The organism is Maricaulis sp. CAU 1757 (genome assembly GCF_054482675.1).
Genome location: NZ_JBTLRI010000001.1, coordinates 1 through 54,931, shown reverse-complemented (window position 1 = coordinate 54,931; position 54,931 = coordinate 1). Strand labels below are relative to the sequence as shown.

54 protein-coding genes and 1 tRNA gene (1 of these 55 cut by a window edge) are annotated in these 54,931 nt (G+C 65.4%); 26 read left to right on the top strand and 29 right to left on the bottom strand.

What is annotated here, in order from left to right; genetic code table 11:
• Positions 1-531 carry the 5' portion of an aldo/keto reductase gene (locus ACXYMR_RS00275; protein ID WP_458940736.1) on the bottom strand. The gene continues 315 nt to the left of window position 1, outside the view, so only the first 531 of its 846 coding nucleotides appear in the window; it begins with the start codon at positions 529-531; the stop codon falls past the left edge of the window.
• Positions 528-764, bottom strand: a complete 237-nt coding sequence (locus ACXYMR_RS00270) for a BolA/IbaG family iron-sulfur metabolism protein (RefSeq protein WP_458940735.1) — start codon at positions 762-764, stop codon at positions 528-530. The genes ACXYMR_RS00275 and ACXYMR_RS00270 overlap by 4 nt, the downstream gene beginning before the upstream one ends.
• A gap of 334 nt (positions 765-1,098) precedes the next feature.
• Between ACXYMR_RS00270 and ACXYMR_RS00265 the strand changes: the two genes are divergently transcribed.
• Positions 1,099-2,055, top strand: a complete 957-nt coding sequence (locus ACXYMR_RS00265) for a M20/M25/M40 family metallo-hydrolase (RefSeq protein WP_458940734.1) — start codon at positions 1,099-1,101, stop codon at positions 2,053-2,055.
• Between the two features lie 527 nt (positions 2,056-2,582).
• Here ACXYMR_RS00265 and purL read toward each other — a convergent pair.
• The 5 genes from purL to purC form a co-directional block, all read right to left on the bottom strand.
• Entirely contained in the window at positions 2,583-4,808 is a 2,226-nt protein-coding gene (gene purL / locus ACXYMR_RS00260) for a phosphoribosylformylglycinamidine synthase subunit PurL (protein WP_458940733.1), read from the bottom strand.
• 2 nt (positions 4,809-4,810) lie between these two features.
• A complete protein-coding gene (gene purQ / locus ACXYMR_RS00255; RefSeq protein WP_458940732.1) occupies positions 4,811-5,473 on the bottom strand; it encodes a phosphoribosylformylglycinamidine synthase subunit PurQ in 663 nt (220 codons plus the stop codon).
• Between the two features lie 9 nt (positions 5,474-5,482).
• Positions 5,483-5,728, bottom strand: coding sequence for a phosphoribosylformylglycinamidine synthase subunit PurS (gene purS / locus ACXYMR_RS00250; protein WP_458940731.1), 246 nt, complete (start codon positions 5,726-5,728; stop codon positions 5,483-5,485).
• A 201-nt stretch (positions 5,729-5,929) separates the two neighbouring features.
• Positions 5,930-6,100 carry a hypothetical protein gene (locus ACXYMR_RS00245; protein WP_458940730.1) on the bottom strand — a complete coding sequence of 57 codons (171 nt, stop codon included), beginning with the start codon at positions 6,098-6,100 and terminating at the stop codon, positions 5,930-5,932.
• A 164-nt stretch (positions 6,101-6,264) separates the two neighbouring features.
• A complete protein-coding gene (gene purC, locus ACXYMR_RS00240) occupies positions 6,265-7,026 on the bottom strand; it encodes a phosphoribosylaminoimidazolesuccinocarboxamide synthase (protein WP_458940729.1) in 762 nt (253 codons plus the stop codon).
• A gap of 238 nt (positions 7,027-7,264) precedes the next feature.
• Here purC and ACXYMR_RS00235 point away from each other — a divergent pair, with 238 nt between their 5' ends.
• The 6 genes from ACXYMR_RS00235 to ACXYMR_RS00210 all read left to right on the top strand — a co-directional run bounded on the left by ACXYMR_RS00235 (position 7,265) and on the right by ACXYMR_RS00210 (position 14,010).
• Positions 7,265-7,588, top strand: coding sequence for a DUF1476 domain-containing protein (locus ACXYMR_RS00235; protein ID WP_458940728.1), 324 nt, complete (start codon positions 7,265-7,267; stop codon positions 7,586-7,588).
• A gap of 163 nt (positions 7,589-7,751) precedes the next feature.
• Positions 7,752-8,180: a dTDP-4-dehydrorhamnose 3,5-epimerase family protein gene (locus ACXYMR_RS00230; protein ID WP_458940727.1), complete on the top strand. Its 429-nt coding sequence runs from the start codon at positions 7,752-7,754 to the stop codon at positions 8,178-8,180.
• The gene (locus tag ACXYMR_RS00225) at positions 8,177-8,998 is read left to right on the top strand and encodes an aldolase/citrate lyase/malate synthase family protein (RefSeq protein ID WP_458940726.1); all 822 of its coding nucleotides are present in this window, start codon (positions 8,177-8,179) and stop codon (positions 8,996-8,998) included. Before ACXYMR_RS00230 ends, ACXYMR_RS00225 begins: the two co-directional genes overlap by 4 nt.
• Positions 8,999-9,027: 29 nt before the next feature.
• A complete protein-coding gene (locus tag ACXYMR_RS00220) occupies positions 9,028-10,239 on the top strand; it encodes a glycosyltransferase family protein (RefSeq protein WP_458940725.1) in 1,212 nt (403 codons plus the stop codon).
• Between the two features lie 301 nt (positions 10,240-10,540).
• Complete coding sequence (locus ACXYMR_RS00215) at positions 10,541-10,981, top strand: hypothetical protein (RefSeq protein WP_458940724.1); 441 nt, start codon at positions 10,541-10,543, stop codon at positions 10,979-10,981.
• A complete protein-coding gene (locus ACXYMR_RS00210) occupies positions 10,978-14,010 on the top strand; it encodes a M10 family metallopeptidase C-terminal domain-containing protein (protein WP_458940723.1) in 3,033 nt (1,010 codons plus the stop codon). The genes ACXYMR_RS00215 and ACXYMR_RS00210 overlap by 4 nt, the downstream gene beginning before the upstream one ends.
• A gap of 73 nt (positions 14,011-14,083) precedes the next feature.
• On the opposite strand, the gene ACXYMR_RS00205 is transcribed toward ACXYMR_RS00210, so the two are convergent.
• From ACXYMR_RS00205 to purB, 3 genes are all read right to left on the bottom strand, one after another.
• Positions 14,084-14,578: a hypothetical protein gene (locus ACXYMR_RS00205; protein ID WP_458940722.1), complete on the bottom strand. Its 495-nt coding sequence runs from the start codon at positions 14,576-14,578 to the stop codon at positions 14,084-14,086.
• A 76-nt stretch (positions 14,579-14,654) separates the two neighbouring features.
• Entirely contained in the window at positions 14,655-15,215 is a 561-nt protein-coding gene (locus ACXYMR_RS00200) for a pyridoxamine 5'-phosphate oxidase family protein (RefSeq protein WP_458940721.1), read from the bottom strand.
• 229 nt (positions 15,216-15,444) lie between these two features.
• Entirely contained in the window at positions 15,445-16,746 is a 1,302-nt protein-coding gene (purB, locus tag ACXYMR_RS00195) for an adenylosuccinate lyase (RefSeq protein WP_458940720.1), read from the bottom strand.
• Positions 16,747-16,894: 148 nt separating this feature from the next.
• Here purB and ACXYMR_RS00190 point away from each other — a divergent pair, with 148 nt between their 5' ends.
• Positions 16,895-18,103, top strand: a complete 1,209-nt coding sequence (locus ACXYMR_RS00190) for a serine hydrolase domain-containing protein (protein WP_458940719.1) — start codon at positions 16,895-16,897, stop codon at positions 18,101-18,103.
• Positions 18,104-18,139: 36 nt separating this feature from the next.
• Here the strand turns inward: ACXYMR_RS00190 and ACXYMR_RS00185 are convergent, their stop codons facing one another.
• From ACXYMR_RS00185 to sfsA, 7 genes are all read right to left on the bottom strand, one after another.
• Complete coding sequence (locus ACXYMR_RS00185) at positions 18,140-19,402, bottom strand: threonine synthase (protein ID WP_458940718.1); 1,263 nt, start codon at positions 19,400-19,402, stop codon at positions 18,140-18,142.
• A gap of 83 nt (positions 19,403-19,485) precedes the next feature.
• Entirely contained in the window at positions 19,486-20,271 is a 786-nt protein-coding gene (locus ACXYMR_RS00180; RefSeq protein WP_458940717.1) for a hypothetical protein, read from the bottom strand.
• Between the two features lie 125 nt (positions 20,272-20,396).
• On the bottom strand, positions 20,397-21,077 hold the full coding sequence (gene radC, locus ACXYMR_RS00175) for a RadC family protein (protein ID WP_458940716.1): 681 nt from the start codon (positions 21,075-21,077) through the stop codon (positions 20,397-20,399).
• A 4-nt stretch (positions 21,078-21,081) separates the two neighbouring features.
• The gene (gene map, locus ACXYMR_RS00170; protein WP_458940715.1) at positions 21,082-21,918 is read right to left on the bottom strand and encodes a type I methionyl aminopeptidase; all 837 of its coding nucleotides are present in this window, start codon (positions 21,916-21,918) and stop codon (positions 21,082-21,084) included.
• Positions 21,919-22,014: 96 nt separating this feature from the next.
• Complete coding sequence (locus tag ACXYMR_RS00165; protein WP_458940714.1) at positions 22,015-23,697, bottom strand: M28 family metallopeptidase; 1,683 nt, start codon at positions 23,695-23,697, stop codon at positions 22,015-22,017.
• A gap of 74 nt (positions 23,698-23,771) precedes the next feature.
• Positions 23,772-24,236, bottom strand: a complete 465-nt coding sequence (locus ACXYMR_RS00160; RefSeq protein ID WP_458940713.1) for an acyl-CoA thioesterase — start codon at positions 24,234-24,236, stop codon at positions 23,772-23,774.
• Positions 24,233-24,940 (bottom strand): DNA/RNA nuclease SfsA, encoded by a 708-nt coding sequence (gene sfsA, locus ACXYMR_RS00155; RefSeq protein ID WP_458940712.1) that lies wholly within the window; start codon positions 24,938-24,940, stop codon positions 24,233-24,235. The genes ACXYMR_RS00160 and sfsA overlap by 4 nt, the downstream gene beginning before the upstream one ends.
• A gap of 65 nt (positions 24,941-25,005) precedes the next feature.
• Here sfsA and ACXYMR_RS00150 point away from each other — a divergent pair, with 65 nt between their 5' ends.
• The 3 genes from ACXYMR_RS00150 to ACXYMR_RS00140 all read left to right on the top strand — a co-directional run bounded on the left by ACXYMR_RS00150 (position 25,006) and on the right by ACXYMR_RS00140 (position 28,203).
• Entirely contained in the window at positions 25,006-25,788 is a 783-nt protein-coding gene (locus tag ACXYMR_RS00150; protein WP_458940711.1) for a competence/damage-inducible protein A, read from the top strand.
• 111 nt (positions 25,789-25,899) lie between these two features.
• Positions 25,900-27,531 (top strand): vWA domain-containing protein, encoded by a 1,632-nt coding sequence (locus tag ACXYMR_RS00145; RefSeq protein ID WP_458940710.1) that lies wholly within the window; start codon positions 25,900-25,902, stop codon positions 27,529-27,531.
• An 87-nt stretch (positions 27,532-27,618) separates the two neighbouring features.
• Positions 27,619-28,203 (top strand): hypothetical protein, encoded by a 585-nt coding sequence (locus ACXYMR_RS00140; RefSeq protein WP_458940709.1) that lies wholly within the window; start codon positions 27,619-27,621, stop codon positions 28,201-28,203.
• Positions 28,204-28,299: 96 nt separating this feature from the next.
• On the opposite strand, the gene ACXYMR_RS00135 is transcribed toward ACXYMR_RS00140, so the two are convergent.
• Positions 28,300-31,389 carry a TonB-dependent receptor domain-containing protein gene (locus ACXYMR_RS00135; protein ID WP_458940708.1) on the bottom strand — a complete coding sequence of 1,030 codons (3,090 nt, stop codon included), beginning with the start codon at positions 31,387-31,389 and terminating at the stop codon, positions 28,300-28,302.
• 434 nt (positions 31,390-31,823) lie between these two features.
• Here ACXYMR_RS00135 and ACXYMR_RS00130 point away from each other — a divergent pair.
• The 4 genes from ACXYMR_RS00130 to ACXYMR_RS00115 all read left to right on the top strand — a co-directional run bounded on the left by ACXYMR_RS00130 (position 31,824) and on the right by ACXYMR_RS00115 (position 35,182).
• A tRNA-Leu gene (locus tag ACXYMR_RS00130) sits at positions 31,824-31,912 on the top strand.
• 112 nt (positions 31,913-32,024) lie between these two features.
• The gene (locus ACXYMR_RS00125) at positions 32,025-33,461 is read left to right on the top strand and encodes an esterase/lipase family protein (protein ID WP_458940707.1); all 1,437 of its coding nucleotides are present in this window, start codon (positions 32,025-32,027) and stop codon (positions 33,459-33,461) included.
• Positions 33,462-33,499: 38 nt separating this feature from the next.
• Positions 33,500-34,108, top strand: a complete 609-nt coding sequence (locus ACXYMR_RS00120; RefSeq protein ID WP_458940706.1) for a DNA-3-methyladenine glycosylase family protein — start codon at positions 33,500-33,502, stop codon at positions 34,106-34,108.
• Positions 34,109-34,219: 111 nt separating this feature from the next.
• Positions 34,220-35,182, top strand: a complete 963-nt coding sequence (locus ACXYMR_RS00115; RefSeq protein ID WP_458940705.1) for an NAD(P)H-dependent flavin oxidoreductase — start codon at positions 34,220-34,222, stop codon at positions 35,180-35,182.
• Between the two features lie 13 nt (positions 35,183-35,195).
• On the opposite strand, the gene ACXYMR_RS00110 is transcribed toward ACXYMR_RS00115, so the two are convergent.
• From ACXYMR_RS00110 to ald, 4 genes are all read right to left on the bottom strand, one after another.
• On the bottom strand, positions 35,196-35,870 hold the full coding sequence (locus ACXYMR_RS00110; RefSeq protein ID WP_458940704.1) for an HAD hydrolase-like protein: 675 nt from the start codon (positions 35,868-35,870) through the stop codon (positions 35,196-35,198).
• A gap of 149 nt (positions 35,871-36,019) precedes the next feature.
• Positions 36,020-36,571, bottom strand: a complete 552-nt coding sequence (locus ACXYMR_RS00105; RefSeq protein WP_458940703.1) for a hypothetical protein — start codon at positions 36,569-36,571, stop codon at positions 36,020-36,022.
• A gap of 48 nt (positions 36,572-36,619) precedes the next feature.
• A complete protein-coding gene (locus ACXYMR_RS00100; RefSeq protein WP_458940702.1) occupies positions 36,620-37,240 on the bottom strand; it encodes a hypothetical protein in 621 nt (206 codons plus the stop codon).
• 69 nt (positions 37,241-37,309) lie between these two features.
• Entirely contained in the window at positions 37,310-38,428 is a 1,119-nt protein-coding gene (ald, locus tag ACXYMR_RS00095) for an alanine dehydrogenase (protein WP_458940701.1), read from the bottom strand.
• Between the two features lie 206 nt (positions 38,429-38,634).
• Between ald and ACXYMR_RS00090 the strand changes: the two genes are divergently transcribed.
• Both ACXYMR_RS00090 and queF read left to right on the top strand, forming a co-directional pair.
• Positions 38,635-39,111, top strand: coding sequence for an Lrp/AsnC family transcriptional regulator (locus ACXYMR_RS00090; RefSeq protein WP_458940700.1), 477 nt, complete (start codon positions 38,635-38,637; stop codon positions 39,109-39,111).
• A 40-nt stretch (positions 39,112-39,151) separates the two neighbouring features.
• Positions 39,152-39,613, top strand: a complete 462-nt coding sequence (gene queF / locus ACXYMR_RS00085; protein ID WP_458940699.1) for a preQ(1) synthase — start codon at positions 39,152-39,154, stop codon at positions 39,611-39,613.
• Positions 39,614-39,683: 70 nt separating this feature from the next.
• Here queF and ACXYMR_RS00080 read toward each other — a convergent pair whose 3' ends face one another.
• A complete protein-coding gene (locus ACXYMR_RS00080) occupies positions 39,684-41,648 on the bottom strand; it encodes a methyl-accepting chemotaxis protein (RefSeq protein ID WP_458940698.1) in 1,965 nt (654 codons plus the stop codon).
• A gap of 202 nt (positions 41,649-41,850) precedes the next feature.
• Positions 41,851-42,477: a nitroreductase family protein gene (locus ACXYMR_RS00075; protein ID WP_458940697.1), complete on the bottom strand. Its 627-nt coding sequence runs from the start codon at positions 42,475-42,477 to the stop codon at positions 41,851-41,853.
• Positions 42,478-42,591: 114 nt separating this feature from the next.
• Between ACXYMR_RS00075 and ACXYMR_RS00070 the strand changes: the two genes are divergently transcribed.
• From ACXYMR_RS00070 to cysE, 3 genes are read left to right on the top strand one after another with little or no spacing between them, the layout of a single operon-like run.
• Entirely contained in the window at positions 42,592-43,236 is a 645-nt protein-coding gene (locus ACXYMR_RS00070; RefSeq protein ID WP_458940696.1) for a TetR family transcriptional regulator, read from the top strand.
• Positions 43,237-43,260: 24 nt separating this feature from the next.
• Entirely contained in the window at positions 43,261-43,863 is a 603-nt protein-coding gene (locus ACXYMR_RS00065) for an NUDIX domain-containing protein (protein WP_458940695.1), read from the top strand.
• Between the two features lie 32 nt (positions 43,864-43,895).
• On the top strand, positions 43,896-44,705 hold the full coding sequence (gene cysE, locus ACXYMR_RS00060) for a serine O-acetyltransferase (protein WP_458941906.1): 810 nt from the start codon (positions 43,896-43,898) through the stop codon (positions 44,703-44,705).
• 521 nt (positions 44,706-45,226) lie between these two features.
• Here the strand turns inward: cysE and ACXYMR_RS00055 are convergent.
• The gene (locus ACXYMR_RS00055; RefSeq protein WP_458940694.1) at positions 45,227-46,156 is read right to left on the bottom strand and encodes a PLP-dependent cysteine synthase family protein; all 930 of its coding nucleotides are present in this window, start codon (positions 46,154-46,156) and stop codon (positions 45,227-45,229) included.
• Positions 46,157-46,947: 791 nt separating this feature from the next.
• Between ACXYMR_RS00055 and ACXYMR_RS00050 the strand changes: the two genes are divergently transcribed.
• Genes ACXYMR_RS00050 through ACXYMR_RS00035 form a run of 4 tightly spaced genes read left to right on the top strand, consistent with a single transcriptional unit; the run spans position 46,948 to position 50,013 of the window.
• The gene (locus ACXYMR_RS00050) at positions 46,948-47,172 is read left to right on the top strand and encodes a DUF3126 family protein (protein WP_458940693.1); all 225 of its coding nucleotides are present in this window, start codon (positions 46,948-46,950) and stop codon (positions 47,170-47,172) included.
• Complete coding sequence (locus ACXYMR_RS00045) at positions 47,169-47,948, top strand: ATP-binding cassette domain-containing protein (protein WP_458940692.1); 780 nt, start codon at positions 47,169-47,171, stop codon at positions 47,946-47,948. The genes ACXYMR_RS00050 and ACXYMR_RS00045 overlap by 4 nt, the downstream gene beginning before the upstream one ends.
• On the top strand, positions 47,945-49,516 hold the full coding sequence (locus ACXYMR_RS00040) for an ABC transporter permease/substrate-binding protein (RefSeq protein WP_458940691.1): 1,572 nt from the start codon (positions 47,945-47,947) through the stop codon (positions 49,514-49,516). The genes ACXYMR_RS00045 and ACXYMR_RS00040 overlap by 4 nt, the downstream gene beginning before the upstream one ends.
• Positions 49,513-50,013 carry a hypothetical protein gene (locus ACXYMR_RS00035; protein ID WP_458940690.1) on the top strand — a complete coding sequence of 167 codons (501 nt, stop codon included), beginning with the start codon at positions 49,513-49,515 and terminating at the stop codon, positions 50,011-50,013. Before ACXYMR_RS00040 ends, ACXYMR_RS00035 begins: the two co-directional genes overlap by 4 nt.
• 71 nt (positions 50,014-50,084) lie before the next feature.
• Here the strand turns inward: ACXYMR_RS00035 and ACXYMR_RS00030 are convergent, their stop codons facing one another.
• Positions 50,085-50,849 carry a PhoH family protein gene (locus tag ACXYMR_RS00030; protein ID WP_458940689.1) on the bottom strand — a complete coding sequence of 255 codons (765 nt, stop codon included), beginning with the start codon at positions 50,847-50,849 and terminating at the stop codon, positions 50,085-50,087.
• A gap of 298 nt (positions 50,850-51,147) precedes the next feature.
• Here ACXYMR_RS00030 and ACXYMR_RS00025 point away from each other — a divergent pair, with 298 nt between their 5' ends.
• A complete protein-coding gene (locus ACXYMR_RS00025; protein WP_458940688.1) occupies positions 51,148-51,678 on the top strand; it encodes a gamma carbonic anhydrase family protein in 531 nt (176 codons plus the stop codon).
• A 33-nt stretch (positions 51,679-51,711) separates the two neighbouring features.
• On the opposite strand, the gene ACXYMR_RS00020 is transcribed toward ACXYMR_RS00025, so the two are convergent.
• The 3 genes from ACXYMR_RS00020 to ACXYMR_RS00010 form a co-directional block, all read right to left on the bottom strand.
• Positions 51,712-52,212 (bottom strand): DUF4339 domain-containing protein, encoded by a 501-nt coding sequence (locus ACXYMR_RS00020; protein WP_458940687.1) that lies wholly within the window; start codon positions 52,210-52,212, stop codon positions 51,712-51,714.
• A gap of 132 nt (positions 52,213-52,344) precedes the next feature.
• The gene (locus ACXYMR_RS00015) at positions 52,345-52,968 is read right to left on the bottom strand and encodes a PilZ domain-containing protein (protein ID WP_458940686.1); all 624 of its coding nucleotides are present in this window, start codon (positions 52,966-52,968) and stop codon (positions 52,345-52,347) included.
• 58 nt (positions 52,969-53,026) lie between these two features.
• Positions 53,027-53,587 (bottom strand): PAS domain-containing protein, encoded by a 561-nt coding sequence (locus ACXYMR_RS00010; protein WP_458940685.1) that lies wholly within the window; start codon positions 53,585-53,587, stop codon positions 53,027-53,029.
• Positions 53,588-53,809: 222 nt separating this feature from the next.
• Here ACXYMR_RS00010 and ACXYMR_RS00005 point away from each other — a divergent pair, with 222 nt between their 5' ends.
• On the top strand, positions 53,810-54,703 hold the full coding sequence (locus tag ACXYMR_RS00005; protein WP_458940684.1) for a hypothetical protein: 894 nt from the start codon (positions 53,810-53,812) through the stop codon (positions 54,701-54,703).
• Positions 54,704-54,931 lie beyond the last annotated feature (228 nt).

Below are 54,931 nucleotides of genomic sequence, written 5' to 3'. Positions count from 1 at the left end.
CGCGGTCTGGCTGTCATGGAGGCCGGCATGGACGGGGGCCATCAGGGCGTCGATACCGGGCGCGGCGATGGCGGCATCGAGTTCCGGACCCCGCCCGCACACACCGAGATAGCGGAACAGGCCGCGTTCGCGAAAGGCTTCCAGATGCGCCAGCAGGCGTTCGCTGATCTCCTCCGGCGCCGGGCCGTGCAGCCACAGAACGTCGACATGGTCCAGATGCAGGCGGCGCAGCGATCCCTTGAGCGACATTTCCACCGCGCCGGGCGAGAAATCGCGCTTGCGGTCGGTATGGATGCCGGCCTTGGTGGATACGAAGACGCGGTCGCGCGGGACCGAGGCGAGGGCCTGGCCCAGGCGTTTTTCGGCCTCGCCGCGGCCATAGGCCGGGCCGGTATCGAAGAAGGTGGCGCCGAGGCTGACGGCCTCGCCGACCAGGCGCGCGGTCTGGCGCCGCGTCTGGCCGAGACCGGCATGCGGGCCGGTGACGCCGAAGCCGAGACGGGCAAAGCCGGGCTGGCCGGTCAGGCTCACTGCTCGGGCACCCGGGTTTCCAGCGCCAGGGCATGCAGCTCATTGCCCATCTTCGAGCCCAGCGCGGCATAGACCATCTGGTGCTGGGCCACGCGCAGCTTGCCGCGGAAGCTCTCCGACGTGACCACGGCCTTCCAGTGGTCATTGTCGCCGGCCAGATCCTCCATGACGATCTCGGCGTCGGGAATGCCCGCTTTGATGAGGGCGATGATGTCTGCGGCTGGCATGGGCATGGCCGTCTCCTGGCAGTCGTTCGGCGCGGCGATCACGGCCGGGCGCAAAAGCGTGAACGGACGTGTCGTGATGGGTGTCGGCGCGTCTGGCACACCGGACAAGTGAAGCTAGGGCGCAAGCTAGTCGCCCGCCGCCGAGAGGGAAAGCTCATGATCAACGTGTTTGCAGTCAAGATGGCGCTGCGCATCGGTCTTGGTCTGGTCAATCTGGCCCTGGTCGTGGTGTTTGTCGGTTGGCTAGCCGGGGCGGCCGGCTGACGCGGCTATTTCCAGTAGGGCCGCGCGCGGTCGCGTGGCAAGTTGCAGTCAGCGAACCAGACAGCGGAATTCATCCATGCGGACCTTGATACTGACAGCCATGCTCGCCCTGACCCTGCCGCTTACCGCGTGTGGCGGCGATGACGGCGCGGACAGAAGTTTCAACCTCAATCGGGCCCGCCTCCTGACCGACCTGCGCACCCTGGCGCATGACGACATGGAGGGCCGCGAGGCGGGCACGCCGGGCGCCGAGCGGGCGCGCGAGTATATCCTCACCCGCTTCCGCCAGGCCGGAATCGAACCGATCGGCGACAGTTATGAATACCGCTTCAGCTACCCGCGCCCGAATGATGCCGACAAGCTCGACAGCGGCATCAATATCATCGGCCGCATCGAGGGCACGGCCGACAGCGACCGGGTGATGGTGATCTCGGCGCATTACGATCACGAAGGCATGCGCGACGGGCAGATCTGGAATGGTGCCGACGACAATGCCTCCGGCGTGGCCGCGATGCTGGCCGCGGCGCACCATTTCAGCGCCAACCCGCCGGAGCATGACGTGATATTCGCGGCGCTGGATGCCGAGGAGAAGGGGTTGCAGGGCGCACGGGCCTTTGTCGCCGAGCCGCCCGTGCCGGCCGACACCATCGCCTTCAATCTCAATCTCGACATGGTGGCGATGTCGGAAGACCGCATCCTGTGGGCCGTCGGCACCTACCACTATCCCTTCCTGCGTGACATCGTCGAGGACGTCGCCGAGCGCGCCTCGATCAACATGCCGATGGGCTATGACGAGCCGACCGAGGAGCCGGGCGGCGACTGGACAATGATGACCGACAGCGGCGCCTTCCACGCCGCCGGCATCCCCTTCATCTATCTCGGCGTCGACTTCCACCCGCACTACCACCGGCCCAGCGACACCTATGAGAACATGACGCTGGAATTCTTCCAGGGCGCGACCCTGGCGATCCTCGACTTTGCCGAGACGGCGGATGAGCGGCTGGACGAGATCGGGGAGGCTGCGGGGAGGTAGTTTGATGTTCAACCACCCGTTTTCCCCGCCTTCATGGCGGGGCCTCGGATCGGGTCGAGCGCGTGAGCAGGCTGGCATTGAGGCTGCGGAGGGGATTCGAGGCCCCGGCCTCCGCCGGGGAAAACGAATTGGGGTGAATTCTCGCGCCACGCGCGGAAGTAGCCATTGATCTCTTGTCAGCCAGCGGGCCTCAGAGGGTGAAAGCTGTCAAGGGCCCGCGGGGCCGCTAAGCGGTTGAAACCCTTGACAGCTTTCACCCTCTGAGGCGGACTCTCGGCAAGAGATGAATGGGGTGGAGCGGGCGCTGAGGGCGCCCGATTTTTTTTGAGGAGATTTATCCACGTTTCCCCCGCCTTCATGGCGGGGCCTCCAATCCTCACCTCACCCTGAATGCCAGCCAACCGTCACGCTCTGCCGATCCGAGGCCCCGCCATGAAGGCGGGGAAAACGGGGTGGTCAGGTAGATGCATCCACGAAAAAGGCCGCCGCGAGCCGCGACGGCCTTCTTCATCCAGTACGGCGGAACCCTACTCGGCGGCTTCCGACAGCTTGCCCATCAGGCGGGGCATCCAGCCCTCCCAGGCGGCGCGAAGCCTGGTGAGCTCGAGCGTGTGGGCACCATTGACGCTGATCGAGGTGCCGCCGGCGAGGCCAACCACCTGGACCGGAATATCGTCGGCCTTGGCGTCCTGCAGGATGGCGACGGCGTTCTCCTTGGAAGCGGCCAGCAGGTAGCGGGCCTGGTCTTCGCCGAACAGGAAGCCGTGCATCGGCGTCTCGCCCTCATGGGCCAGCTTGAGGCCGATGTCGGAGGCTAGCGCCATGTCGGCGGCGGCACAGGCGAGGCCGCCATCGGAGAGGTCGTGGCAGGCCGACAGGCGACCGGAGCGGATCTGGCCGCGCACGAAATCGCCGTGCGCCTTTTCCTTGGCCAGGTCGACCAGCGGCGCGCCACCATCCTCGCGGTCCTCGACCAGCTTGAGATAGAGCGAGGCCCCCATGGCCCCCTTGCTTTCGCCGACCACGATCAGGATGTCGCCGTCCTGGACCCCGCCAAAACCACAGCGCTGGTCGATGTCGGGGATCAGGCCTACGCCGCCAATGGCCGGGGTCGGCGGAATGGCGACGCCATTGGTTTCGTTGTAGAGGCTCACATTGCCGGACACGACCGGGAAGTCGAGCGCCTTGCAGGCCTCGGCCATGCCCTCGATGCAGCCGACGAACTGGCCCATGATCTCGGCCCGTTCCGGATTGCCGAAATTCAGGCAATCGGTGATGGCGATCGGGTCGGCGCCGGTGGCGGTCAGGTTTCGCCAGGCTTCGGCCACGGCCTGCTTGCCGCCCTCGAACGGATCGGCGAAGCAATAGCGCGGGGTGCAGTCCGTGGTGATGGCCAGCGCCTTGTTGGTGCCGTGCACGCGCACGATCGCCGCGTCGGAGGGATCCTCCGAACTGGCCGCCGTGTCGGCCATGACGTGGCGGTCATACTGCGACCAGATCCACGCCTTGGAGGCCATGTTCGGGCTGGACATCAGCTTCAGGAGCACATCGCCCATATGGGTTGGCAGGGCGACGTCCTTGGCCGACAGCTGCGCACGTACTTCGGGGGCGAAATACTTGCGCTCGTACTTGGGCGCGTCGTCGGCGAGCGGGGCGACGGGGATGTCACACACGGTCTCGCCCTTGTGTTTCAGGACCATGCGACCGGTGTCGGTGGTCTGGCCGATCACCGCGACATCGAGTTCCCACTTCTCGAAGATGCGCATGGCCACGTCCTCGCGGCCCGGCTTCATGATCACCAGCATGCGCTCCTGGCTCTCCGACAGCATCATCTCGTAGGCCGTCATACCGGTCTCGCGCTGCGGCACGGAATCCATGTCGAGCTCGATGCCGATGCCGCCCTTGTCGGCCATCTCGACCGAGGACGAGGTCAGGCCGGCGGCACCCATGTCCTGGATGGCGGCGATGGCGTCGGTGGCCATCAGTTCGAGGCAGGCCTCGATCAGCTTCTTCTCGGTGAACGGGTCACCGACCTGGACGGTGGGGCGCTTCTCTTCGCTCTCGTCGTCAAACTCGGCCGAGGCCATGGTAGCGCCGTGGATGCCGTCGCGACCGGTCTTGGAGCCGACATAGACGATGGGCTGTCCCGGTTTGGCGCCGCGGGCGTAGAAGATGTTGTCGGCATCGGCCAGGCCCACCGCCATCGCGTTGACCAGGATATTGCCGTTATAGCCCTCGTGGAAATTGGTCTCGCCGCCGACCGTGGGCACGCCGACGCAATTGCCGTAGCCGCCAATGCCGGCGACGACGCCGGACACCAGATGCGTGGTCTTCTCGTGCTCCGGCGCGCCGAAGCGCAGCGCGTTCATCAGCGCCACCGGGCGGGCGCCCATGGTGAAGACGTCGCGCAAAATGCCGCCGACCCCGGTCGCCGCGCCCTGGTAGGGCTCGATGTAGGAGGGGTGGTTGTGGCTCTCCATCTTGAAGATGCAGGCCTGGCCGTCGCCGATATCGATGACGCCGGCATTCTCGCCGGGGCCCTGGATGACCTTGTCGCCCGAGGTTGGCAGCTTGCCGAGATGGGCGCGGCTGGACTTGTACGAGCAGTGCTCCGACCACATGACCGAGAAAATGCCCAGCTCGACAAGGTTCGGCGCGCGGCCGAGGCGGTCGAGGATGACCGCGTATTCCTCGTCGGAGAGGCCGTGTTCCTTGACGATTTCGGCGGTGATGCCGTCAGCGTATTGGGTCATGGTCACGCGCTCCCCAAGAGCGTTTCAAACATTTTCAGCCCATCTGTGCCGCCGTGCTTCGCGTCCACCGCGCGTTCCGGGTGGGGCATCAGGCCGAGCACATTGCCCTGCTCGTTGACGACGCCGGCAATGTCACGGGCCGAGCCGTTCGGATTGCGGCCATAGCGGAACACGACCTGGCCCTCGCCCTCGATGCGGTCGAGGGTGGCATCGTCGGCGAAGTAATTACCGTCATGGTGGGCGATCGGGATGATCAGCTCGGCACCGTCCTCATAGCCCGAGGTGAAGCGGGTCTCGGCGTTGGCAACGGTGAGCGGCGTGCGCTCGCAGATGAACTTCAGGCCGGCATTGCGCATCAGTGCGCCGGGCAGGAGACCGCTCTCGGTGAGGATCTGGAAGCCGTTGCACACGCCCAGCATCGGCGCGCCGGTGGCGGCGTGGGCGACCAGCGCCGGCATGATCGCCGAACGTGACGCCATGGCCCCGCAGCGCAGATAGTCGCCATAGGAAAAGCCGCCGGGCACCATCACGAACTCGGTGCCGTCCGGCAGCTCGCTTTCCTGGTGCCAGACCATGGCCGGGCTGGTCCCGGTCACGGCCTTGATGGCGTCGTGGGCGTCACGGTCGCAATTGGAGCCCGGGAAGACGATGACAGCGGATTTCATGGAACCGACCTAGCCCTCGTCCAGCTCGATCGAATAGTTTTCGATCACCGGGTTGGACAGCAGCTTCTGGCACATTTCCTCGACCCTCGCGCGCGCCGCGTCGCGGTCACGGCCCTCGATGTCGAGCTCGATCAGCTTGCCCTGGCGGGCGTCGGTGACCTCGTCATAGCCCATATTGTGCAGCGCGCCAGCGACGGCGGCGCCCTGGGGGTCAAGGACGCCGGGTTTCAGGTAGACGTGGATTTTCGCTTTCACGGGCTCGACTCGCTTGTGCTGGTCACGACATTTGGCCCCTGCATAAAGCGCTATCGCGTGCGGCGCAAATCCTCCTCGCAATGCCCGTCAGCGCAGCGGGACGGGCGCGCGCTGCGAACATCAAAAAACCGGCCGGAGCGAGGCTCCGACCGGTTCTCACGGAGGGTTTGCGGACCGGTTTGGCCGGTCCGCTCCAGGCGCTTAGCGCTGCTGGTTGTCCTTGCCGGGCTTCTTGCCGGGCTGGGACGGGTTCTGGGTGCCGCCCGGCTGCTTGTTGATGCCGCCTTGCTGCTGGTGCTGCGGCTTCTTGTTCCCGGTCTGACGGTCCTTCTTGGTTTCCGTCTCGCGGTTCTTGCCCTTGTCTTGGCTCATGGTCATCTCCTGAAGGTTATGAGCAACATCCAGGAAACGCCGGCCAAGGTCTGCAGTTCCCGCCGGTTCGGGCGATTTTTGCCGCCGGAGATGAGGTGCATTCTGAAGACAGCTTGGCAAGCCCATGCGCCGCCTCGCGAAGTGGCGAGGCGGCCGGGTGCAAACTATTTTCCCTGGCCGTCATTGGCAGCGGGGCGGGGGCCTTCGCGCATGACGCCGAGGCGTCGCGCCACTTCGGCATAGGCTTCCGTGACATTGCCGAGATCGCGACGGAAGCGGTCCTTGTCCATCTTCTCGTTGCTCTCCAGGTCCCACAGCCGGCAGCTGTCCGGGCTGATCTCGTCGGCCAGCACGGTGCGCACCATGTCGCCCTCGTAGTGACGGCCGAATTCCAGCTTGAAGTCGACGAGGCGGATGCCGGCGCCGGAGAACAGGCCGCACAGATAGTCATTGACCCGCAGGGTCAGCGCCATCATGTCGTCGATCTCCTGGGGGCTGGCCCAGTTGAAGGCAGTGATGTGCTCCTCGGAGACCATCGGATCGCCCAGCTCGTCCTTCTTGTAGTAGAATTCGACGATCGAGCGCGGCAGCTGCTCGCCTTCCGGCACGCCGAGACGCTCGGAGATCGAACCGGCAGCGACATTGCGGCACACCACTTCCAGCGGGATGATCTCGACCTGGCGGATCAGCTGCTCGCGCATATTGAGGCGCTTGAGAAAGTGGGTCGGAATGCCGATCCGGCCGAGCCCGACCATGATGTATTCGGAGATCCGGTTATTGAGTACGCCCTTGCCCTCGAGGGTGGCGTGTTTCTGGTTGTTGAACGCCGTTGCGTCGTCCTTGAAGTACTGGACCAGGGTTCCCGGCTCGGGGCCTTCATAGAGGATCTTGGCCTTGCCTTCGTAGAGTTTCTTGCGGCGGGACATGGGCGACGCTCCGGTCTCGGGCCCCCGAACTGCCGGTCTGGCAGGCGCAGAGCCGTGAAAAAGCGAGACGCGGCCCGAATCAGAGCCCGGACCGCGTGTCAGTCAGGCAAAATATAGGCGCGGGCACGGCTTCGCAACGCCTCGCCTGCGTGTGGGTCCAGATGCGCGCCAAAGATTGATTTAGCGGGCCCCGCAAGCTAGTCACTGAGGTCAATATTCCATCCTCGAGGAGAGACCCATGTCGGGCATTGATGATCGCGAAAAAGGCTTTGAGAACAAATTCGCGCACGACCAGGAAGTCGAGTTCAAGGCGACGGCCCGGCGCAACAAGATGCTCGGCCTGTGGGCGGCCGAGCTGATGGGCAAGAGCGGCGCCGATGCCGACGCCTATGCCAAGGCCGTCATCGCCTCCGATTTCGAGGAAGCCGGCGATCATGACGTGTTCCGCAAGGTGCGCGCTGATCTCGACGAGCACGAGGTCGAGCTGTCCGACCATCTCCTGCGCAAGAAGATGGACGAGCTGATGGCCGAAGCGCGGCTGCAGGTTAAGACTGGCAGCTGACCTTCAGTCAGGCGCATGCTTAGATGATTGGTCAGGCATGGGCCTGTAGCGTTCAAGGTGGGGTAGGTGGGGGATGTTGCCGGGGGCCGTAAAAGATCGCCAGAGTTCAGACCCCGACTGGATAGTCGCTCAACCAGCGATCAAGGGTGTTCGGCTCAAGGAGATGAAGAACATCCTGACACGCTCTGGCGTGACAACAGAGCATTATCGGATCGACTGGGAGGTTTCGGGACGGGCGATCCACCATATCATCAGCGTGCGCTACCTGCCGCGGAAGGTTTCGGCTTGGCATTGCCATGAGCACCAAGTCGACCACTTCTCGGTGATCAACGGCCAGTTCCGTGTCGTCCTGTTTGACGGACGCCCTGATTCCCCGACCAAGGGCACCGTGGAACAGGTCCGGCTCAGCGACCTTCGGCCCCTTGTCCTCGTCGTCCCTCCGGGGGTCTGGCACGGTGTTGAAAATCTCTGTCACACCGATGGCCTGGCGATCAACTTCTTCGACCGGCCCTATGATTACGAGAACCCCGACGAGTGGCGTCTGCCACAAGATACGGACCAAATCCCGTTCTCCTTCGATGTTGCGCCATGAGCGGCTCCAGCTTCGTGTTGACCCTGTTCTGCAATGACCCCGTCATTTCCGGATGGGCGTTGGAATCTGGCATTGATCGGATAGGTCCGGATCTGGAATGCCTGGGCAAGGCCGCGCGGCAGGCGAGTCTCGATTCCCGCATCTCCAGCCACACTCTTGAGGATGTCAGGACGGTCGCTGAGAGCCTGAACGGACAGGGGGATCTGACTGTCCGGATAAACCCTTTGCATGCCGGCAGCCGCAGGGAGATCGATACAATTGCCGGGCTGGGGGCAAATGGCGTCATCCTGCCTTTCTTCAAAACCGTGGAGGAGGTAGACGAGTTTTGTCGATTGGTGGGCGGACGAATGCGAACCACCCTCCTGCTGGAGACCATCCCGGCCTTCATGCGGCTCGACGCGATCCTGATGCGGGCCAAGGTCGATGAAATCCATTTCGGGTTGCAGGACCTGCACCTGTCCGCAGGGCTCGCCCATCCTGGAGAAGTCCTCGTTAGCCATGCCCTGGAGGCCGCTGTCGATCGAGTGCGTCAATCCGGTCGGGAGGTGATGGTGGGGGGCGTGGCCAGGGTTGGTGACAACAGCCTGCCCCTGAATGCCGATGATTTCCTTGCGGTGCAGGCGCTCCTCGGGTCTGGGGGAGCTTTCGTGTCCCGGTCCTTCATGGTGGGAATAGACGGGCGAGCGGTGTTAAAGGAAGAGGTGCAGCGCCTGCGGTCGGCGTATGACAGACTGCGGCGGAGTGAGCGCGCAGAGCTCGAGGCCGCAAGGACCCGATTGCTGGCCAATTGGGATCCACAACGCCCGGCTGATCGCTGATGGTGGCGGGGGGCGGTGCTGACCAGCGAATGCTGATCGGCGTTTTGATGCCCGATCCCGGGGCCCTGTACAAATACGGCTTTCTGGCGCGCCTGATGGACGCGCGCGTCGAAGCTTGGCGACAGGCCGGACATGACGTGCTGGAGTTGCGCCGAACGGATACCCGGTTCTTCAATAAGCTTGCCAAGCTTTGCGACGCGAAGTCTGCAGTCCTGTTTCTCGGTTACGCCTTCAACCTGGCGCTAAGTCATCGTCAAGCAGAACCGGTGAACGTTTCCGATATCGTGGATTGTCCAGTATTTGGCATGATCGGTGATCATCCTTTTGCACACTTTCTTGTTGAAGACATAGTTGGATTATCGTCGTCACTTCGTCTGTTCGGCCGTGAACCGGGGTATGAAATCGCGCACAAGTTCCTGCGACCCGGCGGTCCCGACCTGGTTCCTCTGACCGGACTGCCCGTGGGCGAAGTTGCGGACACAGGTGCCGCCAACCTCAACGAAGATCGGGATATTGACGTTCTCGTTCCCATGGATTTGAGATCTGGAGTTCCAGATGCTGAATTTATCGGATCCGAAGCAGAGAAAATCGGTTTCCCTCGCCCCCTTTCCAAGCGCCTGATTGCGGCTCTCAAGGACGAGTATGAGGTTTATCCTTGGACAATATTCGCGGAGATCGTCGAGGACTCCTTCGGAGTGCCACTGACGCAATTGGCGCGCTCGGACAAGCAAAGGGTCGCGCTGGCGAAATGCCTGAACCTGATAGATCTGCGTATCAGGGCTGACCGGCGGCAATCGATGGTACGCCGCTTGGCGGGTTGTGATCCGGGATTGCGTATTGCCATTCTCGACGAGCCGACAGGTCGGTCTCTCGCCCCATCAAACATCGAATATCTGGGCAAGCGGGATGCACAGGAATATTTTCGTCTGCTTGCGCGTACGAAGGTGACGCTTTTTGTTCATCCGACCTATCCCGGGATGATCAACGGCCGGGTTGTCAACGCTTTGAGCGCGGGGAGCAGCGTCGTGTGCGACCCGAACCCCTGTCTGGAGAATCGGTTCGGTCCAGACGACGGTGTCTTCGTGGTCGATCAGGGCACTGATCTGGGCGAGGTGGTTCAGGTGGCAATGGCTGCCAGCGTCGCAGGTGTCGAGGCGGGGCAAAGGAAAGTCTCAGCGGAAATTGCCTCCGCCAGCCTGGAAGGTCAGATGCTGACCCATTTTCATCGCAGTGTGCTGTAGCCGAGCCGGCATCTTTTTTCGGCGTGGACGGCAGGGTCTTCGGACGGTGAAGCCGGCTAGCGTGTGCGGGATAATAAATTAAAGTGGGGCCAGGCTCCCCCCGTCGCTTCGATTGATTTACAAGGGGGATGGCAAGGCGGTGCGGCATTTCCCCAATTGTAGCGGGGACGGTCGTTGCCCATTGTGTTCCCAGAGCAATGCGGCAAACTGGTTGATGCGACGCTTGGCCGCCTCGCTCAACGTGCAGTCCGCAGCGATACTGGGCAGAAGTCCGGTCGCTTAGAAAGTATTCGAGTCTGGTGTGAGCGCTTTTTCGCTGCTTTTGACCGTCGCATCCGGCGACACGGTCAGTCCTTCGGGCTCGGCGATGCGCGTGGTCTTCCCAGACGCCGGCGGCAAGGACACCGAGCTGTCCGCGCAGATGTGTGCTGCGGTAGCAGCGGAGTGGCGAAGCAGGGGGCTGGGTGCACGCGGACCGGACGAGGCGGTCGGCGAACATCGGTCCGGGGATATTCTGATCGAGGTGGCGGGCGGGCCACGGCGTGCGGTCACCGCCCGCATGGTCGAGGTGGGACCTCAAGGCACCCGCCGGACCCTGGTGGACGAGCTGACCAGCGTCACCATGGATGCGCCCACGATCGAGCCGACGATACGCCAGCTGGCACGCAGCTTGGCGGATGTATTAATGGACCGGACGGGCGAGGACCGGACTGCAGGACAAGGAACGGGGAGTAAGCCATGAGCTGCCACGACCACCATTTCAAACTTCATGATCTTATCGAGTCCCTTGGGGATGATGTCAGCACGGCGTCGATCCTGACTTTCCGTTCCGACGGAGCCGCAGCCGGTGGCGCGGGTGCACCGCCGCGACCGCAGTATTCCGACATCCCGGCCAATACCTCGACGACTGCGAACATCACGGTGGGTGGCACCTATACGGGCGAGCTCGAAGTGGTCGGTGACCATGACTGGATCCGGGTCGAGCTGGTGGCCGGAACGGCCTATACGATCTCCCTGGACGGCACGGGTGCAGACGCTCTCATCGACCCGTTCCTGCGGGTCATGGATGCGAGCGGCACCGAGCTTACCTTCAACGATGATGGCGGGCCGGGGCGCAATGCCAGCCTGACCTTCATTCCTGAAACATCGGGCGTCTACTACCTGTCAGCGGCGGCCTGGGATGACCGGTATACCGGCACCTACACGCTTTCGGTGAACGAGCGCGCTCCGCTTGAGGAGTATACGGTCCCGCAGGTCGCCGACTTCCTCAATTCGGAATACTGGGGCGGGTCGACGCGGTCCTGGGACGTGAGTGTCGGTGACACCATTACCGTCAATCTTACAGGGCTTCCTGTCGCCACCCGAGCCGTGGCTCGCATGGCGTTGGACCTGTGGACGGACGTAACCGGCATCATCTTCCAACAGGTTCAATCCGGTGGACAGATTGTCTTCGATGACAATGACGAGGGCGCCTATGCCTCTTCTACCGTGACCAATGGACATATCGTGTCGGCGACAATCAATATCGCCTCCGACTGGTATGGCACGGCGCCGAGTGTTCTCAACAGCTACTGGCTGCAGACCTATATCCACGAAATCGGACATGCGCTCGGGCTCGGTCATGGCGGCAATTACAACGGGGATGCGGAGTACGCGACCGATGCGCTGTACCTGAACGACTCCACCCAGATGTCGATCATGTCGTATTTCTTCCCGTCGGAGAATCCGAACATCGATGCGTCGTTCCGGTTCACCCTGACGCCGCAGATCGCTGACATCTATGCGGTCCAGGCGCTGTACGGCACGCCCACGAACACGCGGGCAGGTGACACGGTCTACGGCTTCAACTCGAATGCCGGCCGGGCCGTGTTCGACGCCAACAGCTTCACTGCACGGAATTTCCCGAGCATCACTATCTTCGACTCCGGCGGCATTGATACACTCGATTATTCAGGTTTCTCCGACAATCAGGTGCTCGATCTGCGCGAAGGCGGCATTTCCAGTATCGGTGGCGAGACCGGCAATCTGATCATCTCTCTGGGCACGGTGATCGAGAATGCCATTGGCGGTTCCGCGCATGACGTCATCACAGGCAACGCGGCCAATAACGACCTCCGCGGTGGTGCCGGTAATGACACGATATATGGCGGCGATGGGACCGACCTTCTTGTCGGCCAGCTCGGCAATGACACGCTGCGGGGCGAGGCCGGCTACGATATTCTCCACGGCAATGAAGGCGATGACACCATTTTCGGTGGCGACGGCAATGACCGGGCCTATGGCGGCCTGGGCGCCGACACGCTGGATGGCGGGGCCGGGATCGACACCCTGTTCGGCAATGAGGGTGCGGACACCATCTCCGGTGGAGATGATGGTGATTTCATCTACGGCGGCGACGGCAATGACGTCGTAAACGGCGGCAATGGCGCCGATCGCCTGTGGGGCGAGCTCGGCAACGACAGCCTGTACGGAGACGCCGGGAATGATGTCATCCAGGGCGAGGACGGCGATGACCGCCTGTATGGCGGGACCGGCGATGACCGGATGTATGGCGGCCTCGGCAATGACATCCTCGAAGGCGGGGAGGGTATCGACACCCTGTTCGGCAATGATGGCATCGACACCATCTCCGGCGATGCCGGAGGAGATTTCATCTGGAGCGGCGCCGGCAATGATATCGTCTACGGTGGCGACGGATCCGACCGGTTGCTGGGCGAGTCCGGTGACGACACCCTTTACGGAGAAGCAGACCACGACGTCCTGGTCGGCGATACCGGCAATGACCTGCTTTACGGCGGGACCGGTAATGACCGGATGTATGGCGGCGACGGCACGGACACGCTCGAGGGTGGCGCCGGAATTGACATGCTGCACGGCCAGGCGGGGATCGACACGCTCTCCGGCGGCGCCGACCGGGACTACCTCTGGGGTGGTGCCGACAATGACGTGCTGAACGGCGGGTCCGGCGACGACTTCCTGATGGGGGAAGCCGACGACGACATCCTCAACGGTGAAGATGGCAATGATGTGCTGCGCGGCGATTCCGGCAATGACACCCTCGAAGGTGGTGCCGGCGATGATCGGCTCTATGGCGGGACGGGCATTGATACGCTGAATGGTGGATCGGGTGTCGACGCGATGTTCGGCGATGATGGCAATGATGTGCTGTCGGCCGGCGACGGCGACGATTATGTCCGCGGCGGCGCCGGCGATGACATCGTCAATGGCGATGCGGGTGGCGATCGCATGTTCGGGGATGCGGGTGCCGACACGATGAATGGCGGTGCCGGGAAGGACTATATCGACGGCGGAGCCGGCAATGACCGGCTCGAGGGCGGTGCTGGCAATGACACGCTGATTGGCGGCGCAGATACCGACACGGCCGTGTTCAGCGGCGCGTATGCTGATTACACGCTGGAATACGTGCCATCGAACGGTCTTGTCCGGGTCACCGACAATCGCGCCGGCAGTCCGGACGGTATTGACCGTCTCTTCGAGATCGAGGCGCTGAGCTTCTCTGACGGTGCGGTGGCCGTGAACGGTGGATCGTTCGACTTCACGCCCAACGCCAAGCCGCTTTCGAGCGAGTTCATTTATGTTGCGGGCGAGGTCGTCGACACCAATCCGCACGTCGATCAGCTCGAGCTGGCCTGGACCACCGGCGAGCCTCTGTCTGCCACCGATATCGACGCTTCGGAGACGGCAGCGGGGATGGCACTGGCAGACTGGTTCAATTCGCAGCAGGACGACCAGGCCGACATCTGGTCCTGACCCCATCCGGTCCGACGCACCACCAACGCGCCTTCCCGCCGGGAGGGCGCGTTCTGGTATCCTGCGCGAAGTCCTATCTGGCGGGCGGGTTCTGGAAGGCGTGCGGTTGGGGTCTGGGCGGCACATCCAGGGCCGTCGAAGGCGAGTGCAGGCCTCCGCTCGTATGGGATATCGCCCTGGCCAGCGCGATCAGCATGGCGTCCCGGTCATACTGCACGGTTATGACTTCGATCACCTGTTCCTGCTCGCGGTCGTAAAGCACGATGAAGCCCGCGCGGCCGGCGAGTCGGTCGTACAGGGTCACGAGACCCTCGCGAGCCGCGTGTTCGCGCTCTGAGCGTCGGGAACCGAAGGAAAAGTCGAACTCGACCCAGTCCACAGGCGCCGCCTCGAAGTGCGGCCGCACGTCCTGCATGCGTGCCTCGATGACGTGGCAGGGGCCGCACCAAGCGGCATTGAAGGTGATCACGGCGAGGCGGTTCTGCTCAGCGCGCGCCGGCACCGGTTGGGCCATAGCGGCCGCGCTCGCCGCCAGCAGCAGGATCAAACAGGTCAGGACACAGCGCATTCCGGTCACCTCGACACAGGACTGCATTTCAGCACGGACGCCCGCCTTCGCCCAGCAGCTGGTGATCACAGGCGCGTCAGGCGTCCGGTTCTTGACGCACCAGGCCGGGCAGGCCGTCGATCGAGGTTGCGTTGCCGGCAAAGCGCTTGGCTTGCCATTCCTCGTCGGTCCGGTGGGCATTGACCCGGATCAGCTGGTCGCGCTCCGATTTGAACTCGTAGAAGGGTACACCCCAGCCACAACTGTCCTGGATGCGGGTGATGCGGGCGGTGATGACGCCGCGCGCCTTGGGGAAATCGCCAAACAGGGCGCGCTTCTCGGCAAAGCCCGGCTCGTTGAAATGCACCACGTCCGCCTGACCGTACAGGCGCAGGATATTGGCGGCGCCTTCGAAGGCGCAGAACATGAAGGTGATGCGCCCGTTCTCGCGCACATGGGCGGCAGTCTCGATGCCCGACCCCCCGAGGTCGAGATAGGCCACGGTGTGGTCGTCGAGGATGCGGAAGCTGTCATAGCCCTTGGGCGACACGTTGACGTGCCCGTCGCTGCCGGAGGGCGCGGTCGCCACGAAGAACATCTTCTGCGCCTCGATGAAGGCGCGGACGCGGTCGTCGATATGGTCGTAGATCTTGCCCAAGACTGCGGCTTTCCTGGTTCGGACAACGGGCGGCCACGCCGCCTGAATTCCCATTATTTCCTTGCCGAGATGACGCCTCAGGGCCTTCACTCAGTCAAGGGCGCGACGCGCCGCGGAGCGGTTACACCCTTGACTGAGTGAAGGCCCTGAGGCCCGCTGGCTTTCAAGGGAACAATGGTACCACCTGCGCTATCGCGCCGTGTCCGCACGGGCTGCTGAATTGCGTCCGCTACTCCCCGAACACCCGCGCGAAAATCGTGTCGACATGCTTCATGTGGTAGGCCTCGTCGAAACAGGCCTCGATCTGATCGTCCGACAGCATGGCGGTGACTTCATCGTCTGCCTTGAGATGGTCGACCAGCATGCCGCCTTCATCCCAGGTCTTCATGCCATTGCGCTGCACCAGCCGGTAGGACACCTCGCGCGAGGCGCCGGCCTGGGTCAGGGCCAGCAGGACGCGCTGGGAATTGTGGATGCCGCCATAGGCGTTGAGGTTTTCCGCGCAGCGCTCGGGATGCACGATGAGCTTCTCGATCATGCCGGCGGTGCGGTACAGGGCAAAATCCAGGTGCACATTGGCGTCCGGACCGATGCCGCGCTCGACCGAGGAGTGCGAGATGTCGCGCTCGTGCCAGAGGGCGACATTCTCCATGGCCGGCACCACCGCCGAGCGCACCAGGCGGGCCTGGCCGGTCAGGTTCTCGGTCAGGATCGGATTGCGCTTGTGCGGCATGGCCGACGAGCCCTTCTGGCCTGGTGAGAAGTATTCCTGGGCCTCGCGCACTTCGGAACGCTGCAGGTGGCGCACCTCGATGGCGATGTTCTCGATGGCCGAGGCGATCAGGCCCAGCACGGCGAAATAGTGGGCGTGGCGGTCGCGCGGGATGACCTGGGTCGAGACCGGCTCGACGGTCAGGCCCATCTGCTCGGCGACATGCGCCTCGACCGCCGGGTCGACATTGGCGAAGGTGCCGATGGCGCCGGAAATTGCGCAGGTGGCGATCTCCTCGCGGGCCCGCACCAGGCGCTCGCGGTTGCGCGCGAACTCGGCGTAGAAGCGGGCGAATTTCAGCCCCATCGTGGTCGGCTCGGCATGGATGCCGTGCGAGCGGCCGATGCAGGCGGTGTACTTGTGCTCTTCAGCGCGGGTCTTGAGGGCGGCCAGCACGCGGTCCATGCCCTCCAGCAGCAGGTCGGCGCTGTCGCGCAGCTGCACCGCCAGGCAGGTGTCCAGCACGTCCGACGAGGTCAGACCCTGGTGCACGAAGCGGCTTTCCTCGCCGACATGCTCGCCGAGATGGGTCAGGAAGGCGATGACGTCATGCTTCACCTCGGCCTCGATCTCGTTGATCCGGTCGACGTCGAACTCCACATCCTTCGCCTTCCACACCGCCTCGACCGCCGATTGCGGCACCACGCCAAGCTCGGCCAGCTTCTCCGTCGCGTGCGCCTCGATCAGATACCAGATCCGGTACTTGTTCTGATCCGACCAGATGGCGGCCATTTCGGGACGGGAATAACGGGGAATCATGCGGGTGCTCCGGCGTGCGGGATGGAGAAGCGCGGGGGATGCGACGGAATGGCGGGGAGGTCAAGGGGCAGGGGTCCAGTCTGCCGGAAGAGTCGGCAATTGCGGTGCGCTGGCACGCTTAATAGGGTGAGGCAAGGGAGGGGAAGTCATGCCGAACGCAATCAGATGGATCGGGGCGGGTGTGGTGTCTGCTTGGGCAGGTCTCATGGCGGCCTGCACGCCCGCCGGGGCCCCGGCCGGCTTGGCCATGCAGAACGGGGATGTCGGACCAGGCGAGCAGCTGGGCGCTGTGGTCGAGCGTTATCAGGCGCTCGGTCGGCAGCATGGAGTCGTGCTGGTCATGCGAGGCGATGAGACCCTGCTGTCGGTGTCGTCCGGCATGGCCGATTATGAATGGTCTGTCCCCAATACGCTCGACGCCAAGTTCGGGCTCGGTTCGATCGGCAAGCTGTTTACAGCCCAACTCGTTGGCCGCGCTGTCGCCGACGGCATGATCGAGTTCGACACCCCGGTCGGAAACATCCTGGGCGACCTTCCGGACGGTCTGGGCGAACAGATCACCATCCGCCACTTGCTGGCCCACCAGTCGGGCCTGGCGGACTTCCTCAACGATGCCGGCGCTGACGAGGTCGCGGATATCGATTATCGCCGGCGGACGGCAGGCGAGCTGGTCGAATTAGCCTTCGCACAGCCCCTGGAGTTCGAACCGGGCAGTGCGGTGGATTACTCGAATTCCGGCTATCTGGTGTTGAAGCTGGTCCTCGAAGCGCTGCACGACCGGCCGTATTGCGAGCTCCTGGAAAGTGACCTTCTCGAGCCATTGGGCATGCACGACACCGGCTGCATGGTGGCGCACCGGGTCTATGGCCAACTGGCCTATGGCCATGAGGTGCGCAATGGCGAGGTGTGGCGGGTCGGACCGCTGACCAATGGCGATGTCGAGGGGGTGCCGTACAGCACGGCAGCCGACCTCGCGCGTTTTGCTGCGGCCTATAACCGGGCCACCCTGCTACCGGCATCGGTGCACGCCGAAATGCAGCGCCCGCATGGCGCCGATGCCTGGCTGTCGGAAGCCCAGGGCGGGGTGCACCAGTTCGGTCTCGGCATCGAGATATTCGACCTCGCCCAGCTGTCGCCAGAGCTGAGGGGGCGGATATACACCCATGGCGGAGGCGCGGCAGGCTATGCCGCGATGTTGCAGATGATACCGGGCGAAACGCGGGAGGACGACATCGCGATCATCGTGCTCAACAACCTCCGTGCCGACCCGATCTATCCCGAGCTTGTGCTGACGCTCCTGGGAATGGACGCGGCGCTGCCGGACGGCACCTCGCGCTGGCCGGTGGACGAGGAGTAGGGACGGATCCAGTCCCGGAGCCTGTACCGGGCGCGGTCAGCCAAAGGACTCCCAATCGATCTCGGCATGCCGATCCAGCGCCTTCGCCGTATCCGGCATGTCGTATTTCAGCCCTGACCCGCAATTGAACAGCACCACGTCGGCGTCCTTCTCGATCAGTTTTTCGGCGATGGCGCGCTGCATGGCGGCCAGGGTCGCGGCGCCTTCGGGGCAGAGGAGGAGGCCGTCCTCGCGGGCGCATGTCTGGCGGGCGCGTTCGATGGCGCCCTCCGACACCGACAGGGCGACCCCGCCGCTGGCGCGCACGGCATCGAGAATGAGGAAATCGCCGATCGCCTTGGGCACGCGGATACCCATGGCGGCGGTGGTCGCGTCGAGCCATTCCTCGGCATGGCGCTCGCCCATTTCGAAGGCGCGGACGATGGGGGCGCAGCCGGTCGCCTGGACGGCGAACATCTTGGGCCGTTCCGGGCCGATCCAGCCGAGTTCTTCCATCTCGTCGAAGGCCTTCCACATGCCGATCAGGCCGGTGCCGCCACCGGTCGGGTAGAAGATGGCGTCGGGCAGTTTCCAGCCCCGCTGGGCGGCCAGTTCCAGCCCCATCGTCTTCTTGCCCTCGATCCGGTAGGGCTCCTTCAGGGTCGACACGTCGAACCAGCCCATCTTCTCCTTGCCCTCCGCGACCAGGGCGCCGCAATGGTGGATCAGGCCGTTGACGCGGTAGACATGGGCGCCCTGCAGCGCCATTTCGCGCAGATTGACCTCCGGCGTGTCCTCCGGGGCAAAGCACCAGCTTTCCATGCCCATGCGGCTGGCATAGGCCGACAGGGCGGCACCGGCATTGCCATTGGTTGGCATGGCCAGACGCCTGAGGCCGAAGGAATGGGCCATGGCGACGGCGAGGGCGAGACCGCGGGCCTTGAACGAACCGGTCGGCAGGCGGCCCTCATCCTTGACCGTGACCCGGCCGGTGGCACCGGACGCCTTGGCCGTGGCCGGCACGTCGATCAGGGGCGTGTCGATCTCGCCAAGGCTGCACACATCATTGTCGTCGATGACAGGCAGGAGTTCGCGCCACTTCCAGAATCCGCCATCGCGGGCGGCAATGGCTCCGCGATCGATCGACGCCCTGGCCTTGCCGAAATCGTATCGGGCCAGCAGCGGCTTGCCGGCACGGGAGAGATTGTGGGGCTGGTCCTTGTCGTACCGCTCACCGGTCTCGGAACATTCCAGATGAGAGAAGAAATTGGCCTGGACCTGCATGCGCACGAACTCCGGTTGGAAACTTGTTACAGACATCAAGACAGAACCGCGACGCTTGCAAAAGCGCCGCGGTCAGGAAACGCCGCTCAGGCTGCGGTCGTTCGGAGGGGATTCGGGTATCAGGCGCCGGCACTCAGCGGCACATTGATCACGCCGGTGACATGGGCCACGTCGACCGGGCCGCCCGCGACGGGCAAACCGTCGAGCGTGATGCGGCCGTCGACGGCGCGCAGGCGGTAATTGGCATCAAATTCGTGCGGGGCCGGGGCAAAGTCGCGCGGGGCGGCGGTGGGCAGCTGACCGGACGGGAAGCGGACAAACTCGGCGATGGCGGCGCGTTTGCCGTTCTCGTGGTCGCTCAGGTTATAGCGCAGCAGCAGATCGTCGATCGCGGTGCCGTCTTCGCGGGTCACGGCGACCTGCACGACAAAGTCGTCCTGATCTGTCCACCAGGTCTCGACCAGGTCGAGGTCGCCGATGGATATGTCGGTGCGCTCGATGACCTGGTCCAGGAAGCCCTCGGTCATGTCGGTGACCATGTCGCCCGTGCGGCTGTCGAAGATGCGCATGTCCGGGATGCCGCCCTTGTTGCAGTCGGCGACCAGGACGTGGCTGGCCTGGGCGTCCGGACTGAACGAGATGCGGAAGTTGCGATCATGCGGCACGGTCGGCATGGAGACGGTGAACATAGGCTCCACGGCAAAGCGGCCGCTGTCGTCAAACGCTAGGAAATGAACCTCGCGGGCACCATCGCGCTGGGCAGCCACGACGCCGCCCTGGAGTTCGGTCTCGGCGACCGGTTCCATGGCGACGACGCTGCGCGGCGGCTCTGAGGCTTCGCCCGCGGAGCAGGCCGCCACCAGGGCGGCGCTCGACACGGCGGCGAGGATATTGATGGTACGCATGACACGGGCCTCGTGGACTTCGTTCGTGTTCAAATCTCATGCAAGCAACGCGGTCCCCGCGTGCAGGGTTCCGACCCAATCTCGGTTGGCGCCGGTTTGGCCTGCCATGACTGGCAAACTGACCGTCAAAGCAGGCCGAGCGTCTTGAAGCTGGCCGTGTTCTCGCGGCCGATCACCAGGTGGTCGTGGACCACGATGTCGAAGGGTTTGCAGACCTCCGCGAGACTGCGCGTCATTTCGATGTCAGCCTGGCTCGGTGTCGCGTCACCGGACGGATGGTTGTGCACGAGGATCAGGGCGGAGGCCTCTTGGGCGAGGGCGCGCTTGACCACTTCGCGCGGGTAGACCGGAGCGTGGTCGATGGTGCCGCGCCCAAGCACCTCGTCGCTGATCAGCTTGTTCTTGCGGTCCAGGAACAGCACCCGGAACTGCTCGGTCGTGGCGTGCTGCATGGCGATGCGGCAGTAATTGATCAGCGCCGACCACGAGGCGATGACCGGGCGGCCGATGACCTGTTCACGCGCCAGCCGCTCGGCCAGGGCAGCGATCAGCTTGAGTTCCGCCGCCGTCTTGGCACTGACCCCGTCGATCGCGGTCAGCTGATCTGTCGGGGCGTGAGCCACACCGCCGAGATCGCCGAAGCGGGCGATCAGCGCCTTGGCAATCGGCTTGACGTCGCGGCGTGGGATGGAGCGGAACAGGTAGAGCTCGAGCAGCTCGTAGTCGTGCAATGCCTCGCCGCCAGCCGAAGCCAGCTTCGATCGCAGGCGTTCGCGGTGACCGGTATGGTGCGCCGCGTCCGCCATGGCATCAGACGTTGTAGGGCGGCTTGTCGAGGCCCTTGGGGGATTTGGTGAAGATCTCCACCCCGTCCTCGGTCACCCCGACGGAGTGTTCGAACTGCGCCGACAGCGACTTGTCGCGGGTCACCGCCGTCCAGCCGTCATTGAGCACCTTCACGTCCGGCTTGCCCAGGTTGAGCATCGGCTCGACGGTGAAGAACATGCCCGGCTTGAGCTCCGGGCCTTCGCCGGGATTGCCGAAGTGCAGCACATTGGGGCTGTCGTGGAAGAGCTGGCCAAGGCCGTGGCCGCAGAAATCGCGCACCGTCGAATAGCGTCGGCTCTCGGCATATTCCTGGATGATGGCGCCGATCGTGCCCAGCGTGACCCCCGGCTCGATGGCATTGATGCCCGCCATCATGGCCTCATAGGTGGTGTCGATCAGCAGCTCGGCCTTCCGCTTGGGCTGGCCGACAGTGAACATGCGGCTGGTATCGCCATGCCAGCCATTCACCACCAGGGTGATGTCAATATTCAGGATATCGCCGGTGCGCAGCTGCTTGGAGCCGGGAATGCCGTGGCAGACCACGTGATTGATCGAGATGCACGAGGAGTGGCGATAGCCGCGGTAGAAGAGGGTAGCCGGGGTGGCGCCATGGTCGAAGGCGAATTCGCGGGCCAGCTTGTCGAGATAGGCCGTGGTCGTGCCGGCGGTGACGTGTTCGGCCAGCATGTCCAGGGTCTGCGCGGCCAGGCGTCCGGCCTTGCGCATACCGGCAAAACCTTCCGGCCCATGCAGCTTGATGCGTCCGTCACGCGGGGTGGTGACGTCGTCGTCGGACACGGTCTCGTAGGCAGTATTCAATGCGCTCTCCTATTATCCCCGTCCATATAGACGAGGCGCGCGCCGTTTGGAACGGCGCGCGCCTGCAAATTCACCCTGGGGTTGGAAAGCGGGAGATCAATCCCGGCCGTAGAGCTGGCCGAAGAAGCTGTCCTCATTCCACGCCGGACGCTCGTCGCTGTCGGCGATCTCGCGGGCAATGACGTAATTGATGTTGGCGAATTTGGCGCCCTGGTCGAACAGCACGTCGAGCTGGTCGTCGAGCTCGTCATTCTGGGTGTGATAGTGGGTCTGCAGGAAGCCCATGAAGCCTTCGCCTTCGTCCCAGCGCGGGTCCGGGGATGAGAAGCCGGTCATCAGGAAGAGCGACGGCACACCCTCGCGCACGAAGTTGTAGTGGTCGGATCGGACGAACAGGGATTGCTGCGGGATCGGATCCGGCGACACGGCGACATTCTGGGCCGCCGCGGCACGGGTTGCGATCGGTCCGAGATTGGAATGCTCGGCGCCGAAAGCGATAACGTCGGAGAATTCATAGACGATCACCGGCATGTCGAGATTGACGTTGGCCACGATCTGCTCGGCCGGGACGGTGGGGTTGCGGGCGAAGTGCTCGGAGCCCAGCAGGCCCTTCTCCTCGGCGGCCAGCGCCACGAACACCACGCTGCGGCGCGGCGCCCCCTCGGTCTGGAAGGTGCGCGCGGTTTCCAGCATCACGGCGATGCCCGAGGCGTTGTCGACGGCGCCATTGCACACCGTGTCCTCATCATCCGTGCGGCAGCCGCCGCGGCCGCGCATGTCGTCGGTGATTTCGCCGATATGGTCGAGGTGGGCGGTCAGGACCACGATCTCGTCGGCCAGCTCCGGGTCGCTGCCCGGGATCATGCCGACCACATTGGGGTCGCTGAACGGTTCGGACAGGGTGCGCTGGCGCATGGTGACGGTGTGCGGCAGGGCAAAGCGCGGATAGCTGGCGCTCTCGCCCTCCATCGCCGCCTCGACTTCCTCCAGGCTCATCTCTGCGCCCTCGAACAGGGCCGCAGAGAGCCGCTCTCCGAGCGTGGCCTCGACCTGGATCTGGTCATACCCGGACGGTCCCGTCGCGGAGGTCAGGCGGACCACCGAGCGACCTTCGGAGCGGGCCAGGAAGGCCTGGCCCTGTTCATCGGTCCAGTCTCCCAGGGTGATCATGCCGACGGCACCATGGGCGGCGGCGACATTGCGCTTTGTGGTGCCGGAATTGTGGTGGGCCCGTTCCTCGCTGGGCAGGCCGCCGGGAACGCCGGGCATGACGACAACGATCTTGCCGTCGACATCGAGGTCGGCATAGTCGTCATGATCGCGGTTCGGCGCCGAGACGCCGTGGCCGACGAAGACCAGCTCGCCACTGACTTGCGCTTCCAGGACGCTGGGGTTGGAGGCGATGGCGACACCCTCGCCATAGGCGAAGGTCTCGCCGTCCAGGGTGAAGTTCGCATAATCGCGGTCGACCAGCACGTCCTGCATCGGCACTTCGGCGAAGTACGAGGCATTCTCGCCGGCCGGCTCGAGGCCGAGCAGGCGCATCTGCGCAGCGACGTAATCTGCAGCGATCTCATAACCCGGCGAGCCGGCATCGCGTCCGGCCAGGTGGTCGGAGGCCAGAAAGCGGATGTGTGCCTCGATATGGGTCGCCGAGATGTCCGGCTGGAAGGCGCCTTCGCGGGGCGGCGCGGCCGCGGTATCGCTACCGTTGCTGGCAAGCTCGGCATCGCAGGCGCCGAGGCTCAGCCCGGCGAGGGCGGCAATCACGTACTTCATCGGAACTCCCCTGATCCGGTCATTTTCTGGCGCGGACTATAGAGGGCTGGCAGAAGTGAACAATGTTCGTTCTGTTAATGTTGGCGCGCCAGCGCAGCCGCCACACTGGGCAGGACGCTGTAGTGCTCGGCGAAGATCGGCGTCATCCGGGCCGGGCGTCCGGTGGACAGCCGGAAACTGACGACCTGGGTGATGGCGCGGAACACGGTGGCGCCGCTTGCCTGCTGGCGGAACTGGTAGCGCCGCTCGGCCCGCAGCCTGCCATCCGAGGCGGTGATCCAGACCGCGCATTCCAGGATGTCGCCGGCCCGGACATGACCGAGATAGTCCGCCTCGGTTCGCACGATGGCGATGCCGCGATCCTCCTCGGCGCATTCCTCCAGCGTATGGCCGCGCTGGTCCCAATGGCCCCAGGCGGCGGCATCGGCCCATTCCAGGTACCGGGCGTTGTTGGCATGCCCGAACGCGTCCATGTCGGCCTTGGTGACGGTAACGAGCTGGATATACGGATCAGGCAGGTCCCAGCCGGCGCCACTCATGCTCCCAGCTCCACGGTCATGGGATTGGTGATCTCCACTTCCTCGGGGCTCACCCGGCAGGCATAGGCGAGCACTTCGACTCCGGCCTGCGCCGCGGCGCGCAGCGTGCGGGCGTAGACCGGGTCGATGTCGGAAGCCGGGCGCAGCACGTCGCAGTCCTCGCGCTGCACCACGAAAAGCTGGACCGCCCGGTCACCGGCCGCGACACGGGCCGCCAGCTCACCCAGGTGCTTGGCACCGCGGCTGGTCACGCCATCGGGAAATTCGGCGATACCGTCCCCGCGCTTCCAGTGCACATTCTTGACCTCGACCCAGCAGGGCGGACGTGCTTCGCCCTCCAGCAGGAGGTCGATGCGCGAGTTCTCGCCATACTTCACCTCGCGGCGGAGGCTGTCATAGCCGGCCAGTTCGGCGATGCGACCGGCCTCGACGGCTTCCTCGGCCAGGGCGTTGGCGAGGTGGGGCAGGGTGCCGATCAGCGTGCCTTCCGCCTCGACCAGTTCCCAGGTGTATTTCAGCTTGCGCTTGGGATTGTCGGCCGGGGACAGCCACACTGGCAGGCCCTCGTCCTTGATCCCGGTCATGGCGCCGGTATTGGCGCAGTGGGCGGTCACCGATGTGCCGTCGGCGAGCTCGACATCGGCGAAAAAGCGCTTGTAGCGCCGGACCAGCCGGCCCGGCAGCAGGGGGGTGGCAAATTTCATCGCTTGGACTTCTCCTCTGCCCTCTCATATATCCCGGGGCGTAGCGAAATTCAGGGGAAGTCTGCATGGCGAACGGCGAACGGGTGACCGCGGCGGTGCTGTTGATCGGGGACGAGGTTCTGTCCGGCCGCACCGCCGACAAGAACCTGCAGGCGATCGCCCAGTTCCTCGCACCGCTGGGCATTTCCGTCATCGAAAGCCGCACCGTGCCGGACGAGGAGGACGTCATCGTCGAGGCCGTCAACGCGCTGCGCAGGCGGGCTGATTATGTCTTTACCACGGGCGGCATCGGCCCGACCCATGATGACATCACGGCAGACGCCATTGCTCGCGCCTTCGGCGTCTCCATCGATGTCCGCGAGGACGCGCTGGCAGTCATCGAGGACTGGTATGCCCGCTCCGGCACGCCGCTGACGGAAAGCCGCAAGCGCATGGCGCGCATCCCCGAAGGGGCCGATCTCATCGAAAACCCGGTGACCGGCGCGCCGGGCTTCCAGACCGGCAATGTGTTCACCCTGGCCGGCGTCCCCAAGATCGCCCGTGGCATGCTGGAGGATATCGCCCACCGGCTGGAGGGCGGTGCCGTGACGCTGTCGCGCTCCGTCAAGGCCGACGAGATGCGCGAAGGCGAGATCGCCGAGGCGCTGGGCAAGCTGCAGGCGGAGCACCCGGAGGTGTCGATCGGCTCCTACCCGTATTTCCTCGAGATCGATTCCGACCGCGTGCGGCGCGGCACTCACCTGGTCGCCCGGGCCACGGATGCTGCGGCGCTGGACGCGGTGATCGAGGCGATGCGCAGGCTGGTCGAGGATCTCGGACACACGCCGCGCATCGATCCGGACGAGTAATCTCCCGTGCCGGGCGGATTGCCCCGGGATGGCCCCATTTTGGTCTTGCCAGCGCACCGAAAGGCGCGGTTCCCTGCTGCAGCGAGGGCCAGCAACGGGAGGGGATGATCCATGAAACGCCATGTATTGTTGAGCGGAGGCCTCGGCCTTCTTGTCGCCGCCTGCGCAGCCTCGACCGTGGCGCCACCACCGCCGTCACCACCACCGCCGCCTCCGCCAGCGGCCTATCCGAGCATGGACATGGTCGCGGTCACGGGCGCGCGGGGGATGGAAGCGGAAACCCGTCCGGCGACCCTGGTGCCGCAGACTGTCGATACCGAGCGCTATCCCGACGCCGACCCCAACCCGGTGCTGTCGACCCTCGACGAGCCCGTTTCCACCTTCTCCATCGATGTCGACACCGCCAGCTATGCCCTGGCAAGGAGCTCGCTGCAGCATGGCAGTCTGCCACCGCGCGATGCCGTGCGGATCGAGGAGATAGTCAACTATTTCGACTATGACTACGCCCTGCCGGACGGGCCCGATACACCATTCGCCACGCATGTCACGCTGACGCCGACGCCCTGGAATGCCGACACGCGGCTGCTGCACATCGGCATCCAGGGCTATGAGATCATCCCGGATGAAAGGCCGCGTGCCAATCTCGTCTTCCTGATCGACGTGTCCGGGTCGATGAATGCGCCCAACAAGCTGCCGCTGGCCCTGCAGGCGCTGCACATGCTGGTCGACCAGCTGGAGCCCGACGACACGGTCGCGCTGGTCGTCTATGCCGGCGCCGCCGGCGCCGTGCTCGAACCGACCCCGGCGCGCGAGCGCACCACCATTCACCGGGCCCTGGACCGGCTGTCGGCCGGCGGTTCGACCGCCGGCGGGGCCGGGCTGGCACTGGCCTATGACCTGGCCGAGCGGAATTTTGATCCGGAGGCGGTCAACCGGGTCATGCTGCTGACCGATGGCGATTTCAATGTCGGCGTCACCCAGGACGAGCGGCTCGAGGACTTTGTCGCCCGCAAGCGCGATAGCGGCATTTACCTGTCAGTGATGGGCTTCGGGCGCGGCAATTACAATGACCGGATGATGCAGGTCATCGCGCAGGCCGGCAACGGCGTGGCCGGCTATGTCGACACCCGTCAGGAAGCCCGGCGACTGCTGGTCGAGGAAAGCTTCTCCTCGCTCTTCCCGATCGCCGAGGACGTCAAGATCCAGGTCGAGTTCAACCCGGCACATGTCGCCGAGTATCGTCTCATCGGTTACGAGACGCGCCTGCTTGACCGGGCCGATTTCAACAATGACGCGGTGGATGCCGGCGAGGTCGGGTCAGGCCATTCGGTGACCGCGATCTACGAGATTGCGGCACCGGGCTCGGACGGGCTCCGGCTGGAGCCGTTGCGCTATGGCGGCGCCGTGCCGGCAATGCAGGTCGGTGACGAGGTCGCCCATCTGCGCCTGCGCTACAAGCGGCCGGGCGAGGATGACAGCCGTCTGATCGAGCGCGCCATCACCGAGGCCGATGCGGTCGGGCAATTCGACGCGGCTCCGATGGAGGTCCGCTTCTCGGCCAGCATTGCCGGTTTCGCCCAGGCCTTGCGCGGGGACCCGTATCTCGACGATAGCTATGACTGGACCCGCATCCGCGACGACGCCGCGGCGGCGCTGGGGCCGGACGAATTCGGCTACCGGGCTGAATTTCTGGACCTGGTCGACGCTGCAGCACGGGTGTCGGCGGGTCCGTTGAAGCCCTAGCGGCGGGCCGCGGCGGCGCCCGCAACCGGCTTGCCAGAGACCGGGACGCGTTCCAGACTGGCACCTTCCAGTTCGAGGGAGGGATGTATGGGGAAATCACTGATCCGGGGCGGCGTGGTCATGCTTGCCATGACGGTTCTGGCCGGCGCGGCAAGCGGGCCGGCCCTGGCCCAGGCCGATGCGGTCGAGCGCTGCCGCCAGATGCCGGATGCGGCGAGCCAGATTGCCTGCCTGGAAGCGGCCCTGACCGCACCCGCTGACACGCGCGCGGTTCCGGCTGCGCCGGCAGCGCCCCGGGCACCGGCGATGCCGGAGGCACCTGCCGCTCCCGCTGCGGCGGAGGCAGACGACGGCGGTAATTTCATCACCGGGCTCGATGCCGGCCGTGCCCTGGCCCGTCTGCGCCGCGGCGAGGAGGGCCGCCAGGACCGCGAGGATGCGCGCATCTCGGTGGCCGTGGCCAGTTTCCGGGAAATCCCCTACCGGCGCCTGGAGGTCACTCTCGACAATGGCCAGGTGTGGCGCCAGATGCAGGGCGACAATCAGCGCGTGGCCGGTCGCCTGCGCCGCGGCCAGGCCTATACGGCGGATGTGTGGGAAGGCGCACTTGGCAATTTCCGTCTGCGTATCAACGAGATCGAGCGCATCGTGCAGGTCGAGCGCGTGCGCTGACTCCGATTGCACGGTCCTGAAAGCGTCCGGAATAAAAAGGGGGCGGCAGCGTGAGCTGCCGCCCCCCTTCATTGGAGGGATTGTCTCCGGGTCGTTCTAGAAGCGACGGCTGACGCCGAGGAAGACGCGGCGGCCGATCAGGTCGTGTCCTGACTGGGTCACCATGTTCATCCGCGACGGACCTTCACCCTGGTCGATGAGCGGCGGCTCCTCGTCGAGCAGGTTGTTGACGCCGATCGAGAAGTTCCAGTCGTCCTGATAATAGCTCAGCGACAGGTCGTGGATGAAGTAGTCGTCGATGAAATCGACGTCGCGGCACATGCCACCGGTTACACCGAGCAGGTCACAGGCCGTGCGCGTACCGGCCGGATTGGCCGCCACGGGGGCATCGGAGTTGTCCTGCTGGCCGTCCCCGATATAGCGCGTGCGCCACCGCATGGACCACGGTCCACGGTCGGCGACGACGCTGAACTGGGCCAGCCATTCCGGTGAGCCGATCTCGCCGACATTGTCGTCCAGCAAGGACGCCGGGTCGACCTGCTCCAATTGCTCCAGATACTGGGTCGCATTGAAGATGAAGCTGAGATCGGTGCGGTCATCGAACACCGGCAGCGGCGTCGTGAAGCGCACGTTGTAGTCAATGCCGGTCGAGGACACCAAGCCGACATTGATGAAGCCGGCTTCAACCAGCTGCACTGTCGCCGTCGCCGGGTTGCCGGTATTCCGGGTGATCCGCGAACAGGCCGGATCCGCCAGGTTCGGCTGGTTGGCGTAGCAGTTTGCCAGCAGGTCCTGGGCCCGGGTTTCCTCGATGGTATTTTCGACCTGGATGTCGAAATAGGTCACCGAGATGTCGATCGCCGAATTGCCGAAGTCATTGGTGTAGACACCGCCAAAGGTGAAGGACTCCGAGGTTTCAGGCTCGAGGTCGGTGCTGCCGCCGGTCTGGGTGGTGATGCCCGTCGTGGCGAGCAGGCCCAGTGCGGTCGGGTCGGCCCCTGCGAGTACGCAGTTGTCGAGCACGGTCTGCGACCGGGTTTCACCCGTCGGGTCGTAGGTGCCGCCGTTATTGGCCGTGGTCGGGACGATACACGGGTCATTGCCGCCCCCGATCGTGCCCGTCGACCCGGCCAGGAACTGCTCGCGCAGATTAGGGGCCCGGAAGGTCGTGCCGAAGGTTGACCGCAGCCGGAACTCCTCGAGCACCTGCCAGTCGGCCTTGACGCTGTAGGTCGTGTCAGAGCCGTAGTTTTCCTCGTCGGTGAAACGTCCCGACAGGTTGACCGTGAAGGTGTCGAAGACCGGGATCTCGGTCTCGGCAAAGAACTCGTACAGCGACGTCGAGCCGATCGTCGGCCGTTCCGTGTCGGGGATTTCCGACGCGGCAAGACCGCCCACGCGGGTGATGTCATTGATCGAGTGGATCGAGTTCTCGCGCCATTCGGCACCGAGCACGAGCCCGACCGTGCCGGCCGGAACGTCGAACAGGTCACCGGTCAGGATGGACTGGAAGTGGATCTGCTCGATCTCGGTGATGTTGATCGACTCACCGAACAGGAAGTCCTCTTCCGCCTGGGTGGCGAAGCGCTTGTTGCCCCCGTCAGACACGAACAGGGTCGGCGAGAAGAAATCGACGACCACGCAATCCTGCGGCGTCAGGAAGCCGAAGGACAATGCGGTGCGTTCCAGGCCACAGATCAGGTCGCCATTGGCGTCGAAGCGCAGCGTGTCGAGGGATTCCCGGATCGCATTCTCGCTCATGATCGGCTGCGACGCGGTGCCGTAGCTGCGGTCATAGGCGACCGAGAAGTCGTAGATCCAGTTGCGCTCCATCATGCTGGCGATCGGGACGTCGCCTTCCATGCCGCCGACGACACGGAACACCGAGACGTCAGACTTGCGGCGCTGGGCCAGTCCGGCCACCGAGTACACCGGCAGGGCGTCTTCGGAGAACGGGTTGAGCGGGTTGTCGAACATCTGCAGCGAGCCATCCGGATTGACCAGGAGGTTGCCGTTGGCATCTTCCATCGGGATGTTCGCCGGCACGCCCGGGAAGATCTGCTCATTGGTGAAGCGACCGACCGAGTTGCGGGTGGCGTAGGACAGTTCGAAATACACCGTGTCGCGCTCGAAGATGTCGATGTCGTAGAAACCCGAGGCAAAGATGTTCATGCGCTCGAGGTTTTCCAGCAACTGGGTATCGCGCTCCTCGTTCTGCAGGCTGTAGGCGTCCTGCTCGAAGAAGTGCTGCCCGGTCGAGGCCAGAACGCCGGCGGCATTGGACCAGCCCGGCAGGCCGACATTCGTCGTGCCCGGCGTCCGCCAGACAAAGCCCTGGCTGCCGAGGAAGACTGCGTCGTCGGGGCGCCGGTCCATGCACACCGAATAGGTCTGACCGGTATTCTCGTCGACATCGATGTCGCGCAGGCAGTCATTCCAGTCGGACCGGTCACCGGCGATGACGTGCGAGCGGCTGTAGAATTCGCCGGCCGCGGTGACATTGCCGCGATCACTCGAGGCGCCGGTGATGAAGCTGGCCTGGAAGACGTCGCCGCCATCCTCCATCGGCACCGAGTTGAACAGGTTGACTTCCATCCCGTCATACTCGCTGCGCAGGATGATGTTCGCCACACCGGCCACGGCGTCGGCGCCGTAGATCGACGAGGCACCGTCGGTGAGCAGTTCGATGCGGTCGATCATCGAGCTGGGGATCAGGTTGAGGTCGGGGGCCACCGGCGCGCCACGCACACCGGACGGGCTGATCCGCCGGCCATTGACCAGCAGCAGGGTCCGTTCCGCGGACAGGCCGCGCAGGGCCACGGTTGCGGCACCCGGACCGTTGACCGGCACACCTTCAACAGCGGCGGTCGGCGAACCGGAATTGATCGATCCGTCGAGCTGGACACCGGACACGACCGGGCTCTGGGCAATCAGTTCCGTGGTGTCGGAGATACCGATCTGGCGGCCGGCATCGGCGTCGATCACCTGCAGCGGCGAGATGGCGCTGAACTCGTCGCGGCGCAGGCGTGAACCGGTGACCACGATGCGGTCTTCGGTCTGCGGCTCGCTGACCGGATCAGGCTGCGGGACGGTCTCCTGGGCCATCACCGCCGGCGTCATCGCCAGGGTGCCGGCCAAGCCTGCCAAAATCGTCGATTTGAGCAGGATATGTCTTGATCGTGTCATGTTCTTCCCCTCTCAGGACTGGATTAACCGGAGGAGGGTACGCCTGCCCGTCCTGTGCCGGACAGGGGCTTTCAAGTCACGATTTTGTCTTCTTACCGAACGCTTTGTCATCATTCTGTCACGAAGCCCTGAAATTCCGGGCATTTCGGTAAGAAAGTTAATGCGGTGCGTCCGCGTGACACGATTTCAATATTTTACGGTTGTTTTGATCTGCTGCAAAAGAGCCACACTCGCGCAGGGGTTGACTTGTGTTTCGCGACTTCGGCGAATCGGCCGGATGCTGACGTGACCGAATCGGAATTTCTCCATGTATCGGGGAAGCATAGAGTGTCGGCTCCGGTCTGGTGCCTGTGGCGCAGCGCGATGCAGGTCGGGCTGAAGCTGGGCTCTGGCCAGCGCCGCCCGGCTGTGTAGGATCGCGCCGCCGACACGCTGCGGGCGTGGCGAAATTGGTAGACGCACCGGACTTAAAATCCGTTGGGTGGCAACACCCGTGCCGGTTCGAGTCCGGCCGCCCGCACCAGGCCCTGTCGTGGGGCCTGTTTCCGCCAGGCGTGTGGCGGCGATCCATACAACCAGATTGGGAATGGGCTCTGTTCGTGCTATCCTCCCCCTTCGAGGACAGGGAGGAGGCGATGCCGGCGCACGTGGCGATCCTGCACGGGTGGAGTGACAGTTCGAAATCGTTTCGCGACCTCAAGACCTTCCTGGAAGCCAATGGACATGATGCAGCCCAGGTCTGGCTCGGTGATTACACGTCGATGGATGATGACGTGCGCATCGAGGACGTGGCCAAGCGCATGCAGGTCGTGCTGGGCGAGCTCATCGCCGAGGGCAAGCTGGCCCGCCCCTTTGACCTGATCGTGCATTCCACCGGCGGCCTCGTGGCCCGCCAATGGCTGATGACCTGTTATCCCGACGGCGAGGACTGTCCGGTCAAGCGCATCATCATGCTGGCGCCTGCCAATTTCGGCTCGCGTCTCGCGGCCATGGGCAAGAGCATGATCGGTCGCCTGGTCAAGGGCTGGAACAACTGGTTCCAGACCGGGGAGGAAATGCTGCGGGCGCTGGAACTGGGCTCGGCCTTCCAGTGGAACCTGGCGCGCCGCGACCTGCTCGATGCCAGCGGCAGCGGCGACAAGGGGCCTTATGGCGGTGACGGCATCTGGCCCTTCGTGATCACCGGCACCCGTGGCTATCCCGACCGCCTGCGCCAGATCGTCAACGAGGCCGGGGCCGACGGCACGGTGCGCGCGTGCGCTGCCAATCTCAACGCCCATGGCATGACGGTGGACTTCTCGCGTGACCGCAGCTGGCCCGATGTCCGGCCCTGGACCAGCCGGGTGCGCGGCGAGGGCATTCCGTGCGCCATCCTCCCGGAGCGTGACCACGGCACGATTACCCGCCCGGACAGTGCCGAGCTGGGCGCCGAGGCGGACATGACAGGGACGCTCGGGCAGTTGATCCTGCAGGCGCTCGCCTGCCGCTCGGCGCAGGACTATGACCGCATCTACCGCGACTGGCATGCGCGCTCGGAAGCCACGGCGGCGCTGGCCGGCCAGCCGGACCGCATCGAGGCGACGTTCGAGAAGCCGCGTCCTGATACCGAGGATTATCACCAGTACATGCAATTCGTGGTGCACGCCGTCGACGATCACGGGCATCCGGTGGACGACTACTTCCTGGAGTTCTTCTCGCCCGACGCGCGCGGGGACCGAGACGCGGTCTATTTCCATCGCGAGGTCCTCGAGCACGTCCATACCAATTCGCGGCAGCCGAGCCGCCGCTGCCTCTTCATTGACCGCACCGATCTGGTGGGCGGCTTCTACCGGCTGTTCTCCAGGGACGTGGACAGGCGTCTCGCGGTCAGCCTGTCGGCAGCCCCGCCGGGGCCGAATGTGCGCTATTTCGACAAGACCCGGGAAGGCGCCCACGGCCATGTCCTGCTGCATGACGGCGACGCGTCCCGCCGGGCCGAGCTGGACGCGCGCCTGCACCGCTCCGCCACCCACCTCGTGGAGCTGATCCTGCCGCGCCAGCCCGTCGACAAGGTTTTCCGGCTGAGCAGCTGAGGCTTTCCTTGCCGCGGTGCGCTCGCTAGCGTTGCCGCATGACCGGCAAGGACATCCACCACTTCCTGATTGAGCAGGCCGACGGGCTGCCCGAGCTGGCCGGCGCCATCGCGACCCTGGGGCCGCGGGAGTTTCCGATGCGGGGTGAGGCCGACTTCCCGCTGCACCTGTGCCGCTCGATCGCCGGCCAGCAGATCTCCGTCGGTGCGGCGCGCGCCATCTGGTCACGCGTCGTGGCGAGCGCGGGTGAGACGCCGCTGCTCGAGCACTTCTGTCCCGAGCGACACGACACGCTGCGCGCCTGCGGGCTGTCGGGGGCGAAGACCCGCACCATCATCACCATTGCCGAAACCCACCGCGCCGAGGGCCTGGATGCCGACGCCCTGCGCGCCCTGCCGGTCGACACCCGCAAGGCCCGCATGACCGAGATCTGGGGCGTCGGCCCGTGGACGGCAGACATGATGAACATGTTCTATTTCGCCGAGCCGGACATCTGGCCCGACGGTGATGTGGCAGCCCGCAAGACGCTCGAACGCCTGACCTCCAAGCGCCGCTCGACGGTGCGTACCGCGGCCCGCTTCAAGCCGTGGCGGTCCTGGCTGGCGCTGTACATGTGGGCCCATGTCGATGCGCGGCCCGGGACCTGAGCGCAGTTGGTCGCGCTTCGCGATCTCGACAGACCCGAAATTCAAAACTACCGTTCTTTGGAAGGCTACCCACTGGGTTGGCTGCAATACTGGCGAGAAGGAAACTGGCACATGGCCGAACCGGATATTCTGAAAGGCAAGCTGCGCCTGCCCGTGATTGGCGCTCCGCTATTCATTATCTCCAATCCGGACCTGGTCATCGCCCAGTGCAAGGCCGGCATTGTCGGCTCCTTCCCGTCGCTCAATGCGCGACCGGTCAGCCAGCTCGACGAATGGCTCGACCGCATCACCTCCGAACTCGACAGCTACAACCGCGCCCATCCGGACAGGCCGGCCGCCCCGTTTGCCGTGAACCAGATCGTGCACCGCTCCAATGCCCGCCTCGAGGAGGACATGGCGCTGTGCGAGAAATACAAGGTGCCGGTGGTGATTACCTCGCTGGGCGCCCGCGAGGACGTCAACCAGGCGGTCACCGGCTGGGGCGGCATTACCCTGCACGACGTGATCAACCAGCGCTTTGCCCACAAGGCGATCGAGAAGGGGGCCACCGGTCTGATCTGCGTGTCGGCCGGAGCCGGCGGCCATGCCGGGGCCCTGTCACCCTTCGCCTTCGTGGCCGAGACCCGGGCCTGGTTCGACGGACCGATCCTGTGTTCCGGTGCCATCGCCACCGGCGGCGGCGTGCTGGCGGCCCAGGCCATGGGCGCCGACTACGCCTATATCGGCTCGGCCTTCATCGCTACTGCGGAAGCGCGGGCCACCGAGGCCTACAAGCAGGGCATTGTCGAAGGTGACGCGGAGGACATCGTCTACACCAATTTGTTCACCGGCGTGCACGGCAATTATCTCAGGGCCTCGATCGAAGCCGCCGGGCTGGATCCGGACAACCTGCCGGAAAGCGATCCATCGGCGATGAATTTCGGCTCCGGCGGCAGTTCCGACGCCAAGGCGTGGAAGGATATCTGGGGCTCCGGCCAGGGCATTGGCTCGGTCAAGGCCATACAGTCTGCGGCCGACTATATCGACCAGCTCGCCGCCGAGTACCAGGCGGCGCGGGACCGGGTCTGCGGCTAGCCGCGCGGCAGGTCTAGCCGGCCCGGCCTACCGGATCGGCGCCGAGGCGATTGACCGCTTCCACGGTCAGGCAGATGTCGGCCGGCGTGTCGAACACATAATCGGGATCCTGGGCGAGCAGGATTTCCGGGGTCGCGAAACCCCAGCTGACGGCGCCGGCGGCGCAGCCGATTTCGCGCGCCGCGTCGATGTCGCGAATTTCGTCGCCGACGCTGAGCGTGCGCTCCGGTGTCGTCTTGGCCTTGCGGATCACCTTGCGGAACACCGAGGACTTGCCGAACAACGCCGCGCCGCAGGCAAACTGCGAGAAATGCCGGGTCAGGTCTTCGCCCAGCACCTCGCGCACGGCCGTTTCGCCGTTCGAGCTCACCACGGCCAGTTGGACGCCCGCCGCGGTCAGGCGTTCGAGCATTTCGGCGATCCCGTCAAACAGCGTGATCTGGTCGACATTCTCGGCCGCGCGGGTTCGCACATCGGCCGCGATGAAGGGGATTTTCCAGGACGGAATGGACAGCTCGTCCATGATCGCCTTCGGCGTCAGGCTGCGCATGGCTTCGGCCCGGGTGTCGCAGATCGGCGGCAGGCCGTGCTTGTCGACAATCTCGCCCAGCGCGGTGCGGAACCAGGTCAGGCTGTCGGCCAGCGTGCCGTCGAAATCGAAAATGATCAGGTCGTAACCGGCCTTCACGTGTCCTACCCCCCTTGGGCGCCCTCTCCCTGGGGCGCATGCGAACCACCATAGCGATTCGCCGGGCCGGCCTGCAGCCCGTCTCTGCCTTGGGTAAACAAAACCATGCCGCTTGCACAGGACAAATGGCGGCGCGCCCTATGCCCGGATCAGCGCTGGCAGGTTTCCAGCAATTGGCCGAGGCGCGGGTCCGGCGGCAGGAGGATGGGGTCCCGGTCGGGGAGGTCGAAGGCGAAACGGGTCCCGTTGGCCACCTGGCGCAGGGCCGGGTGATTGGCCGGCAGACGCATGCTGATCATGCCCGCATCCATGTCGGAGGCATGGAAAAATCCGGTAGCCGACCCGCTCGGCGTCACCAGCGTGCCGCGGGCGGCATCGCCGTCCGGCAGCGGACCGGCGATGGTGATGATGATTTCGGCATCTTCGGTGGCACATCCCAGCATCAGGTCGGGTGGGCTTCCGGCCCGACCGAAACCCAGGCGTCCGGCATCGATCTCCTGCCAGCGTGCCGGCGCGACCGCCGGGCCGGGAATCTGGTCGGCAGACTCCGTGGCGGGGAGCGGCGTGACCGCCGGCGCCGGCTGGGCGGAGGCAAGCGCCTGCGTCGCCACCTCGTCGTCAGGCGCCGGGCTGTCGTTCCCACAGGCCTGAAGGGCCAGCGGACAAAGCAGGAATGCCAGTCGGGACAGGGAAGGGGTCATGGGCGTGCAACGCCTGGCGCTTGGGCAATGTTCCGGCTTTCGCTTGGATCAGCTGTGGCAGGCCGCGATGGTGTCGATCGCCGCAGCATTCAGCGGTACCAGGACGGTGTCGGTGCCGTCCATGGACAGGCCGAGACGGCTGTCCTCTTCGAGGTCGACGAAGATCTCGTCGTCACCCGCCACGCTGATCGAACGCAGATCCTGTGCCTCGCCGACCAGGACGTAATTGCCGGTCGCGACGCCGCGCTCTGTGATCACCGAGCCGGACATGGAGGCCGATGCCCCGGAGGCGTTGTCGGCAGTCTCTTCCGCCTCGTCTTCGTCGCTCTCCGGCGCGATGTAGGGCAGGGTGAAGGCCAGCATGTTGTCAGCTTCACAGCGCACGGCGACCAGGGGGACGCGGCCGTCCGCGCCATATCCGACGCCGTCATCGCCCAGATCCATCCACTGACCGTCGGCCAGTTCTCCACCGAGGCGGAGGCTGCCGCCAGAGCCGTCGGCGGCCGATGGCTGGAAAGTGGCGTCGGCTGCCGTGCCGACATCGCTGAGCATGGCGTCGAGCCCGGCCTGGCGAGCCTGGCTTTCCGGCGATCCTTCCGGAGCCGGCGCGCTGGGTGATCCGCCGCAGGCGGCGAGCGAAGCGCAGGCCAGGGCGGTGAGGGGGAGCATGAGTGTCTTCATGCCCCCCAAACGTCCGGGATGCGCCACGGTTCCACCGCGGCGCACCGAAGCGGTCGACTAGATCGAGGTCAGCCAGTCAGGTTTGACGTAGGGCAGGTCCAGATCGTCGGCGACCGGCTTGTAGCAGACCTCGCCCTCGGCGACGTTCAGGCCGCGCGCCAGGTGCGGATTGTCGTTCATCGCCTGCTTGGCACCCTTGTGGGCGATCTGCAGGGCCAGCGGCAGGGTGGCGTTGTTGAGCGCCACCGTCGAGGTCAGGGCGTAGGCACCCGGCATGTTGGCGACGCAGTAATGCACGACATTGTCGATGATGTAGGTCGGGTCATTGTGCGTCGTCGGCTTGGACGTCTCGAAACAGCCGCCCTGGTCGATGGCGATGTCGACGAGCACGGCCCCGTCCTTCATTTCCTTGAGCATGTCGCGGGTCACCAGTTTCGGAGCCGCGGCGCCCGGGATCAGCACCGCGCCAATGACCACGTCGGCGCCGTGCACCGCCTCGGCCAGCGCGCCCTGGGTCGAGTAGGCGGTCTTCACCGCACCGGCAAACTGCTTGTCGAGGTCGGCAAGACGGGCATTGGAGCGGTCGAACACGGTCACGTCGGCGCGCGCGCCAATGGCCATCTCCGCCGCGTGCGTGCCGGCCACGCCGCCGCCGATGATGACGACTTTCGCCGGCAGCACGCCGGGTACGCCACCAAGCATCAGCCCGCGACCGCCCTGGGCCTTCATCAGGCAGTTGGCGGCCACCGAGACCGACATCCGGCCGGCCACCTGGCTCATCGGCGTGAGCAGCGGCAGGCGGCCGTCATCGTCGGTCACCGTCTCGTAGGCGATGGCCAGGCAGCCCGACTTGCGCAGGCCTTCGGTCTGGACCTTGTCGGCGGCGAGGTGAAGGTAGGTGTAGAGCGTGTGGTGCGGGCGCAGCATGGCGGTTTCGCTGGGCTGCGGCTCCTTCACCTTGATGATCATTTCCGCCTTTTCGAAGACCGCCGCGGCATCCGGCACGATGGTCGCGCCGACAAATTCATAATCGCTGTCGGCATAACCGACGCCGGCGCCGGCGCCGGCCTGGACGAACACCTCGTGGCCGAGACGCGTGAACTCGAACGCGCTGTTGGGCGTCAGACCGACGCGATACTCGCGAACCTTGATTTCCGTGGGTACACCGATGCGCATGGGTCTTGTCCTGTTCTGGCTGCTGTCAGCCCGCTTCGCCCATTTGTTCGATAAAGTGGGCTTAATGCGGGATAATCTGTCTTTACTACCGAGAAGCGATTGAATTATTGTGCGCCAATCGCCATTCGCCGCGTCATATATATCATGCGTATCGGGCTGACCAGAGCTGCGTGCGTTGACGTGGAGCGGAGCAGGAAAGGGCCGTCATGACGTTCGATTCCACGGATATCGCCATCCTCGACGAATTGCAGGCGGAAGGTCGCCTGACCAATGCCGAGCTGGCCGATCGGGTTGGTCTGTCGGCCTCGGCCTGCCACCGCCGGGTGCGGGCGCTGGAGAAGTCCGGCGTCATCGACCGGTATGTGGCCCTGCTGTCCCCTACCAAGCTGGGGCGGGGCATCACCGTCTATGTCCAGGTGACGCTGGACAACCAGAAGCGCGATACGCTGGCAGCTTTCGAGCAGGCGGTCGAGGCGGTGCCGGAAGTCATGGAATGCTATCTGATGAGCGGCGATGCCGACTATCTGATCCGCGTCGCGGTGCGCGATGCCAATGATTACGAACGCGTGCACCGCGAGGTCCTGTCCGGCCTGCCTGGCGTTGCCCGGCTGATGTCCAGTTTCACCATTCGCAAGGTGTTCGCGCGCACCGCCATGCCGCTGCCCGGCAGTGCTCCGGCGTGAAAGGCTTGCCAGCCCGCCATGCCGGGGCTAGTTCGGCGCCATGACTGACAACCGCTATGACCGTCTCGAGCAGCTCGGGGGCGACACCCCGCTGCCCGACAATCCCGACACCGCAGCCCTGGAGCGCGTCGCCAACCCGTGTGACGCGCCCTACATGGTGCGCTTTGCGGTGCCCGAATTCACCTCGATCTGTCCGGTTACCGGGGCGCCCGATTTCGCCCACCTGGTGATCGACTACGTGCCGCGCGACTGGATCGTCGAATCCAAGTCGCTCAAGCTCTATCTCGGTAGCTTCCGCAATCACGGCGCCTTCCACGAGGCCTGCACGACCCAGATCGGCCAGCGCCTGGTCAAGGAGCTCGACCCGGTCTGGCTGCGCATCGGCGGCTACTGGTATCCGCGCGGCGGCATCCCCATCGACGTCTTCTTCGCCACCGGCGAAACCCCGGCCGGCGTGTGGATCCCCGACCAGGGCGTCGCCCCCTATCGCGGCCGCGGCTGAGGAAAACAAGAAACGCCCCGGCCGGGAGGGGGACCGGCCAGGGCGCCTCAACGCGCGGTCTGGGGAGGGCTCAGGCCGCGCGGATCTGCTCCAGGAAGCCGGTGAGGGCGGTGCGCAGGCGGTTGGAATCCGCTTCCACGCCTTCGGCCGCTTGCAGCACCCGGCGCACCCCGCCATCGGTCTCGCGCACATTGTGTGACAGGACGGCCAGGCTTTCCGTGACTTCCGACGTGCCCGCTGCGGCCTGGGCCACATTGCCGGCGATTTCCACCGCAGCCGCGTTCTGCTGTTCGATGGCGTCGGCGATGGCCGTGGTGCGGCGCGACACCTTGTCGATGGTCTGGGTCATCGAGCCGATGGCACCGGTGGCCTGGTCACCATTCTTCTGGATCGAGTCGATCTGGTCGGCGATCTCGACCGTTGCCTTGGCGGTCTGATCTGCCAGTTCCTTGACCTCCGCCGCGACCACGGCAAACCCCTTGCCCGCTTCTCCGGCACGCGACGCCTCGATGGTGGCGTTGAGGGCCAGGAGGTTGGTCTGTTCGGCAATCGAGCGGATCAGGGTGACCACGTCGCCGATCTTGACCACGGCATGACCGAGTCCGGAAACAATCTCCATGGTGGAATCGGCTTCCGTCACCGCTTCGCCGGTCAGTGCCCGCGATTCGTGCAGCTGGCGATTGATCTCTTGGATCGACGAGGTGAGCTCCTCGGCCGCCGAGGCCACGGCCTGGGTGTTGGCAGAGGTTTCCTCGGCCGCGCCCGCGGCGATGGTCGAGCGTTCGTCCGATTGCTGGGCCGTGGTGCTGAGATGCCGGGCCACCTCGATCATGGCGGCAGCCGCCGTGCTGACTTCTGTGGCAATGGAGCCGACCGTGGCGTCGAACTCGTCTGCCATCTCGTTCATGGCCGCACGCCGTTCCTCGGCGGCGCGCTGCTCGGCCGCCTCCGCGTCCTCGCGCAGGCGCAGGATTTCCATCTGGTTCTCTTGGAAGACGGAGATTGCCGCGGACATCCGGCCAAGCTCGCCGCCCTGGTCGCCGGCCGGGATGTCGAGTCCGGTCTGGCCGTTGGCGAGCGCGTCCATCGTGTCGGTCAGGGCGTTGATCGGCCTGGCTATGGACTTGCCGACGACCCAGGTGACCAGTGCCGCGATCAGCGCGATTCCCAGGACGAAGCCGAGCGTGACCATGCGAATGAGGGCCTGGTCCGCAGCCAGCTGGCCGGTCGCCTCGCGCGCTCCACTGGCGGCCCGGGTGGCGATGGTTTCGAAATGCGGCGCCATGCCGGCGAACACCTCGCTGAGCTCGCCCACCGTCGCATTGACGGCGAGGCGGCGTTCGGCCCAGGCGTGGAAGCCGCGGGAATAGGCGGCCATCAGGGATTCCAGCTCGGCGATCTGGGCGGCGGAATAGTCGCGGCTGCGCAGCGCGCTGGCGAACTCGGCCTGTCGTTCGTCAAAGCTGCCGACATAGCGCTCTTCACCGCGCAGCATGAAATCCTTCTCGTGCCGCCGCATCATCAGCATGAGTACGGTCAGGCCGTCATCCCGCAGCTCGTCCAGGCGGCCCTCGGCCTCGCGCACGGCGCCACGCAGCGTGCCTTCAAGTCCCTCGGTATGGGTCAGGCCGAGGGCGATCTCGCCATCGACAACGGCTCGGAAGGCGGCTCGGTGCCGGGGCAGGGCAGCCTGCAGTGCGTCCACGGCAGCAGCGATCTCCGCCGGCGGGTCCTGTTGCTCGATCTGTTCCAGCGACTCGGCCACGCGATCGGCATCGGCGGCATAACGGTCGAAATAGCTGGCATCCCGGCGCAGCAGGAAATCCTTCTCCCGGCGCCGCATCTGCAGGGCCGCGACCTCGGTCTCCAGGGCCAGGCGCTCAATGGTGGCGAAGCGCTGCTGGGCCTCGACCGCCTGGCCGGTGGCCAGATTGCCGGTCCACAGGATGGCCGACATGGCGATGAGACTGAAGGCGACCAGTCCGCCCAGGATGGCGACCCGAGCGTGAACGCTCAGCTGTCGGAGGAAATGCATGATTGTCGGCCTCGCAAAAGTTAGGCCGCCAAACTGGCTTGAACAGGTTAATGCGAGCTAACGGACACTGTCTTCGGAGTTAAAAATAAAACATAAGAATCAATTACTTGATCCTCCATGGCCGAGTTAATCATAACTAATGATCTATCACGGCAGGCTGGGCGGGTTCCTTTATGGGCTACCGGCCCCGCCCGACTCGGTTCTAGCCCTTCCAGCGCCCCACCTGAGGCGAGGGACGGACACGTTCCACCGGCGCCTCGTCGGTCGACCCGACATACACGAACCCCGCGATGCGCTCGCCCGAGCGCAGGCCCATCACGTCCTTGATATCCGGGTCATAGGCATACCACTCGGTGAGCCATTGCGCGGCAAATCCCATCGCCGATGCGGCCACGAGCAGGTTCTGGCAGGCCGCGCCGGCGGACAGGATCTGCTCCCATTCGGGCACCTTGTGACGTTCCAGCACGCTGGAAACCACGGCAATGACCAGCGGCGCCCGGGTCAGGCGCTGGCGTTCCGCCTCGACCTGTTCGCTCGTCGCCCCGCTGGTCTTGGCCTCGTATACCTTGCCGAGGATCTGGCCGAACCGACTGCGCGCCTCGCCTTCGAACAGGATGAAGCGCCACGGCGCCAGCTTGCCGTGGTCGGGCACGCGCGAGGCGATGCCGATCAGCTCCTGCACCTGTTCCGTCGACGGGCCCGGCTCGGCCAGCGCCACCGCGCTGGTGGAACGCCGGCGCTTCAGCAGGGCGAGGGTTTGCTCGCTCGGGTGACAGGCGGCGAGGCGTTCGCCGGCAGCGGGAAAATCGGAGCTTGGCGTGTCGGTCATGTGGCAGCGGTATCCCTCGTCAAACAGCGCGCCTTTGACCATCCGGTGCGGGCGTCGCTATACCTGTTGTCTTCCGCCGTTCGCGGATCAAGCGTTGCCGGAGTAGTATCAGGAATGTCAGTGGATTTCGCCATGCAAGATGACACGCCGGCCGACCGTCGCCGGCGCAAGGTGCGCGATGCCATCATCGATGCCGCCGAGACCATATTCTCGTCCGAGGGCGAAGAGGGCATCTCGATGCGGCGCCTGGCCGAAGCCATCGATTACAGCCCGGCCGCGCTCTACAAGTATTTCGCCTCCAAGGACGATCTGTTCATTGCCATTCGCGAGATGTTCTTCGAGCGCCTGATGGCCCGCATCCATGATGCCATGGAAGGGGATAAGGGGCCGATCGATTCAGTGTGTCGCGGCTGCATGCGCGCCTATATCGAGACCGGTCTGGAAGAGCCGAACCATTACATCATGGCCTTCTCGCCCTCGGTCATGATCAAGCCGCATGTCCATGACGAGACCGAGATTGCCTTCGAGGCCGAGGAGTTGCTGGTGCGCATGATCGTGCAAGGCCAGCAGGACGGCGTCTATCGCGCGGCCGACCCGCATGTCGTGTCCAAGAGCGTCTGGGCCAGCCTGCACGGGCTGACCATGCTGATCGCCAGCCTCGACGATTTCCCGCACGGCCTGCCGGGCTCCGAACACGTCACCCGCGACGCCGTCATCGACATGCATGTCGACATGATCATGCACGGGCTGAAAGCCTGACTGGGCGTCCCACGGGAGACCTTCATGCACAAGCGCGGACCCTGGCAGGTTCACGATACGGCCGGGCGCTACGAGAATGCCTGGATTGCCCTTGAGGAGCACACCGTCACCCGCCCCGACGGGGCGCCTGGCGTCTATGGGGTCATCCATTTCCGCAACCGCGCCCTGGCCATCCTGCCGATCCACACGGACGGCTCGGTTACGCTGGTCGGCCAGCACCGCTTTCCGCACGACCGCTATAGCTGGGAAATTCCCGAAGGGGGCGGCGCGCTGGACCGCGATCCGCTGGACGAGGCGAAGCGCGAACTGGCCGAGGAAACCGGCCTGAGCGCCACCTCCTGGCGCGAAATCCTGCGCATGGACCTGTCCAACTCGGTCACCGACGAAACCGCCATCGGCTGGATCGCCACCGGCCTCAAGCAGGGCGAGGCGGCGCCGGAAGGCACCGAGGAGCTGGCCGTGCGCCGGATCCCGTTCCGCAGCGCTCTCGATGAAGTGATGCGCGGTGACATCACCGATGCTTTGACAGTGGCGATGCTGCTCAGGGCATACTACATGGCAGTCGAGGGCGAGCTGGATGACGAGCTTGCCACGCGCCTGCTGGCGCGCCCTCAGCGAGGAGAATGACCATGTCCGTCCAGTCCCTTCCGCACAGCGACATGTCCTCGCGGCCAGGGCGCAGCAATGCCGACGAGGTGTGGGCCCGGCTGCGCGTCGATGCAGCGTCGGCGGCGGCCGAGGAGCCCATTCTCGCCAGCTTCCTCAATGCCGCCGTGCTGCGCCATGACCGTTTCTCCCAGGCGCTGGCCTATCGCATCGCCGCCAAGCTCGCCGATGCCCAGCTTGACGCCATGCTGGCGCGCGACGTCGCCGAGGAGGCGCTGGCCGGCGATCCCACGATTGCCGAACAGGCCGCCGCCGACATGGTGGCCGTCGAGGAGCGCGATCCCGCCTGCCTGAATTTCCTCCAGCCCTTTCTCTACTTCAAAGGCTACCAGGCGCTGCAGGCCCACCGTATCGCCCACTGGCTCTGGCAGGAGGGCCGCCAGACCCTGGCCTTTCACATCCAGAGCCGCGTCTCGGAACGCTTCGGTATCGACATCCACCCCGCCGCCACCATCGGCCAGGGCGTGATGATCGACCACGGCTCCGCTATCGTCATCGGCGAGACCGCCGTGATCGGCGATGACTGTTCGATCCTGCAACAGGTGACTTTGGGCGGTACCGGTGCCCAGCACGAGGACCGCCACCCCAAGATCGGTCGCGGCGTGCTGATCGGTGCCGGAGCGCACGTGCTCGGCAATATCAAGGTCGGCGACGGCGCCCGCATCGCCGCCGGCTCGGTCGTGCTCAAGCCGGTCCCGGCCGGCTGCACCGTCGCCGGCGTCCCGGCCAAGGTGGTCGGCGACTGCTGCCCCGAGCCCGCAAAAAGCATGGACCAGAGCTTGCCGGAGGGCGCGGGGAAATAGGACGCTTATCCGCGCTGGCCTTTCCCGTCGTTTCCCCCGCCTTCATGGCGGGGCCTCAAAACGTCCATCGCGGGCAGGGCATCTCCCTTTGTGGGTGCAGATAGGAGTCGAGGCCCCGCCATGAAGGCGGGGGAAACGGTGAAGTGGTTGTTCAAGTGATTGGAGTGATCGCGCCCCGGTGCGGAAAGAGCCATTGATCTCTTGTCAGCCAGCGGGCCTCAGAGGACTCCCGGCAAGAGATGAATGGCGGGCAGGGCGCCGCCGCGCCTCGTCATGACGCAAGGCGATTCAATGCAAATCGTCCTGCGCAGACCCTGCAATCAAGCCACCAACCTCCCAACCCGTCGTCATCCCGCGGTGCCGCGAAGCGGCATCCGGGGGACCTCAGCTAACAGGCTGGCCGAGAAAGCGAGCCTGGTTCTGCAGGCGTGTTTGCTGAGGTCCCCCGGATCCCTGCGCTGCAGGGACCGTGGGATGACGAGGTTGGGGGAGCGGGAAATAGGCGCTATGTCTCCGCCCGCTCACCCCCCATACAGCGCCGTCGACAGATACTTCAGTCCGCTGTCGCACATCACCGTGACGACCGTTTCCTCCGGCCGCAGCTCCCGCGCCATCTCGACCGCCGCCGCAAGGTTGGCGCCCGTCGACGTGCCCGCAAACAGCCCATCCTGACGCGCCAGCCGCCGCGCATGCTGCATCGCCATCTCCGTCGACACCGGCACGATGCGGTCGACCAGTTCCGGCCGCCAGAGCGGCACCACGAAGCCGGCCCCGACGCCCTCGATCCGGTGCGACCCGCTCGGCCCGCCCGACAGCACCGCCGATTCCGCCGGCTCCACCGCCACGATCCGCGTGCCGGTGGCGCGCTCGGCCAGCCGTTCAGCCGTGCCCCGGACGCTGGCGGCAGTGCCGGTGGCCTGCACGAAGACGGCGGGCGGCGCGTCGAGCGCGTCGAGGATCTCGTCGGCGAAGCGGTGATAGGCGCGCACCTGGTCTTTATTGTTCAATTGGTCGGTCCAGAACGCTCCGGTCGCCTCGGCGATCTCGCCCGCTGTCTCGACCATGCGCCGGGTCAGGCTCGCATCCATGCCGCCATCCGCGGTCTCCAGCACCGTCAGCTCGGCCCCGAAGGCGGCCATGTGGCGGCGCTTTTCGAGGCTGAACGCGTCCGCCGTGACGATGGACAGCGGGTGGCCCAGCACCGCGCACACGAAGGCCAGCGACACCCCGGTCGACCCGCCGGTATACTCCACCACCCGCTGGCCTGGCTTCAGCCGCCCATCCGCCCGCGCCGCCTCGACCATGGCCAGCGCCATCCGGTCCTTCATCGACCCGGTCGGATTCTCCGCCTCCAGCTTGACGAGGATGCGGGCACCGCCCTCGGCTTGCCAGGAGGAAAGCTCGAACAGCGGCGTGCCGCCGATGCGCTGGAGGATGGATGTGCCAATCATGTGAGTGTCCCTCGCGTCTCTGCGCGCCAGGCGCGGAGTAAGCCATTGATCTCTTGTCAGCCAGCGGGCCTCAGAGGGTTCATTGTGTCAAGGGCGCGCAACGCCGCTACGCGGTTGAAACCCTTGACACAATGAACCCTCTGAGGCGGACTCTCTGCAATAGATGAATGGTCCGGTAGGCGCCGCCGCGCCTTGTTTTATACCCGTGTTGAGCTGGCTGAATGCCCCGGGCCTGGCGGGGCGAAAGTTCAAGACCTACTAACCCGGCGGTAGACGCTAGCCCTAAGGCTGGCGAGTATCCGGTTAGGCTGGGTCAGGGAGCTCTTCTCGAAGGTATCCGTTACGCCGGCCGACCATTCGGGGACGACGCTCCGAGAATAACCGGGACAGACACGATTAAATCAGAATAACCGGGACAGACACGATTAAATCGCTGCGTAGTCAAGGAAACTATGTCTGTCCCGGGTACTTTGTCCCGGTTACTTACCGCTTTCTTTGTCATCCCGGATGGATGCCCCGCGAATGCGGGGCGCAAGTCCGGGACCCATCATCTCGGTGTTTACCAATCGTGCGAGCGGGTCGGAGAGCGAGTGTATGGGTCCCGGCCCTCCGGCCCGCCTTCGCGGGCCATGCGGCCGGGATGACATGCCTTGGATGTGCCTGCGCACGGGAAATTGTCGGGCCCGTGCGGAAGTTGATGACAACCATCCCCCGCACCCGCCCCACTGGACCCGCACAGCCGTGTCGGGTTAGTTAGCCCTCGATCCCAATCCCCCACCGGAGGCAGTGCCTTGAACAAGAACATGACCCAGCTGGAAGCGGCCAAACTGCAGATGTTCCTGCAGCAGAAACTGAACCCGGAACTCGTGGTGCAGTGCCGCAACCGGCCCGACGAATGCGCCGAGATCCATATCGGCGATGAATGCCTGGGCGTGGTCTCCAAGATCATTGATGAAGGCGAGACCTCCTACTCCTTCGAGATCACCATCCTGGACATCGACCTGGAAGAGCTTTGAGCACCGGCGCCCGGCCGGTTCTCGAAGTCCGGGAGGTGTTCAAGACCTTTCCGGACGGCACCGAGGCCGTGCAGGGCGTCAGCCTGGACCTTCAGTCCCGCGACGTGCTCGCCCTGGTCGGCGAGTCGGGTTGCGGCAAGACGACATTGCTCAAGCTGATGAACCGCCTGGAGGATCTCTCCGGCGGTTCAATCCTGTATGAGGGCCGGGACATCGCCGGGCTCGACCCGGTCCGGCTGCGCCGGCGGCTCGGCTGGGTGATGCAGGGCGACGGCCTGTTTCCGCATCTCAGCGTGGGCGAGAATGTCGCCATCGTGCCGCGCCTGCTGGGCTGGTCGAAATCCGATATCGCGGCGCGCGTCGACGAGATGCTGAGCCTCGTCCGCCTCGAGCCGGGCGAGTACCGCGACCGGTCCCCCGGCGACCTGTCCGGTGGCCAGCGCCAGCGCGTCGGCTTTGCCCGTGCCCTGGCCGGCAAGCCGGACGTCCTGCTCATGGACGAGCCGTTCAGTGCCCTCGACCCGGTGACCCGCGATGCCCTGCAGCAGGACTTCAAGGCGCTGCAGGCCGAGCTCGGCTTTGCCGCCATCCTGGTCACCCACGACATGGCCGAGGCGCTGCTGCTGGCCGACCGCATCGCCGTCATGCTGGCCGGCCGGATCGTCCAGGAAGACACGCCCGCGCGCCTGCTCGCCGAACCGGCCGTGGCTTATGTCGCCGGTCTGCTCGACACGCCGCGCCGCCAGGCCCGGGCCATCGCGGACCTGACCCGATGAACGAGAATTTCGCCGAGCGCCTGGCCGAACTGCCCGACCTGCTGTCGGCCCATCTGATCCTGTCCCTGGCCGCCATCCTGGTCGGCACGGCGGTCTCGGTGCCGCTCGGCATCCTGGCCGCCTCGCGTCCGCGCCTGGCCGGCGCCGCGCTCAACGTCGCCGGGGTGATCCAGACCATCCCCGGGCTCGCCCTGCTGGCCCTCATGGTACCGCTGCTCGGTGGCATGATCGGCTTCTGGCCGGCCTTCCTGGCGCTGACCCTGTATTCCGTCCTGCCTATCCTCAGGAACACCATTGTCGGCCTGCGTGGCCTCGACGCGACCATCGTCGAGGCGGCCCGCGGTCTGGGGCTCAACCCGCGCCAGCAGCTCTGGCAGATCGAGTTGCCGCTGGCCCTGCCGGTCGTCGTCGCCGGGCTGCGCACCGCCGTGGTCTGGGTCGTTGGAGCGGCCACCCTGGCGACCTCGGTCGGGGCGACCAGCCTGGGCAATTACATCTTTGCCGGGCTGCAGACCCGCAACTGGCTGTCGGTGATGTTCGGCGTCGTCTTTGCCGCCGGTCTGGCCATCATCCTCGACCAGATGGTCCGCCTGCTGGAACTCGCCGCCCGCGATCGCCGCCGCGGCCTGGCGGCCGGGGTCGGGGCGGCACTGGCGCTGCTGGTCGCCGCCGCGCTGGTGCCCGGGCTGCTCACCGGCAGTGTCAGCGCTCGGTCCGGACTGTCCGCCGACGGTTCACCTTCGGCGACCTCGACGATCCAGGGCGCCCGCGTCGTTGTCGGCGCCAAGGCCTTCACCGAGCAATACATCCTCGCCGCTCTGATCGAGCAGCGCCTCGAGGCCGCCGGGGCCCGCGTCGAGCGGCGCGACAATCTCGGCTCGACCATCGCCTTCGACGCCCTGCGCGCCGGCGAGATCGACGCCTATGTCGACTATACCGGCACCATCTGGGCCACCCTGATGGAGCGCGACGAACCGGTCGACCGCTACCGCATGTATGCCGAGGTCTCCGCATGGCTGTGGCACGAGCACGGGATAATGGTGCTCGGCCGGCTCGGTTTCGAGAACGCCTACGGCTTCGCCATGAGCCGGGCGCGGGCCGAGGCGCTGGGCATTGCCAGCCTGGCGGATCTCGGGCGCGTCGACGAGCCGCTCAGCGTCGGCGGCGACCCGGAAGTGTTCGCCCGGTCCGAATGGCGCGCCGCCCGCGATGCCTATGGCCTGGGCGGGCTGACCACGCGGGCCATGGACTCCACCTTCATGTACGGCGCCGTGCGCGACGGCCGGGTCGACGTGGTCACCGCCTACACCACGGACGGTCGCATCGCCGCCTTCGACCTGGTGGTGCTCGATGATCCGCTGGCTGTGCTGCCGCCCTATGACGCCATCCTCCTGCTGTCGCCCCAGGCGGCGCAGCGCCCCGCACTGGCCCGGGCGCTGGCGCCGCTGGTCGGAGCGGTGGATGATGCGGCCATGCGCGAGGCCAACCGCCGCGTCGACCTGGACGGGGATACCCCGGCCCGGGCCGCCGCCGGCCTCGCGGCACGGCTGGACGGGGATAGCGAATGAGCGGATTTGTCGGACGCGGGCGCCTGCAGGAGGCGGAATGGCTGATGCGCGCCGTCATGGTGCTCAATCGCGACCTGCCGCCGCACGCCACGCCCTATGACGAGGACACCGAGCTCAATCGCGTCTACACCCGACAGGCGGCGGAATTCGAAGCGCTGCTGGCCAAGGTCGACCCGGAAGGCGAGATCGACCGCGAGCTGTTTCCGGTACTGGCCTATTTCAACGCCTCGGAGAGCTGGCCGCTCGACATCATCCTGGGCGCAGTGGCCGCATTGCTGGTCTGGCAATTCCTGCCGGACTGGTACGGCGTCGCCGAGTATCTCGCCTACCTGATGATCTTCGCCTGGATCGCCATCCAGTATTTGCGTGCCCGCCGCCGCGGCCAGGTGGCGCGCACCTCGGCCCGCCGTCTCGGCCTCGATCCCGATGCGGAACACCGCCTGACCCTGCGCCAGCTGGTCAGATACCGTCGTCCGCCGGCGCACACTTTGCACTGACGCGACATCCGGACAGCGAAACGGCGCGAGCTCGGCAGAACCCGCGCCGCCGCTGTACTTGCCGTCTCGCCCTAGAGCACGGTCAGCATGGTCGCCACCAGCGGGTGGCGGACGATGTCCTCGGCGGCCAGGCGGCACACCGCGATATCCTCCAGCGGCTCGACCTTGTCGGCGATCTGCGCCAGGCCGGACATTTCCGGCAGCAGGTCCGACTGCGCCGGGTCGCCGGTGACCACCATGGTCGAGTTCCAGCCCAGCCGGGTGAGCAGCATCTTGAGCTGGCCATAGGTGCAGTTCTGGGCCTCGTCGACGACCACGAAGGCATTGTTCAGCGTGCGCCCGCGCATATAGCCGATCGGGGCGATCTCGATCAGGCCTTCCGCCATCATCGCCTTGAGCTTCTTCGGGCTCAGCCGGTCGGCCAGGGCGTCGTAGAGCGGGCGCAGATAGGGCGCCAGCTTCTCCTCCATGGCACCGGGCAGGAAGCCGATCGATTCGCCGGCCTCGACTGCCGGGCGTGACAGCACGATGCGGCTGACGGCCCCGGCCTCGAGCGCTTCCACGCCCTTGGCCACGGCCAGATAGGTCTTGCCGGTTCCGGCCGGGCCGAGGGCGAGTGCGAGGTTGTAGGTATCGATCGCCTTCATCAGCCTGGCCTGGCCGTCAGAGCGCGGCTTTACCTTCTTGATGAAGCGCTGGTCACGCATGGGTTCCTTGTCATCCGGCGACCAGGTCGTGCCCGGGAACAAAGCCCGCACCTTGGTCTGCTCTTCTGAATAGTGGGCCGTATTGAATTCGCCCGGACGCTGCCGGCGCTTGACGTTACGCTTACCCATGGCTGGAACCTCCACACATGAAAAACCCCTCGGCCAAGGGCAGAGGGGCAAGGACACTCGATGAGGGAAAATCGGCGCAGTCGCGAGGGCTGACACAGGGACTGGGGCGCGGTGCGCCTCGGTCTGGCGGGCTGGGTCGCAGAGCGGTCATACCGTCTGTCCAATGCCTCCCCTGAGAGTGGCCGAATGCGACCGGGACCAACTCCCGAATCGCGCTTACAGTGTGAGTGTAGCGCGGTTGAGAAGTTGTGAACGCCGGTTTTGCGTATATTTCACGCAAAATATGGGGGAGACGAGAATGGCGATTTATGCCTTGGACGATTCGACACCTGAAACGCCCGGCGAAGGACAGTTCTGGGTCGCCGACAGCGCCAGTGTCATCGGACGTGTCATCCTGCAGCGCGATGCCAGCGTCTGGTATGGCGCCGTGGTGCGCGGCGATAATGACCCGATCACCATCGGCAAGGCGTCCAATGTCCAGGACGGGGCTGTCCTGCATACCGATGAGGGCGTGCCGCTGACCATTGGCGAGGGCGTGACGATCGGTCACCAGGCCATGCTGCACGGCTGCACGGTGGGCGATTATTCGCTGATCGGCATCGGGGCGACGGTGCTTAATGGTGCCCGCATCGGCCGCAATTGCATCATCGGAGCGCATGCCCTTGTCACCGAAGGCAAGGAAATCCCGGACAATTCACTGGTGGTCGGGTCGCCGGGCCGGGTCATGAAGACCCTGGAGGCCGACATTCATGATCTGCTCCAGGCCTCCGCGGAGCATTATGTCGCCAACTGGAAGCGTCACGCTGCCGGTCTCAGGCGCATCGATTGAGGTCTGGTTGTCAGGTGAGGGCGGTGGGCCGGATCAGCTGGCCCGGCTCCACAGCTCGCGGATCGACTGGTCGGCCTCGCGTCCCAGATTGAACCAGGCGGCGCGGTCATGCGAGGCGTCGATGACCAGCAGCTTGTCGTCGCGACCGAGGATATGGCTCAGCTCATTGCGCAGAACGGCGGCCGTGGTCGGGCCGCGCAGCAGCCATACCGTGTCGGTGATGGATTCAATGTCGCCATAGGTGTTCAGCGTGGTGCGGAACTCGCCGCCCTTGTCGGACGAAATCTCGGCAATGATGACGAAATTGGCCGGCCGGGCCCCGGGCGTGACACGTTTCTCCTGGCTTGGCCGGTGGTGAAGTTCGCCCAGCCATTCGCGCAGCGTGTCGACGTCCGACGCCGGCTTCCAGTCCCCGTCGCGCTCGGGCGCCACGAGGGAATGGCCCGCGATCCGGCCTTCGGACACGAAGGCGCGCATCTGCTGCGGCGTGTAGGGGCCATAGACGCGACCCTCGACTTTTACGTACCAGGACATGGCGATTCCGTCATCGCGTGGCATTGCGGCTCACTTTCGCGACTGGCGTCGGTTGCTTGCCCCGTTACAGGCAAGATGCGGGCCAATGTGAAAGCGACTGATCGAATGGCACACCAAGGTTAAAGACTGGGGTTAGGCGGCTTTGTCACCGCCTGCATTCATCGAAGGCGGATCGAACACGACCGCGAAGCCATTGTCCAGAATACGCGCCACACGTCCTGACATTTCCCCGACACGCACCGGCTCCCCCTCGCGCGGCCGCTCGAGGCATTCGAAGGCGGCTCCGGTGACCGAGACATCGATCACGTCGGCCATGATGACGACCCCGTCCTGCAGCCGCACCTTGGCCCGGCCGCGTCCCGGCTTGCGCGGCGCAACGCGGTCCTCGTCAAGACCGAGGCGATCCTTGTTGAAGCGCCAGGTAATGGCATCGGCGAGCTTGTCGCGCTTGCGCTGGGGGGCCTGGAAGGCGAGCGAGAATTCGTCGTCGCCGAGGCGTACGACCTTGCCCTCGATGCGGCCTATGCTGGCCACCATGAGCACGACCCGACTGCCTTCCGGTGGCAAGTCGCGGGTCCCGATGCGGGCTCCGCCGGGCGAAATGTCGAGCAGTTGGCAGACATGTTCGCCGCCCGTTTCGCTCCAGAAGCGGCCATGCAGCTGCAGCGGCACGCGCGCATGGCGCCGCCGTTCCTGGGCCCCGCGGGCGGCAATCTTGATCTTGCGCCGGTCGAGTCGGCCGGATTCATGGGACATGTCGGATCCCTCCTGCGAGCGGCTAGGATAGGTCCGATCCGTTAAGAATATTTTGCGGTTACTGGTCGTTGGCGAGGCTGATGGCAGCCGGTATCTGGCGCGCCTGCAGGGCGGCGAACATCGAGGCGGGCGGGGCCGGCGGGTAAATCTCGCTGAGCGCCGTGCGCACTATCGGGCGACCGCGCAGCGGGCGCACATCGTCGAGCGGCTGGAACAGGCCGAGAATGCGGTCCACCGGACCATCGGCGCTGCGCAGCGGCAGGAAGCTGATCTCGATGGGCACTTGCAGTCCGCCGATGGCGGCCGCGCGAGCGACCACCCAGGCCGGCGCCGCTCCGGTGATCGCGGATTCCAGCACGGTCTGGATATGCGTCCGGTCCGCGCCGCGCCACAGGGAAAGGAAATTCTGGTCGCGGAATTCGCGCTGGTAGAGTTCGCACAGGTGCGTGCCGGCCAGGCGGAAGATGTGATGCTGCGGGTCGGCGCGCCAGAGTATGAACACATGGCCCAGCAGCTGGGCGATGTCCTGCGGCTCGATATCCGCCCTTTGCGGCACGGCACTGCCGTGGCGCCGTGTTTGCCAGTAGGCGTGCAGGGCTTTTGTCTGCGCATGCCGCATTTCGGCTCTCTCCCGTCGTCCGGTTCTTGCACAGGCGGCCGGTGAACCGCCCAGTCGGGGCATCCGGTTTCAAGTTCGGGGCCATACTCCTGACAGGCGAGTTCATCGCATTGGCCTGCATGCCGGGGGCGCATCGGGGCGTTGCGAACGGTGCACGGACCGATATTCGGCAAACCGGCCCGCGGCTTGCACGGACCGGGGCAGGAATTGAGGAGCAAGCCCATGCGCGTATCAGCCCGGCACGCTTTTATGGCCGCCACGGCCGCGACATTGACGATGATGGCCGTTCCGGCCACCGCCGGTGCCACGGCGGGCGCCGGTCCGAACGGCGGCGGCGGACATTGCTGTGAGCCGCCCCCGCCACCGACGTGCTGCAATCATGGCGGCGGGCATACCGTCAATGTCCCCAACATCAACATCCATGGCGGCAATATCAATGTCGGCGTCAATGTATCGTCGCGGGTCAATGTGACGGCCAACGTCAATACCAACGTCGAAGCCGCCGCCAATGCCGGCGCGCGCAGCAGTGCAGGGGCCACGACCATCATCGGTGGCAGCTATTCCTCCTATGCCAGCCCGCCCCCGGCGACCGCCATCACGGGTCTCAACGTGGTCGGTCTCGAGGAAGAAATCGAGTACGAATTCTACGAGGAAGAGCGCACCCGCTGGGTCGAGGAATGGCGCGTCGTGCGCGCCGTCTGCGTCGATGACAACGGAACCCCGCACCCGGCCTCGCGTGTCGATCCCGATCCACAAGTCAACGCCACCTATGACGGCGAGATCTTCCGCTGCGTCGCCGGCACGGCGATGCAGGTCACCATCGGCTGGCGCGTCGACGGACATGACAGCTGGGCCGATGCGCCGACCATCATGTGCCGCAAGGGCGAGGCGCTGCGCCATACGCCGGGCGGCGAGTTGCGCTGCGTCACCCAGATCCCGCGCCGCGATTGCAATGAACGTTCGCTGCTGCGCCTGCACGGTCCGGGCGTGAAGCTGGTCTTCATGCGCCGCGAGGAGCGCTACATGGAGAGCGTGCGCCGCGAGGTCGAACGCGAACGCATCGAGCGTGTCTCCATGACCCTGATGCTCGACGGCGGGGTCGGCGGCTACCGCTGATCCCCCAACCCTCTCACATGCCGACGCGGCATGCCTGCCCCGGTGTCCTCCTGACGCCGGGGCTTTTTTTGCGTCTCCCCACCGTGAGCGAGGCAAGCGGGACGTACCGGACGAGGTCCTTCCCCTTGATGGGGAAGGTGGGCCGAGGCCGAGCCTCGGCTCGGAAGGGGTGAATCCCGGTGGCAGACCTGTCAGGCACCGGGATTCACCCCCTCCGTCTCGCCGCTG

What these genes read in the sequence shown, in the direction of transcription:
- ACXYMR_RS00135 (WP_458940708.1), bottom strand. Translation starts at nt 31,389, where the DNA reads ATGACACGATCAAGACATATCCTGCTCAAATCGACGATTTTGGCAGGC.
- cysE (WP_458941906.1), top strand. Translation starts at nt 43,896, where the DNA reads ATGTCCTCGCGGCCAGGGCGCAGCAATGCCGACGAGGTGTGGGCCCGG.
- ACXYMR_RS00180 (WP_458940717.1), bottom strand. Translation starts at nt 20,271, where the DNA reads ATGCGTACCATCAATATCCTCGCCGCCGTGTCGAGCGCCGCCCTGGTG.
- radC (WP_458940716.1), bottom strand. Translation starts at nt 21,077, where the DNA reads ATGGCGGACGCGGCGCACCATACCGGTCACCGCGAACGCCTGCGATCG.
- purL (WP_458940733.1), bottom strand. Translation starts at nt 4,808, where the DNA reads ATGACCCAATACGCTGACGGCATCACCGCCGAAATCGTCAAGGAACAC.
- ACXYMR_RS00055 (WP_458940694.1), bottom strand. Translation starts at nt 46,156, where the DNA reads ATGATTGGCACATCCATCCTCCAGCGCATCGGCGGCACGCCGCTGTTC.
- ACXYMR_RS00015 (WP_458940686.1), bottom strand. Translation starts at nt 52,968, where the DNA reads ATGTCCCATGAATCCGGCCGACTCGACCGGCGCAAGATCAAGATTGCC.
- ACXYMR_RS00125 (WP_458940707.1), top strand. Translation starts at nt 32,025, where the DNA reads ATGCCGGCGCACGTGGCGATCCTGCACGGGTGGAGTGACAGTTCGAAA.
- ACXYMR_RS00020 (WP_458940687.1), bottom strand. Translation starts at nt 52,212, where the DNA reads ATGTCCTGGTACGTAAAAGTCGAGGGTCGCGTCTATGGCCCCTACACG.
- ACXYMR_RS00065 (WP_458940695.1), top strand. Translation starts at nt 43,261, where the DNA reads ATGCACAAGCGCGGACCCTGGCAGGTTCACGATACGGCCGGGCGCTAC.
- ACXYMR_RS00040 (WP_458940691.1), top strand. Translation starts at nt 47,945, where the DNA reads ATGAACGAGAATTTCGCCGAGCGCCTGGCCGAACTGCCCGACCTGCTG.
- ACXYMR_RS00035 (WP_458940690.1), top strand. Translation starts at nt 49,513, where the DNA reads ATGAGCGGATTTGTCGGACGCGGGCGCCTGCAGGAGGCGGAATGGCTG.
- purB (WP_458940720.1), bottom strand. Translation starts at nt 16,746, where the DNA reads ATGATTCCCCGTTATTCCCGTCCCGAAATGGCCGCCATCTGGTCGGAT.
- sfsA (WP_458940712.1), bottom strand. Translation starts at nt 24,940, where the DNA reads ATGAAATTTGCCACCCCCCTGCTGCCGGGCCGGCTGGTCCGGCGCTAC.
- ACXYMR_RS00005 (WP_458940684.1), top strand. Translation starts at nt 53,810, where the DNA reads ATGCGCGTATCAGCCCGGCACGCTTTTATGGCCGCCACGGCCGCGACA.
- ACXYMR_RS00100 (WP_458940702.1), bottom strand. Translation starts at nt 37,240, where the DNA reads ATGCTCCCCCTCACCGCCCTGGCCTGCGCTTCGCTCGCCGCCTGCGGC.
- ACXYMR_RS00120 (WP_458940706.1), top strand. Translation starts at nt 33,500, where the DNA reads ATGACCGGCAAGGACATCCACCACTTCCTGATTGAGCAGGCCGACGGG.
- ACXYMR_RS00225 (WP_458940726.1), top strand. Translation starts at nt 8,177, where the DNA reads ATGAGCGGCTCCAGCTTCGTGTTGACCCTGTTCTGCAATGACCCCGTC.
- ACXYMR_RS00220 (WP_458940725.1), top strand. Translation starts at nt 9,028, where the DNA reads ATGCTGATCGGCGTTTTGATGCCCGATCCCGGGGCCCTGTACAAATAC.
- ACXYMR_RS00090 (WP_458940700.1), top strand. Translation starts at nt 38,635, where the DNA reads ATGACGTTCGATTCCACGGATATCGCCATCCTCGACGAATTGCAGGCG.
- ACXYMR_RS00070 (WP_458940696.1), top strand. Translation starts at nt 42,592, where the DNA reads ATGTCAGTGGATTTCGCCATGCAAGATGACACGCCGGCCGACCGTCGC.
- ACXYMR_RS00230 (WP_458940727.1), top strand. Translation starts at nt 7,752, where the DNA reads ATGAAGAACATCCTGACACGCTCTGGCGTGACAACAGAGCATTATCGG.
- ACXYMR_RS00190 (WP_458940719.1), top strand. Translation starts at nt 16,895, where the DNA reads ATGCCGAACGCAATCAGATGGATCGGGGCGGGTGTGGTGTCTGCTTGG.
- ACXYMR_RS00140 (WP_458940709.1), top strand. Translation starts at nt 27,619, where the DNA reads ATGGGGAAATCACTGATCCGGGGCGGCGTGGTCATGCTTGCCATGACG.
- purQ (WP_458940732.1), bottom strand. Translation starts at nt 5,473, where the DNA reads ATGAAATCCGCTGTCATCGTCTTCCCGGGCTCCAATTGCGACCGTGAC.
- ACXYMR_RS00245 (WP_458940730.1), bottom strand. Translation starts at nt 6,100, where the DNA reads ATGAGCCAAGACAAGGGCAAGAACCGCGAGACGGAAACCAAGAAGGAC.
- ACXYMR_RS00115 (WP_458940705.1), top strand. Translation starts at nt 34,220, where the DNA reads ATGGCCGAACCGGATATTCTGAAAGGCAAGCTGCGCCTGCCCGTGATT.
- ACXYMR_RS00235 (WP_458940728.1), top strand. Translation starts at nt 7,265, where the DNA reads ATGTCGGGCATTGATGATCGCGAAAAAGGCTTTGAGAACAAATTCGCG.
- queF (WP_458940699.1), top strand. Translation starts at nt 39,152, where the DNA reads ATGACTGACAACCGCTATGACCGTCTCGAGCAGCTCGGGGGCGACACC.
- ACXYMR_RS00075 (WP_458940697.1), bottom strand. Translation starts at nt 42,477, where the DNA reads ATGACCGACACGCCAAGCTCCGATTTTCCCGCTGCCGGCGAACGCCTC.
- ACXYMR_RS00080 (WP_458940698.1), bottom strand. Translation starts at nt 41,648, where the DNA reads ATGCATTTCCTCCGACAGCTGAGCGTTCACGCTCGGGTCGCCATCCTG.
- ACXYMR_RS00210 (WP_458940723.1), top strand. Translation starts at nt 10,978, where the DNA reads ATGAGCTGCCACGACCACCATTTCAAACTTCATGATCTTATCGAGTCC.
- ACXYMR_RS00145 (WP_458940710.1), top strand. Translation starts at nt 25,900, where the DNA reads ATGAAACGCCATGTATTGTTGAGCGGAGGCCTCGGCCTTCTTGTCGCC.
- ACXYMR_RS00030 (WP_458940689.1), bottom strand. Translation starts at nt 50,849, where the DNA reads ATGGGTAAGCGTAACGTCAAGCGCCGGCAGCGTCCGGGCGAATTCAAT.
- ACXYMR_RS00265 (WP_458940734.1), top strand. Translation starts at nt 1,099, where the DNA reads ATGCGGACCTTGATACTGACAGCCATGCTCGCCCTGACCCTGCCGCTT.
- ACXYMR_RS00160 (WP_458940713.1), bottom strand. Translation starts at nt 24,236, where the DNA reads ATGAGTGGCGCCGGCTGGGACCTGCCTGATCCGTATATCCAGCTCGTT.
- ACXYMR_RS00025 (WP_458940688.1), top strand. Translation starts at nt 51,148, where the DNA reads ATGGCGATTTATGCCTTGGACGATTCGACACCTGAAACGCCCGGCGAA.
- ACXYMR_RS00150 (WP_458940711.1), top strand. Translation starts at nt 25,006, where the DNA reads ATGGCGAACGGCGAACGGGTGACCGCGGCGGTGCTGTTGATCGGGGAC.
- ald (WP_458940701.1), bottom strand. Translation starts at nt 38,428, where the DNA reads ATGCGCATCGGTGTACCCACGGAAATCAAGGTTCGCGAGTATCGCGTC.
- ACXYMR_RS00010 (WP_458940685.1), bottom strand. Translation starts at nt 53,587, where the DNA reads ATGCGGCATGCGCAGACAAAAGCCCTGCACGCCTACTGGCAAACACGG.
- ACXYMR_RS00165 (WP_458940714.1), bottom strand. Translation starts at nt 23,697, where the DNA reads ATGAAGTACGTGATTGCCGCCCTCGCCGGGCTGAGCCTCGGCGCCTGC.
- purC (WP_458940729.1), bottom strand. Translation starts at nt 7,026, where the DNA reads ATGTCCCGCCGCAAGAAACTCTACGAAGGCAAGGCCAAGATCCTCTAT.
- ACXYMR_RS00185 (WP_458940718.1), bottom strand. Translation starts at nt 19,402, where the DNA reads ATGTCTGTAACAAGTTTCCAACCGGAGTTCGTGCGCATGCAGGTCCAG.
- ACXYMR_RS00105 (WP_458940703.1), bottom strand. Translation starts at nt 36,571, where the DNA reads ATGACCCCTTCCCTGTCCCGACTGGCATTCCTGCTTTGTCCGCTGGCC.
- ACXYMR_RS00205 (WP_458940722.1), bottom strand. Translation starts at nt 14,578, where the DNA reads ATGCGCTGTGTCCTGACCTGTTTGATCCTGCTGCTGGCGGCGAGCGCG.
- ACXYMR_RS00270 (WP_458940735.1), bottom strand. Translation starts at nt 764, where the DNA reads ATGCCCATGCCAGCCGCAGACATCATCGCCCTCATCAAAGCGGGCATT.